General features: G+C 70.7%; 52 protein-coding genes and 1 pseudogene (1 of these 53 running past the window's edge). 33 read left to right on the top strand and 20 right to left on the bottom strand.

Annotation, left to right across the window (positions count from 1 at the left end; all coding sequences use genetic code 11):
• Positions 1 to 41: 41 nt before the first annotated feature.
• Both KN815_RS06945 and KN815_RS06950 read right to left on the bottom strand, forming a co-directional pair.
• Complete coding sequence (locus tag KN815_RS06945) at positions 42 to 698, bottom strand: MBL fold metallo-hydrolase (RefSeq protein ID WP_216340866.1); 657 nt, start codon at positions 696 to 698, stop codon at positions 42 to 44.
• Between the two features lie 4 nt (positions 699 to 702).
• Entirely contained in the window at positions 703 to 1,434 is a 732-nt protein-coding gene (locus KN815_RS06950) for a maleylpyruvate isomerase family mycothiol-dependent enzyme (protein WP_216340867.1), read from the bottom strand.
• Positions 1,435 to 1,664: 230 nt separating this feature from the next.
• On the opposite strand from KN815_RS06950, the gene uvrA reads away from it, so the two are divergent.
• Positions 1,665 to 4,697, top strand: a complete 3,033-nt coding sequence (gene uvrA, locus KN815_RS06955; RefSeq protein WP_216340868.1) for an excinuclease ABC subunit UvrA — start codon at positions 1,665 to 1,667, stop codon at positions 4,695 to 4,697.
• An 81-nt stretch (positions 4,698 to 4,778) separates the two neighbouring features.
• Here uvrA and KN815_RS06960 read toward each other — a convergent pair whose 3' ends face one another.
• Both KN815_RS06960 and KN815_RS06965 read right to left on the bottom strand, forming a co-directional pair.
• The gene (locus tag KN815_RS06960; RefSeq protein ID WP_216340869.1) at positions 4,779 to 5,729 is read right to left on the bottom strand and encodes a carbohydrate kinase family protein; all 951 of its coding nucleotides are present in this window, start codon (positions 5,727 to 5,729) and stop codon (positions 4,779 to 4,781) included.
• Positions 5,726 to 6,808, bottom strand: coding sequence for a LacI family DNA-binding transcriptional regulator (locus KN815_RS06965; RefSeq protein ID WP_216340870.1), 1,083 nt, complete (start codon positions 6,806 to 6,808; stop codon positions 5,726 to 5,728). Before KN815_RS06965 ends, KN815_RS06960 begins: the two co-directional genes overlap by 4 nt.
• 227 nt (positions 6,809 to 7,035) lie before the next feature.
• On the opposite strand from KN815_RS06965, the gene KN815_RS06970 reads away from it, so the two are divergent.
• The 15 genes and pseudogenes from KN815_RS06970 (at position 7,036) to pgi (ending at position 22,792) form a co-directional block, all read left to right on the top strand.
• Positions 7,036 to 7,461: a QcrA and Rieske domain-containing protein gene (locus tag KN815_RS06970; protein WP_216340871.1), complete on the top strand. Its 426-nt coding sequence runs from the start codon at positions 7,036 to 7,038 to the stop codon at positions 7,459 to 7,461.
• A gap of 148 nt (positions 7,462 to 7,609) precedes the next feature.
• The gene (gene uvrC / locus KN815_RS06975; RefSeq protein ID WP_216340872.1) at positions 7,610 to 9,721 is read left to right on the top strand and encodes an excinuclease ABC subunit UvrC; all 2,112 of its coding nucleotides are present in this window, start codon (positions 7,610 to 7,612) and stop codon (positions 9,719 to 9,721) included.
• Positions 9,718 to 10,653 carry an RNase adapter RapZ gene (gene rapZ, locus KN815_RS06980; RefSeq protein ID WP_216340873.1) on the top strand — a complete coding sequence of 312 codons (936 nt, stop codon included), beginning with the start codon at positions 9,718 to 9,720 and terminating at the stop codon, positions 10,651 to 10,653. Before uvrC ends, rapZ begins: the two co-directional genes overlap by 4 nt.
• Positions 10,650 to 11,669, top strand: coding sequence for a gluconeogenesis factor YvcK family protein (locus KN815_RS06985; RefSeq protein ID WP_216340874.1), 1,020 nt, complete (start codon positions 10,650 to 10,652; stop codon positions 11,667 to 11,669). The genes rapZ and KN815_RS06985 overlap by 4 nt, the downstream gene beginning before the upstream one ends.
• On the top strand, positions 11,660 to 12,649 hold the full coding sequence (whiA, locus tag KN815_RS06990) for a DNA-binding protein WhiA (RefSeq protein WP_059144929.1): 990 nt from the start codon (positions 11,660 to 11,662) through the stop codon (positions 12,647 to 12,649). The genes KN815_RS06985 and whiA overlap by 10 nt, the downstream gene beginning before the upstream one ends.
• A gap of 283 nt (positions 12,650 to 12,932) precedes the next feature.
• Positions 12,933 to 13,241: a hypothetical protein gene (locus KN815_RS06995; protein WP_216340875.1), complete on the top strand. Its 309-nt coding sequence runs from the start codon at positions 12,933 to 12,935 to the stop codon at positions 13,239 to 13,241.
• A gap of 767 nt (positions 13,242 to 14,008) precedes the next feature.
• The gene (locus KN815_RS50105) at positions 14,009 to 14,536 is read left to right on the top strand and encodes a zinc ribbon domain-containing protein (RefSeq protein WP_253208809.1); all 528 of its coding nucleotides are present in this window, start codon (positions 14,009 to 14,011) and stop codon (positions 14,534 to 14,536) included.
• Positions 14,537 to 15,097: 561 nt separating this feature from the next.
• Positions 15,098 to 15,556 (top strand): annotated as a pseudogene (locus KN815_RS07005) (zinc carboxypeptidase); the annotation flags it as partial.
• A gap of 176 nt (positions 15,557 to 15,732) precedes the next feature.
• Entirely contained in the window at positions 15,733 to 16,737 is a 1,005-nt protein-coding gene (gene gap / locus KN815_RS07010; protein WP_216340876.1) for a type I glyceraldehyde-3-phosphate dehydrogenase, read from the top strand.
• An 82-nt stretch (positions 16,738 to 16,819) separates the two neighbouring features.
• Positions 16,820 to 18,022 carry a phosphoglycerate kinase gene (locus tag KN815_RS07015; protein ID WP_216340877.1) on the top strand — a complete coding sequence of 401 codons (1,203 nt, stop codon included), beginning with the start codon at positions 16,820 to 16,822 and terminating at the stop codon, positions 18,020 to 18,022.
• 5 nt (positions 18,023 to 18,027) lie between these two features.
• A complete protein-coding gene (tpiA, locus tag KN815_RS07020; RefSeq protein WP_216340878.1) occupies positions 18,028 to 18,804 on the top strand; it encodes a triose-phosphate isomerase in 777 nt (258 codons plus the stop codon).
• Positions 18,805 to 18,917: 113 nt separating this feature from the next.
• On the top strand, positions 18,918 to 19,145 hold the full coding sequence (gene secG / locus KN815_RS07025) for a preprotein translocase subunit SecG (protein WP_014059875.1): 228 nt from the start codon (positions 18,918 to 18,920) through the stop codon (positions 19,143 to 19,145).
• Positions 19,146 to 19,361: 216 nt separating this feature from the next.
• On the top strand, positions 19,362 to 19,697 hold the full coding sequence (locus tag KN815_RS07030) for an RNA polymerase-binding protein RbpA (protein ID WP_009718803.1): 336 nt from the start codon (positions 19,362 to 19,364) through the stop codon (positions 19,695 to 19,697).
• A gap of 152 nt (positions 19,698 to 19,849) precedes the next feature.
• Positions 19,850 to 21,088 carry an MFS transporter gene (locus KN815_RS07035; RefSeq protein ID WP_216340879.1) on the top strand — a complete coding sequence of 413 codons (1,239 nt, stop codon included), beginning with the start codon at positions 19,850 to 19,852 and terminating at the stop codon, positions 21,086 to 21,088.
• A 51-nt stretch (positions 21,089 to 21,139) separates the two neighbouring features.
• Entirely contained in the window at positions 21,140 to 22,792 is a 1,653-nt protein-coding gene (gene pgi, locus KN815_RS07040; RefSeq protein WP_216340911.1) for a glucose-6-phosphate isomerase, read from the top strand.
• 79 nt (positions 22,793 to 22,871) lie between these two features.
• Here the strand turns inward: pgi and pgl are convergent, their stop codons facing one another.
• From pgl to tkt, 5 genes are read right to left on the bottom strand one after another with little or no spacing between them, the layout of a single operon-like run.
• A complete protein-coding gene (pgl, locus tag KN815_RS07045) occupies positions 22,872 to 23,654 on the bottom strand; it encodes a 6-phosphogluconolactonase (RefSeq protein ID WP_216340880.1) in 783 nt (260 codons plus the stop codon).
• Positions 23,651 to 24,802 (bottom strand): glucose-6-phosphate dehydrogenase assembly protein OpcA, encoded by a 1,152-nt coding sequence (gene opcA / locus KN815_RS07050; protein ID WP_216340881.1) that lies wholly within the window; start codon positions 24,800 to 24,802, stop codon positions 23,651 to 23,653. The genes pgl and opcA overlap by 4 nt, the downstream gene beginning before the upstream one ends.
• Positions 24,799 to 26,322, bottom strand: coding sequence for a glucose-6-phosphate dehydrogenase (gene zwf / locus KN815_RS07055; protein ID WP_216340882.1), 1,524 nt, complete (start codon positions 26,320 to 26,322; stop codon positions 24,799 to 24,801). The genes opcA and zwf overlap by 4 nt, the downstream gene beginning before the upstream one ends.
• 4 nt (positions 26,323 to 26,326) lie before the next feature.
• Positions 26,327 to 27,445: a transaldolase gene (gene tal / locus KN815_RS07060; RefSeq protein ID WP_216340883.1), complete on the bottom strand. Its 1,119-nt coding sequence runs from the start codon at positions 27,443 to 27,445 to the stop codon at positions 26,327 to 26,329.
• 45 nt (positions 27,446 to 27,490) lie between these two features.
• Positions 27,491 to 29,569 (bottom strand): transketolase, encoded by a 2,079-nt coding sequence (tkt, locus tag KN815_RS07065; RefSeq protein WP_216340884.1) that lies wholly within the window; start codon positions 29,567 to 29,569, stop codon positions 27,491 to 27,493.
• A 383-nt stretch (positions 29,570 to 29,952) separates the two neighbouring features.
• On the opposite strand from tkt, the gene KN815_RS07070 reads away from it, so the two are divergent.
• From KN815_RS07070 to KN815_RS07080, 3 genes are all read left to right on the top strand, one after another.
• Positions 29,953 to 30,903: a heme o synthase gene (locus tag KN815_RS07070; protein WP_216340885.1), complete on the top strand. Its 951-nt coding sequence runs from the start codon at positions 29,953 to 29,955 to the stop codon at positions 30,901 to 30,903.
• 24 nt (positions 30,904 to 30,927) lie between these two features.
• Positions 30,928 to 31,347 (top strand): hypothetical protein, encoded by a 420-nt coding sequence (locus KN815_RS07075; RefSeq protein ID WP_216340886.1) that lies wholly within the window; start codon positions 30,928 to 30,930, stop codon positions 31,345 to 31,347.
• Positions 31,348 to 31,431: 84 nt separating this feature from the next.
• On the top strand, positions 31,432 to 32,571 hold the full coding sequence (locus KN815_RS07080) for an amidohydrolase (RefSeq protein WP_253208810.1): 1,140 nt from the start codon (positions 31,432 to 31,434) through the stop codon (positions 32,569 to 32,571).
• Here KN815_RS07080 and KN815_RS07085 read toward each other — a convergent pair.
• The 3 genes from KN815_RS07085 to KN815_RS07095 form a co-directional block, all read right to left on the bottom strand.
• The gene (locus tag KN815_RS07085) at positions 32,541 to 33,533 is read right to left on the bottom strand and encodes a COX15/CtaA family protein (RefSeq protein WP_216340887.1); all 993 of its coding nucleotides are present in this window, start codon (positions 33,531 to 33,533) and stop codon (positions 32,541 to 32,543) included. The two genes, KN815_RS07080 and KN815_RS07085, sit on opposite strands and share 31 nt — an antisense overlap.
• 130 nt (positions 33,534 to 33,663) lie before the next feature.
• Positions 33,664 to 34,437 (bottom strand): ABC transporter permease, encoded by a 774-nt coding sequence (locus KN815_RS07090; RefSeq protein WP_216340888.1) that lies wholly within the window; start codon positions 34,435 to 34,437, stop codon positions 33,664 to 33,666.
• Entirely contained in the window at positions 34,434 to 35,360 is a 927-nt protein-coding gene (locus KN815_RS07095; RefSeq protein ID WP_216340889.1) for an ABC transporter ATP-binding protein, read from the bottom strand. Before KN815_RS07095 ends, KN815_RS07090 begins: the two co-directional genes overlap by 4 nt.
• Before the next feature lie 206 nt (positions 35,361 to 35,566).
• On the opposite strand from KN815_RS07095, the gene KN815_RS07100 reads away from it, so the two are divergent.
• The 11 genes from KN815_RS07100 to dapD all read left to right on the top strand — a co-directional run bounded on the left by KN815_RS07100 (position 35,567) and on the right by dapD (position 44,299).
• Positions 35,567 to 36,367: a helix-turn-helix transcriptional regulator gene (locus tag KN815_RS07100; protein WP_216340890.1), complete on the top strand. Its 801-nt coding sequence runs from the start codon at positions 35,567 to 35,569 to the stop codon at positions 36,365 to 36,367.
• Entirely contained in the window at positions 36,364 to 37,785 is a 1,422-nt protein-coding gene (sufB, locus tag KN815_RS07105) for a Fe-S cluster assembly protein SufB (protein ID WP_078640802.1), read from the top strand. Before KN815_RS07100 ends, sufB begins: the two co-directional genes overlap by 4 nt.
• 93 nt (positions 37,786 to 37,878) lie before the next feature.
• Positions 37,879 to 39,048, top strand: coding sequence for a Fe-S cluster assembly protein SufD (gene sufD, locus KN815_RS07110; RefSeq protein ID WP_216340891.1), 1,170 nt, complete (start codon positions 37,879 to 37,881; stop codon positions 39,046 to 39,048).
• Positions 39,045 to 39,368, top strand: a complete 324-nt coding sequence (locus tag KN815_RS07115; protein ID WP_078640800.1) for a bifunctional 3-phenylpropionate/cinnamic acid dioxygenase ferredoxin subunit — start codon at positions 39,045 to 39,047, stop codon at positions 39,366 to 39,368. The genes sufD and KN815_RS07115 overlap by 4 nt, the downstream gene beginning before the upstream one ends.
• Before the next feature lie 7 nt (positions 39,369 to 39,375).
• A complete protein-coding gene (sufC, locus tag KN815_RS07120; protein WP_216340892.1) occupies positions 39,376 to 40,140 on the top strand; it encodes a Fe-S cluster assembly ATPase SufC in 765 nt (254 codons plus the stop codon).
• Positions 40,137 to 41,393 (top strand): cysteine desulfurase, encoded by a 1,257-nt coding sequence (locus tag KN815_RS07125; RefSeq protein WP_216340893.1) that lies wholly within the window; start codon positions 40,137 to 40,139, stop codon positions 41,391 to 41,393. Before sufC ends, KN815_RS07125 begins: the two co-directional genes overlap by 4 nt.
• Before the next feature lie 11 nt (positions 41,394 to 41,404).
• Positions 41,405 to 41,869 carry a Fe-S cluster assembly sulfur transfer protein SufU gene (gene sufU, locus KN815_RS07130; protein ID WP_078640797.1) on the top strand — a complete coding sequence of 155 codons (465 nt, stop codon included), beginning with the start codon at positions 41,405 to 41,407 and terminating at the stop codon, positions 41,867 to 41,869.
• Entirely contained in the window at positions 41,866 to 42,201 is a 336-nt protein-coding gene (locus KN815_RS07135; protein ID WP_059144908.1) for a metal-sulfur cluster assembly factor, read from the top strand. The genes sufU and KN815_RS07135 overlap by 4 nt, the downstream gene beginning before the upstream one ends.
• Before the next feature lie 115 nt (positions 42,202 to 42,316).
• Complete coding sequence (locus tag KN815_RS07140) at positions 42,317 to 42,637, top strand: DMT family transporter (RefSeq protein WP_216340894.1); 321 nt, start codon at positions 42,317 to 42,319, stop codon at positions 42,635 to 42,637.
• Positions 42,637 to 43,176: a TetR/AcrR family transcriptional regulator gene (locus KN815_RS07145; RefSeq protein ID WP_216340895.1), complete on the top strand. Its 540-nt coding sequence runs from the start codon at positions 42,637 to 42,639 to the stop codon at positions 43,174 to 43,176. Before KN815_RS07140 ends, KN815_RS07145 begins: the two co-directional genes overlap by 1 nt.
• Positions 43,177 to 43,309: 133 nt before the next feature.
• Positions 43,310 to 44,299, top strand: a complete 990-nt coding sequence (gene dapD / locus KN815_RS07150; protein WP_216340896.1) for a 2,3,4,5-tetrahydropyridine-2,6-dicarboxylate N-succinyltransferase — start codon at positions 43,310 to 43,312, stop codon at positions 44,297 to 44,299.
• Positions 44,300 to 44,387: 88 nt separating this feature from the next.
• On the opposite strand, the gene KN815_RS07155 is transcribed toward dapD, so the two are convergent.
• The gene (locus tag KN815_RS07155) at positions 44,388 to 46,214 is read right to left on the bottom strand and encodes a DUF8508 domain-containing protein (RefSeq protein WP_216340897.1); all 1,827 of its coding nucleotides are present in this window, start codon (positions 46,212 to 46,214) and stop codon (positions 44,388 to 44,390) included.
• A gap of 458 nt (positions 46,215 to 46,672) precedes the next feature.
• On the opposite strand from KN815_RS07155, the gene KN815_RS07160 reads away from it, so the two are divergent.
• The 3 genes from KN815_RS07160 to KN815_RS07170 all read left to right on the top strand — a co-directional run bounded on the left by KN815_RS07160 (position 46,673) and on the right by KN815_RS07170 (position 51,375).
• Positions 46,673 to 48,223: a hypothetical protein gene (locus KN815_RS07160; RefSeq protein ID WP_216340898.1), complete on the top strand. Its 1,551-nt coding sequence runs from the start codon at positions 46,673 to 46,675 to the stop codon at positions 48,221 to 48,223.
• 550 nt (positions 48,224 to 48,773) lie between these two features.
• The gene (locus KN815_RS07165; protein WP_216340899.1) at positions 48,774 to 50,231 is read left to right on the top strand and encodes an alkaline phosphatase PhoX; all 1,458 of its coding nucleotides are present in this window, start codon (positions 48,774 to 48,776) and stop codon (positions 50,229 to 50,231) included.
• A gap of 64 nt (positions 50,232 to 50,295) precedes the next feature.
• A complete protein-coding gene (locus KN815_RS07170; protein ID WP_216340900.1) occupies positions 50,296 to 51,375 on the top strand; it encodes an LLM class flavin-dependent oxidoreductase in 1,080 nt (359 codons plus the stop codon).
• Positions 51,376 to 51,528: 153 nt separating this feature from the next.
• Here the strand turns inward: KN815_RS07170 and KN815_RS07175 are convergent, their stop codons facing one another.
• The 7 genes from KN815_RS07175 to KN815_RS07205 all read right to left on the bottom strand — a co-directional run.
• Positions 51,529 to 51,942: a PIN domain-containing protein gene (locus KN815_RS07175; RefSeq protein WP_216340901.1), complete on the bottom strand. Its 414-nt coding sequence runs from the start codon at positions 51,940 to 51,942 to the stop codon at positions 51,529 to 51,531.
• On the bottom strand, positions 51,924 to 52,214 hold the full coding sequence (locus tag KN815_RS07180) for a hypothetical protein (RefSeq protein ID WP_216340902.1): 291 nt from the start codon (positions 52,212 to 52,214) through the stop codon (positions 51,924 to 51,926). Before KN815_RS07180 ends, KN815_RS07175 begins: the two co-directional genes overlap by 19 nt.
• A 73-nt stretch (positions 52,215 to 52,287) precedes the next feature.
• Entirely contained in the window at positions 52,288 to 53,490 is a 1,203-nt protein-coding gene (locus KN815_RS07185) for a TerD family protein (RefSeq protein WP_216340913.1), read from the bottom strand.
• Positions 53,491 to 53,629: 139 nt separating this feature from the next.
• Positions 53,630 to 54,391: a L,D-transpeptidase family protein gene (locus tag KN815_RS07190; RefSeq protein WP_253208811.1), complete on the bottom strand. Its 762-nt coding sequence runs from the start codon at positions 54,389 to 54,391 to the stop codon at positions 53,630 to 53,632.
• 58 nt (positions 54,392 to 54,449) lie between these two features.
• Positions 54,450 to 55,187, bottom strand: a complete 738-nt coding sequence (locus tag KN815_RS07195) for a hypothetical protein (RefSeq protein ID WP_216340903.1) — start codon at positions 55,185 to 55,187, stop codon at positions 54,450 to 54,452.
• Positions 55,174 to 55,698: a SigE family RNA polymerase sigma factor gene (locus KN815_RS07200; protein WP_216340904.1), complete on the bottom strand. Its 525-nt coding sequence runs from the start codon at positions 55,696 to 55,698 to the stop codon at positions 55,174 to 55,176. The genes KN815_RS07195 and KN815_RS07200 overlap by 14 nt, the downstream gene beginning before the upstream one ends.
• Before the next feature lie 238 nt (positions 55,699 to 55,936).
• Positions 55,937 to 57,671, bottom strand: partial view of a S53 family peptidase gene (locus KN815_RS07205; protein ID WP_216340905.1) — the 3' portion only. It continues 299 nt past the right edge of the window; 1,735 of the gene's 2,034 nt are visible here — the last part of the coding sequence; its start codon lies beyond the right edge, outside the window; its stop codon occupies positions 55,937 to 55,939.

Consider the following 57,671-nt stretch of genomic DNA (forward strand, 5'->3'; position numbering starts at 1 on the left):
CGTGCGCGCGCCGCCATGAGCCGCGCGCGCCACCGGCGCCGCTACCAGCCGCGCTCGCGCCACTGCGCGAGATGCGGGCGCTCGGCGCCGAGCGTGGTGTCGTCGCCGTGGCCGGGGTAGACCCACGTCTCGTCCGGAAGCCGGTCGAAGAGCTTGGTCTCGACGTCGTTGATCAGGCTCTCGAACGCCTTGGAGTCCTTCCAGGTGTTGCCGACGCCGCCCGGGAAGAGGCAGTCGCCGGTGAACACATGCGGATGGCCGTGCGGGTCGTTGTACACCAGGGCGATGCTGCCGGGCGTATGGCCGACCAGGTGGCGCGCGGTCAGCTCGACCCGGCCGACCCGCACCGTGTCGCCGTCCGCGACCGGCACATCGGTGGGCACCGGGATGCCCTCGGCGTCGTACTGGCCCGCGTAGGTGCGGGCGCCGGTGGCGTCCACCACCTCGCGCAGCGCGCTCCAGTGGTCCTGGTGGCGGTGGGTGGTGACGACGGAGGCGATGCCGCTCTCGCCGATCAGGGAGAGCAGGGTGTGCGGCTCGGCGGCGGCGTCGATCAGGAGCTGTTCGTCGGTGGCCCGGCAGCGCAGCAGATACGCGTTGTTGTTCATGGGGCCGACCGCGACCTTCGAGATCATCAGATCGGGCAGTTCGTGCACATCCGCCGGTCCACCGACCGTCACTACTCCGCTGTAGGTCATGGCCTCAGCCTAGTGCGGGGAGGACGGGCAAGGAGCCGTTCGGGCAGGAGAGGCCGGAGCCGTCCGTACGGCCGGTGAGCCAGCCCAGCAGGGCGGCGGGCGAGCCGGTGACGGTGACCGGGGACTCCCCGGGGGCGGCGGGGCGGCCGGTGTGCCGGACGTCCCCGTCACCGGGCCCGGTGGCCAGCCGCAGCGGGGGAATATCCGGGCGCCCGGCGAACCTTGTACGGATGAGCACGGTGAGCTGGCTCTCGACGAAGGTGGCGGGCAGATCCGCCACGGTGTAGCCGATACCGAGATCGACATGGTGCAGCTCGACCTCGACGAGGCGGCGCAGTGGCAGCCCGGCCGCCGGCTCCCGGACCCCGCCGCGCAGGGTCACCTCGTACGGCAGGCACTCCGGGGGCAGCGCGGTGGCCGCCGCGTCGAAGCGGGTCGCGCTGGTGCGCAGGTCGTCCAGATGGACGGCGAGCGGCCGGGCGGCGTCGCGCCGGATCTCGGCGTCGCGCGCCCGGGCGTCGGCGTACATCGGGGTCTCCTGGCCGGTCCGGGCCCAGGTGAGCAGGTTCACCAGGGCGTCGGCGTTGCGGGCCAGATGGGCCAGGACATGGCCGCGGGTCCAGCCGGGGAGTTCCGAGGGGCTCGCGAGGGACGCGTCGTCGAGAGCGGCGACGGCGGTCAGCAGCCGATCCGTCGCCTCCTGTACGGCGAGGGCGTCCCGGACGTAGTCGGTCATGACCCGACCGTAGTCCGCACCACACGATCGGGTGAAGTCGGCTCCCGTCGCCCGCAAATCGAATGTGCGTGCTATAGGCTCGGTGTGCTGCATCCTTAAGACATCGTCGTCGTGCCCCCATACCCTGGGTTGGGGGTTTCGCTCCGCTCCGCCTCTGCTCCGTCCGGCAGGGCCGCCCCGGCGAGCGGGCTCGGCGCACCCCGTCTCTCTCAAGAAAGGTGCCGACCGGCGTGGCCGACCGTCTCATCGTTCGTGGCGCTCGCGAGCACAACCTCAAGAACGTCTCACTCGACCTTCCTCGCGACTCGCTCATCGTCTTCACCGGGCTGTCCGGGTCGGGCAAGTCGTCCCTCGCGTTCGACACGATCTTCGCCGAGGGGCAGCGCCGCTACGTCGAGTCGCTCTCCTCCTACGCCCGCCAGTTCCTGGGGCAGATGGACAAGCCCGATGTGGATTTCATCGAGGGCCTGTCCCCCGCGGTGTCGATCGACCAGAAGTCGACCTCGCGCAATCCGCGCTCGACCGTCGGCACCATCACCGAGGTCTATGACTACCTCCGGCTGCTGTTCGCCCGCATCGGCAAGCCGCACTGCCCCGAGTGCGGCCGTCCGATCGCCCGCCAGTCGCCGCAGGCGATCGTGGACCGGGTGCTGGAGCTCCCCGAGGGCAGCCGCTTCCAGGTGCTCTCCCCGCTGGTGCGCGAGCGCAAGGGGGAGTTCGTCGACCTCTTCTCCGATCTCCAGACCAAGGGCTACAGCCGCGCCCGGGTGGACGGCGCCACGATCCAGCTCTCCGACCCGCCGAAGCTGAAGAAGCAGGAGAAGCACACCATCGAGGTGGTCATCGACCGCCTCACCGTCAAGGACAGCGCCAAGCGCCGGCTGACCGACTCGGTGGAGACCGCGCTCGGCCTCTCCGGCGGCATGGTGATCCTCGACTTCGTGGACCTCGACGAGGACGACCCGCAGCGGGAGCGGATGTTCTCCGAGCATCTGTACTGCCCGTACGACGACCTGTCCTTCGAGGAGCTGGAGCCGCGCACCTTCTCCTTCAACTCGCCCTTCGGCGCCTGCCCGGACTGCACCGGCATCGGCACCCGGATGGAGGTCGACCCCGAGCTGATCATCCCGGACGAGGAGAAGTCGCTCGACGAGGGCGCCATCCACCCCTGGTCCCACGGCCACACCAAGGACTACTTCGGGCGGCTGGTCGGCGCGCTCGCCGACGCCCTCGGCTTCCGTACGGACATCCCCTGGGCCGGGCTGCCGCAGCGTGCCAAGAAGGCGCTGCTGGGCGGCCACCGGACCCAGATCGAGGTCCGCTACCGCAATCGCTACGGCCGCCAGCGGGCATACACCACGGCCTTCGAGGGCGCGGTGCCCTATGTGAAGCGGCGCCACTCCGAGGCGGAGAGCGACGCCAGCCGGGAGCGGTTCGAGGGCTATATGCGCGAGGTGCCCTGCCCCACCTGTGAGGGCACCCGCCTCAAGCCGATCGTTCTCGCGGTCACCGTGCAGGACAAGTCCATCGCGGATGTCTCGGCGATGTCGATCAGCGAATGCGCCGAGTTCCTGCGCGCCATGGAGCTGAGCCCGCGCGAGAAGACCATCGCCGAGCGGGTCCTCAAGGAGGTCAACGAGCGGCTGAGGTTCCTGGTCGACGTCGGCCTGGACTACCTCTCGCTCAACCGCGCCGCGGGCACCCTCTCCGGCGGCGAGGCCCAGCGCATCCGGCTGGCCACCCAGATCGGCTCCGGTCTGGTCGGTGTGCTCTATGTGCTGGACGAGCCCTCCATCGGCCTGCACCAGCGCGACAACCACCGGCTGATCGAGACGCTGGTGCGGCTGCGCGACCTCGGCAACACCCTGATCGTCGTGGAGCACGACGAGGACACCATCAAGACCTCGGACTGGGTGGTGGACATCGGCCCGGGCGCGGGTGAGCACGGCGGCAAGGTGGTGCACAGCGGGCCGCTGAGCGAGCTGCTGGTCAACGAGGACTCGGTGACCGGGCACTATCTGTCCGGCAAGAAGGCCATCCCGCTGCCGCCGGTGCGCCGGGCCGTGGACCCCAAGCGGCATCTGACGGTCCATGGCGCCCGGGAGAACAACCTCCAGGACATCGACGTGTCCTTCCCGCTGGGGGTCCTCACCGCCGTCACCGGTGTCTCCGGATCGGGTAAGTCCACGCTGGTCAACGACATCCTCTACACCCATCTGGCCCGCGAGCTGAACGGGGCGCGGGCGGTTCCGGGGCGGCACACCCGGGTCGCCGGTGACGATCTCGTCGACAAGGTGGTCCATGTCGACCAGTCGCCCATCGGCCGCACCCCGCGGTCCAACCCGGCGACGTACACCGGCGTCTTCGACCATGTGCGCAAGCTGTTCGCGGAGACGATGGAGGCCAAGGTCCGCGGGTACCAGCCCGGGCGGTTCTCCTTCAACGTCAAGGGCGGCCGCTGCGAGAACTGCTCCGGTGACGGCACCATCAAGATCGAGATGAACTTCCTGCCGGATGTGTATGTGCCGTGCGAGGTCTGCCATGGCGCGCGCTACAACCGGGAGACCCTGGAGGTGCACTACAAGGGCAAGTCCATCGCCGAGGTGCTGGACATGCCCATCGAGGAGGCCCTGGACTTCTTCGAGGCGGTGCCCACCATCGCCCGCCATCTGCGCACGCTCAACGAGGTCGGGCTGGGCTATGTCCGGCTCGGGCAGCCCGCGCCGACCCTGTCCGGCGGTGAGGCCCAGCGTGTCAAGCTGGCGAGCGAGCTCCAGAAGCGGTCCACCGGCCGCACGGTGTACGTCCTGGACGAGCCGACCACCGGTCTGCACTTCGAGGACATCAGCAAGCTGATCACCGTGCTCTCCGGCCTGGTCGACAAGGGCAACACCGTGATCGTCATCGAGCACAACCTCGATGTGATCAAGACGGCCGACTGGGTCGTGGACATGGGCCCCGAGGGCGGCAGCGGCGGTGGTCTGGTGATCGCCGAGGGCACCCCGGAGGATGTGGCCGCGGTCCCGGCCAGCCACACCGGGAAGTTCCTGCGCGACATGCTGGGCGACTGGGTGAGTGACGCGACGGTGCCCGCGGCGCGCAACGGCGGGGCGACCGTCAAGAAGGCGCCCGCCAAGAAGGCCGCCGCCAAGAGCACGGCGGCCAAGAAGACCGCGGCGAAGAAGACCGTGGCCAAGAAGACCGTGGCCAAGAAGGCGGCGGCCAAGACCACGGTCGCCGCCAAGCGGACGGCCGCGAAGTAGCCCCGGCCCCCGCGATCGCCCTGCGTCACGCCACGCCGCGCCCGGATCGACCGGGCGCGGCGTACGCGTGCGCGGAGCGGGTCAGGCCAGCTCGGAGGCGTAGGGCGGCTCCGCGCCCGCCCGGGAGCAGGTGATCGCGGCGGCGCGGGCGGCGAAGCCCAGCACATCGAGCCAGGCCGCCTCGTCCAGCTTGGCCAGTGCGGGGGCCGACAGCGCCTGGTGCCCCGCCAGCCGGTGCAGCAGCGCGGCGTTCACGGTGTCGCCCGCTCCGATGGTGTCCACGATGTCCACCCGCTCGCCCGGCACCGAGAGCACCGAGCCATCCTGGCGCCGTACGCTCAGCCCCTCCCCGCCATGGGTGAGCACCACCGCCGCCGGGCCCGCCGCCAGCCACTCGCCCACGGCCGTCTCGACATCCTCCGCGTCCTGCGAGTCGGCCAGCCACCGGGCGTCCTCTATGGACAGCTTCAGCAGGCCGATATGGGGCAGCCAGCCCTGGAAGCGGGCCCGGTAGGCGTCGGCGTCGGGGATCAGGCCGGTGCGGATATTGGGGTCCAGCGTGGTGAAGACTCCGCGCGCGGCCTCCCGCCGCAGCAGCTCCTCATACGCGCTCGCGCCCGGCTCCAATACCAGCGAGCAGGTGCCCAGCGACAACGCGCTCACCCCCTCGGGAAGGGACGGCGGCAGGGTGAAGAGCCGGTCCGCGGTGCCCTGGACATAGAACCCGTATCCGGCCGAGCCATCGGCCCCTATGGAGGCGACGGCGAGGGTTGTGGGCTCCTGGCCGCGCTGCACCAGCGCGGTGTCCACGCCGTCCTTCCGCAGCCCCTCCAGCAGCGCCTCCCCGAAGCCGTCCGTGGAGACCCGAGAGCAGAACGCGGTGGGCGAGCCGAGCCGCCCCAGCGCCAGCGCGGTGTTGTACGGGCCGCCGCCGCGCGCCGGACGCAGCGCGGGCAGCCGGTCGCCCGCGGCGGCGCTCGACGTGCGCTCGGGCACGAGGTCGATCAGGGCTTCTCCGGCGACGACGATCACGAGAGGGGGTCCTTTCCGGGGCGCCCGGGGGTTCCGGGGAGCGGTCGGTCGAGGGGGTGGTCGAGCGGTCGGTCGGGGGTTTCGGCCACACAGCCGCAGGAGGCGCGGTGGACGAAGGCGCAGGGCAGCCGGACGGTGCGCGGCGGCCGCCCCGGGTTCTCCAGCCGGTCGAGCAGCAGCCGGACGGCGGTGGCGCCGACCTCCCGGCTGGGCTGGGAGATCGCGGTGAGCCCGGGGGAGAAGACATCCGCCCAGGAGAAGTCGTCGAAGCAGACGAGCGCGAGATCGCCGGGCACGCTCAGGCCCGCCGTCCGCAGGGCGCGCAGCGCGCCGATGGTCATCGCGTTGTTCGCGGTGATGATCGCGGTGGGCGGCTCGGGGGAGGCCAGCAGCCGGTGGACGGCGTCCTCCGCGCCCCGTGCCTCGGAGTGGCCCTCGGCCAGCAGCCCGGGGCGGAACGGCAGCCCGTGCCGCTCCAGCCCGGCCCGGTAGCCCGCGATCCGCTCCGTGGTGGTGCTCAGCCCCGGCAGCCCCGCGACCAGTCCGATACGGATGTGGCCGAGGCCGGCGAGATGGTGGACCAGTTGTTCGACGGGGCGGGAGTTCTCGGCGCACACCTGATCGTGGGCGTCGCCGACCAGCCGGTCGAGGAAGACGGCGGGGATCTTACGGCGGGCCAGATACTCCAGCAGCCCGGCGGGCTCGGCCGAGGGGGCGACGATCACGCCGTCCACCCGCCGCTCATGGAGCAGCCGGACGACCTTGCGCTCATGCTCGGGATCGTCATGCGGATCGGCGATCAGCAGCCCGTACCCCTGCTCCAGGGCGCTGGACTCGACGCCCTGGAGGATCTCGGTGAAGTACGGATTGCTGATCGCCGAGACGGCCAGCCCGATCGAGCGGGTGCGCGCGGTCACCAGGGAGCGCGCCAGCGTATTGGGGATGTACCCGAGGTCCTCGATGGCGTCCAGCACGGCCTTACGGGTGTCCGGGCGGACCGGCCGGGTCTCGTTGAGCACATGCGAGACGGTGGCCACGGACACCCCTGCACGCCGGGCGACGTCGACCATGGTTGCCATCCGCTGCGGTCCTCCGCGTCGAGGGTCGTCGGGTTGTCGGGGCCGCCGGTTTCTTCGGGGCCACTGGATTCTCGGGGCCATCGGCCCCTGGGGGCACGTAACGTATCGCATCCACGGTCGGACGTAAACGTTTGCGCAAGCGCTTACGCCCTCCCCGGGAGGCGGCGACGAGTGGACGGATCTGTGCCGGTATGGTCGGAGGACCCCTCACACCCCTCAGGAGCCGTATGTCCAGCCAGCCCGCCTCCCGCCGAACCCTGCTGTGCTGCGCCGCGCTGGCCGGAGCCGCCGGGCTGGGGGCGGCGGCCTGCTCCCCGGACGGTTCGGGCCGTACGGCGTCCTCGACGCCCACCGCCCCCGTCGAGCTCGGCTCGGCCGGTGTCGTCCCGGTCGGCGGCGCCAAGATCTACCGAGAGCAGCGGGTGGTGGTCGCCCAGCCCGCCAAGGGCGAGTTCACGGCGTTCAGCGCGGTGTGCACCCACGCCGGATGCGTTGTCGACAGCGTCGAGGACGACAAGATCAACTGCCCATGCCACGGCAGCCAGTTCGACGCCCGCACCGGCAAGGTCCTCCAGGGGCCCGCGGAGAAGCCGCTGCCGTCGATCCCGGTCACCGCGAAGGGCGGACGACTTGTGGCGGGCCCCGACGCCTGAGCGGGCGCCCGTGCCTGGAGGCTCCCGACGCCTGAACGGGCGCCCGGCGCGCGCCCGAGCGGCCACGGAATCCCCAAATCCACTGGACCTCGGCCGACCCCCTCCCGAGAGCCCGGATGTGTCACTCCCCGCAAGTAGGGTGGTGACCATGGCCGACCCGAGCAGCTACCGCCCCAAGCCGGGACAGATCCCCGAGTCGCCGGGGGTCTACAAGTTCCGTGATGAGCACGGCCGGGTTATCTACGTAGGAAAGGCGAAAAGCCTGCGCCCGAGGCTCTCGTCGTACTTCCAGGACCTGGCGAACCTCCACCCGCGCACCCGCACCATGGTCACCACGGCCGCCGCCGTGGAGTGGACCGTGGTCTCCACCGAGGTCGAGGCCCTACAGCTCGAGTACTCCTGGATCAAGGAGTTCGACCCCCGGTTCAACGTCAAGTACCGCGACGACAAGAGCTACCCCTCCCTCGCCGTGACCCTGAACGAGGAGTTCCCCCGGGTCCAGGTGATGCGCGGCGCCAAGAAGAAGGGCGTGCGCTACTTCGGCCCTTACGGCCATGCCTGGGCCATCCGCGAGACCGTCGACCTGATGCTGCGGGTGTTCCCCGTCCGGACCTGCTCCGCCGGGGTGTTCAAGCGCTCCGCCCAGATCGGCCGCCCCTGTCTGCTCGGCTATATCGGCAAATGCTCGGCCCCCTGCGTCGGCCGTGTCACCGCCGAGGAGCACCGCGAACTCGCCGAAGAATTCTGCGACTTCATGGCCGGCCGCACCGGCACCTATCTGCGCCGCCTGGAGCAGCGGATGCACGAGGCCGCCGAGGACATGGAGTACGAGAAGGCGGCCCGGCTCCGCGACGACATAGGGGCGCTCAAGCGCGCCATGGAGAAGAACGCGGTGGTTCTCGCCGACGCCACCGACGCCGATCTGATAGCGGTCGCCGAGGACGAGCTGGAGGCCGCCGTCCAGATCTTCCATGTGCGCGGCGGCCGGGTGCGCGGTCAGCGCGGCTGGGTCACCGACAAGGTCGAGGCCGTCGACACCGCCGGGCTGGTCGAGCACGCCCTCCAGCAGTTGTACGGGGAGGAGCGCGGCGACGCCGTCCCCAAGGAGGTCCTGGTGCCCGCCGTGCCGGACCCGGCCGAGCCGGTCACCCAGTGGCTCACCGAGCGCCGGGGCTCCCTGGTCGATCTGCGCATCCCGCAGCGCGGCGACAAGAAGGACCTGATGCAGACCGTCCAGCGCAACGCCCAGCAGGCGCTCGCGCTGCACAAGACCAAGCGCGCCTCCGACCTCACCACGCGCTCCCGGGCGCTGGAGGAGATCGCCGAGGCTCTGGGGCTGGACTCCGCCCCGCTGCGCGTCGAGTGCTTCGACATCTCCCATCTCCAGGGAGACGACGTGGTGGCCTCCATGGTGGTCTTCGAGGACGGGCTCCCCCGTAAGAGTGAGTACCGCCGCTTCCAGATCAAGAGCTTCGCCGGGCAGGACGATGTCCGCTCCATGCATGAGGTCGTCAGCCGCCGCTTCCGCCGCTATCTGCTGGAGAAGCAGAAGACGGGGGAGTGGGAGGAGCAGGCCACCGGGGCCACGGAAAACACGCCGACGGAAGATACGGAAGATACGGAGACCACCGGGCAGTCCGTCGACGGCCCCTCCGACGGCCCCTCCGACGGCCCCTCCGAGGGCCCCTCCGGCCCGATCGACGAGGAGGGCAGGCCGAAGCGGTTCGCCTACCCGCCCCAGCTCGTCGTGGTCGACGGTGGCAAGCCGCAGGTGGCCGCCGCCCAACGGGCCCTGGACGAGCTCGGCGTCGACGATGTCGCCGTCTGCGGCCTCGCCAAGCGGCTCGAGGAGGTGTGGCTGCCGGACGAGGAGGACCCGGTGGTGCTGCCCCGCAGCAGCGAGGGGCTCTACCTCCTCCAGCGGGTCCGCGACGAGGCCCACCGCTTCGCCATCACCTATCAGCGCAGCAAGCGCGCCAAGTCGATGAAGGCCGGGCCACTGGACACCGTTCCGGGCCTCGGTGACAGCCGTAAGCAGGCCCTGCTGAAGCATTTCGGCTCGGTCAAGCGGCTGCGCGCGGCCACGATCGAGCAGATCTGCGAGGTGCCGGGCGTCGGCCGTAAGACGGCCGAGACGGTCGCCGCGGCGCTCGCCGGGTCCGCCCCGGCCGCGCCCGCCGTGAACACCGCCACAGGAGAGATCATTGAGGACGAGGCCGCCGGTGCGGCGTCCTCGTCGAACGGGGGGACCAGACCATGACCGAGCACGAGAACCATGGAGACGGAGCGCAGGTGAATACGGGCACGTCGGGCGAGCCCGCCGAGGTGGCGGCCATCCCCGAGCTGGTGATCATCTCTGGAATGTCGGGCGCGGGCCGCAGCACCGCGGCCAAGTGTCTGGAGGACCTCGGCTGGTTCGTCGTGGACAACCTGCCGCCCGCGCTGATCCCCACCATGGTCGACCTGGGCGCCCGCTCCCAGGGCAATGTGGCCCGGATCGCCGTGGTGGTGGACGTCCGCGGCCGCCGCTTCTTCGACAACCTCCGCGAGTCCCTCGCCGACCTCGCCGCCAAGAGCGTCAAGCGGCGCGTGCTGTTCCTGGAGGCGTCCGACGAGGCCCTGGTGCGCCGCTTCGAATCCGTGCGCCGCCCGCACCCCCTCCAGGGCGACGGCCGGATCGTGGACGGCATCGCCGCCGAGCGCGATCTGCTGCGCGAGCTGCGCGGCGACGCCGACCTGGTGATCGACACCTCCAGCCTCAACGTGCATGAGCTGCGCGCCAAGATGGACCCCCAGTTCGCGGGCGAGGAGGAGCCCGAGCTGCGGGCCACCGTGATGTCGTTCGGCTACAAGTACGGGCTGCCGGTCGACGCCGATCTCGTGGTGGACTGCCGCTTCCTGCCCAATCCGCACTGGGTCCCCGAGCTGCGCCCCTTCACCGGGCTCAACGAGGAGGTCTCCAGCTATGTGTTCAACCAGCCCGGCGCCAAGGAGTTCCTCGACCGCTACGCGGAGCTGCTCCAGCTCATCGCCGCGGGCTACCGCCGCGAGGGCAAGCGCTATGTGACCATCGCCATCGGCTGCACCGGCGGCAAGCACCGCAGTGTGGCGATGTCCGAGCGGCTCGCCCCGCGGCTGGCCGCCGAGGGAGTGGAGACCGTCATCGTCCACCGGGACATGGGGCGCGAGTGACCATTCGTACCAAGCGGCTGCGACGGCTGGTCGGAGCACGGACCAGCCGGAGCGCGCAGCCCAAGGTCGTCGCACTCGGCGGCGGCATGGGCCTGTCCGCGTCGCTCGCCGCACTGCGCCGGATCACCGGCGACCTCACCGCCGTCGTCACCGTGGCGGATGACGGCGGCTCCAGCGGGCGGCTCCGCGACGAGCTGGGCGTGCTGCCGCCCGGCGATCTGCGCAAGGCCCTGGCCGCGCTGTGCGGCGACGACGACTGGGGCCAGACCTGGGCGCGGGTCATCCAGCACCGCTTCATCAGCGAGGGCGAGCTGCACGGCCACGCGGTCGGCAATGTGCTGATCGTCGCCCTGTGGGAGCAGCTCGGCGACCATGTGAAGGCGCTCGACCTGGTCGGCAAGCTGCTGGGCGCCCATGGCCGGGTGCTGCCCATGTCGGCCGTCCCCCTGGAGCTCCAGGCGTACGTGCGGGGCCATGACCCGGCGCACCCGGACGAGGTGTCCACCGTCGCCGGGCAGGCCACCGTGGCGCTGACCCGCGGCGAGGTGCAGTCGGTCCATCTGGTGCCGCACGACCCGCCGGCCGTCCCCGAGGCCGTCGAGGCGGTCATGGACGCCGACTGGGTGGTGCTGGGGCCCGGCTCCTGGTTCTCCTCCGTGATCCCGCATCTGCTGGTCCCCGATCTGCTCCAGGCACTCACCGAGACCAAGGCCCGGCGGGTGCTGTCACTGAACCTCGCCCCTCAGCCGGGAGAAACCGATGGCTTCTCTCCGCAGCGTCATTTGGAGGTTTTGGCCCGACACGCCCCTAAACTCGCCTTCGACGTGGTGCTGGCCGATGAGGCCGCCGTCCCCGACCAGAGCAGTCTGTGCGACGCGGCCAAGCGGCTGGGCGGCACGGTCGAGCTGGCGCCGGTGGCCGCGACCGACGGTGCCCCGAAGCACGACCCGGAGCTTCTGGCGGCCGCGTACGACCGTATTTTTCGGATGCATGGAAGGATCGGCCCATGGCGATGACGGCAGCGGTGAAGGACGAAATCTCCCGGCTCCCCGTCACCCGGACCTGCTGCCGGAAAGCGGAGGTCTCGGCGATCCTGCGGTTCGCGGGCGGGCTGCACCTGGTCAGCGGGCGCATCGTGATCGAGGCGGAGCTGGACACCGGGATCGCGGCCCGCAGGGTGCGCAAGGACATCCTGGAGATCTTCGGCCACTCCTCGGATCTGGTCGTGATGGCCCCCGGAGGGCTGCGCCGCGGCAGCAGGTACGTGGTGCGGGTGGTGGCGGGCGGTGACCAGCTCGCGCGGCAGACCGGCCTGGTCGACGGCCGCGGCCGGCCGATCCGCGGACTGCCGCCGCAGGTCGTCTCCGGCGCCACCTGCGACGCCGAGGCCGCCTGGCGCGGGGCCTTCCTCGCCCATGGCTCGCTCACCGAGCCCGGCCGCTCGTCCTCCCTGGAGGTGACCTGCCCCGGCCCGGAGGCCGCGCTCGCACTGGTCGGCGCCGCCCGCCGGCTCCAGATCGCCGCCAAGGCGCGCGAGGTGCGCGGGGTGGACCGGGTGGTCGTCCGGGACGGTGACGCCATCGGCGCGCTGTTGACGCGGCTGGGGGCGCATGAGTCGGTCCTCGCCTGGGAGGAGCGGCGGATGCGGCGCGAGGTGCGCGCGACCGCCAACCGCCTCGCCAACTTCGACGACGCCAATCTGCGCCGCTCGGCCCGTGCCGCCGTCGCCGCCGGGGCCCGGGTGCAGCGCGCCCTGGAGATCCTGGCCGACGAGGTGCCCGAGCACCTCGCGGCGGCCGGCCGGCTGCGCATGGAGCACAAGCAGGCATCCCTGGAGGAGCTGGGCGCCCTCGCCGACCCGCCGCTGACCAAGGACGCCGTCGCGGGCCGCATCCGCCGGCTGCTGGCCATGGCCGACAAGCGCGCCCAGGACCTGGGCATCCCCGGCACCGAGTCCAGCCTGACCGAGGAGATGGCCGAGGGCATGGTCGGCTGATGGCGCCCCGCGCCAGGGCCGATCGCCCCGAGACCGCGTAGCGGTCCGGCAGTCTCTTCGTATCCGCTCGTGAGCCTGCAAGGCACGAACCGGCTTGCCGGGGATACGGCTCAGATGGCGCTGACCGGCTGGATGTCGTCGGGCGGAGCCTGGCGTGGGGCTCCGTCAACGGTCCCGCACCGCAGTCCTGCGGTGGATGTGACTCCGGGCGCGGAAGCCTGCTGCGCAGGAGAGCATGAATCGGTGTGAGCTTGCGTTCACGGCCGAGAAGGTGACACGCACGGTGAGATCGAGCGGCGCGGTGGTGACACTGGCCGCGCTGCTCCTGGGGGGACTGGCCGCGGCCCCCGCACCACGATCGGCGGACCCCGCCGGGGACGGGCTGTCCGTCTGGGCCGCCCAGGTCACCAAGGACCAGATTCCGCTGCTGCTCCGCGCCGGAGCGGACGGCACCGAGCTGGGGCGGCAGGTGCCCGAGAAGGGCACCGGCCCGGTCGAGCTCTACTCACCGCCGAGCAGGCCGCCGCACTGCGCGGCGAGGGCGTGCGGCTCGCCGAGAAGAAGGTCTCCGCACCGACCCGCAACCGACTGAAGGCCGCGGGCGACGGCGTCTTCCGCCCCTACAGCGGCGAGGGCGGGCTCCAGCAGGAGATCGTCGAGGGCATGGTCGCTGACCCCTCAGGAGCGAGCGGCACGCAAGCCGCACCCCTGGACCCCGCTCCAGCACCTCGCGGTTCTGGAGCGCACGAGCGATCCGGGGGCGCGTATGTCCCCTGGGTCATGCACCGGAGCGCTTGCTTCGTGTTCGCGATGGGGGAGTTCATCGCCTCCCATGACGGCGTTGCGGAGCGTCGCCGCTCTCTGCTGCCTCTCGGGCACAGAACGCCCGGATGGCCGGAGGAGCCGGAGAATACGAACAACTGCCCTACGGCTCACCAGTTGTGGTGATGGCTAGGTAAAGGCGGGCTTGTGTGCGGCGGTCGTACTACGGTCCGAGGCCATGAAGCTGGTGACGCAGGTGAAGCTGGTGCCGGATGCCGTGCAGGCTCGGGCATTTGAGCGCACCCTGCCCGCGATCAACGAGGCCGCAAACTGGGTCTCCGCCGTGTCCTTCGAGTACTTCAGGCTCAGGGGCAGCGTGCGTGAGCTGCGGAAACGGTGTTACGGCGAGCTGAAGGCCCGTGGGTTCGGGGCACAGGCCGCGCAGCACATCATCAAGCGCGTGGCCGACGCTTACACGACGCTGCGGGCCAACATAAAGGTCGGGAACCTCGGCCCCGAGCACTCCAAGCGCCGACGGAAGGCGGAGTCCAAGCCGATCGTCTTCCGTCCGCACGCCGGGCACACCTTCGACGACCGGTGCCTGAGCTGGAACTACGACACCCGGACCGTGAGCATCTGGACCCTGGACGGCCGGATCAAGAACGTGCGGTTCGCCTGTTCGCCCGGCGCTCTCAAGCAGCTTGCCGAGCACCGTCAGGGACCCACATCAATCACAAGATCGCCAAGACTGTCGTTGCTGTCGCCCAACGCACCGAACGCGGCCTCGCCCTGGAACAGCTCCAGGGCATCCGCGAGCGGGTTACGGTTCCCCGCGACCAGCGAGCACGCCAGTCCTCCTGGCCGTTCCACCAGCTCGGCTCGTTCATCGCCTACAAGGCCAAACGTGTCGGCGTGCCGTTCATCGAGGTGGACCCGGCCTACACCTCGCAGCGCTGTCCGCGCTGCGGCCACACCGAGAAGGCCAACCGGCCCACTCGGGACCACTTCCGCTGTCGTCGGTGCGGCCTCGCTGGGCCCGCCGACCACGTCGCCGGGACCAACATCGCTAAGCGAGGGGTCACGGCGTGGGTATTCGTCAACATGCCCGGTCCGGTCCCCGCATAGCGCAGGGACCGGTAGATGTGACCCTTGACCGTCCTGCCGTAGGGGGCAGTCGGGGGCATAAGCAGAGCCGTATCGAACCGAGTCAACGAACTCGGTCGTTTGCCGCCGCGCAGTTGACCTATGACACCGAGCCCGGCTACGACGATGTGATCGTCGAGGCGCGCACCGCAGGCCAGGACAGCTCGACGCCCCCCACCGAGTGCGAGGCGGGCTTCCTGCTCAATCTGCACCCGTTCGTCAACTTCTCGGCCGTGAACGGACCGAGCTTGTTGACTCAGTCGGCCACACCGATTCATGCTCTCCTGCGCGGCTGGCTTCCGTGCCGGGAGTCACATCCACCGCAGGTCTGCGGTGCGGGACCATTGACGGGGCCCCAGGCTGGGTGCGCCCAGCGGCATCCGTTCGGTCAGCGCCGTCTGAGCCGTATCCCCGGCAAGCCGGTTCGTGCCTTGCAGGCTCGCGAACGGATGCGAAGAGATTACCGGACCGTTGCGCGGCCGGAGGGGGAAGGATGCGATTCCTCCCGGGCATTGAACGCCCGGGGTCCCTCTCAAGGACAGGCTGAAGCACTATCTGACCCCCGGCGACGACGGCTGCGGTGCGCGGGGCAGCACCGGAGCCTGGAACAGCCTGACGGGCTCCTCCGAGGGGTGGCGGCCGGTCTCCGTGGACCTGAGCGGCTACGCGGGCAAGAAGGTCGAGCTGGCGCTCTCCTACGTCACCGACCCGGGCACCGGCGGCCGGGGCGCCTTCGTGGACAGCACCGAGTTCACCGTCGGCGGCACCGCCAAGGACTCCGAGGGCTTCGAGACGGCGCTCGGCCCCTGGTCGGTCTCGGGAGCGCCGGAGGGCAGCCCGGCGAACTCGGCGGACCGGTCCCGTTCCCGGGAGCTCTTCCACACCGCCGCGGGCGTCACCACCCGGGACACCGTGCTGCTCGGCTTCGGCCTGGAGCATGTCCCGGACGCCGCCCAGCGGGCCCGGCTGGTGGCCGACGCGCTACGTGCGCTGCGTCGTTGACAGCGCGTGACAAATCGTGACTGAATCGGCGGCCCGTACCACTTTCCGGTGGTCATGGGCCGCCGATTGCCAATGTCACGTACGTCCCGTGATAGCGGTAGGGTCGGAGGCGGTCGGGGACATCCCATATACGTTCGCCGGCGTCCAGACCGGCATACCAACGAGGAGATCGGTTCGTGACGATCCGCGTAGGCATCAACGGCTTTGGCCGTATCGGTCGCAACTACTTCCGCGCGCTCCTTGAGCAGGGTGCGGACATCGAGATCGTCGGTGTCAACGACCTGACCGATAACGCCACCCTGGTGCACCTGCTGAAGTACGACACCATCCTCGGCCGGCTGAAGCACGAGGTCAGCCACACTGAGGACACCATCACGGTGGGCAACCAGACCTTCAAGACGATGGCCGAGCGCGACCCGGCGGCCCTTCCGTGGGGCGAGCTCGGCGCCGACATCGTGGTGGAGTCCACCGGCATCTTCACCAAGCGCGAGGACGCCGCCAAGCACCTCGCCGCAGGCGCCAAGAAGGTCCTGATCTCCGCGCCCGCCAAGGACGAGGACATCACGATCGTGATGGGCGTCAACAACGAGAAGTACGACCCGGCGAACCAGCACGTCATCTCCAACGCCTCCTGCACCACGAACTGTGTGGCGCCGATGGCCAAGGTCCTCGACGAGAGCTTCGGCATCGTCAAGGGCATGATGACGACGGTCCACGCGTACACCAACGACCAGCGCATCCTGGACTTCCCGCACAAGGACCTGCGTCGCGCCCGCGCGGCGGCGGAGAACATCATTCCGACCTCCACCGGTGCCGCCAAGGCCACCGCGCTGGTCCTGCCGCAGCTCAAGGGCAAGCTGGACGGCATCGCGATGCGCGTCCCGGTCCCGACCGGCTCGGTCACCGACCTGGTCCTGGAGCTCGACCGCGAGGTCACCAAGGACGAGATCAACACGGCCTTCCAGAAGGCCGCCGAGGGTCAGCTCAAGGGCATCCTGGAGTACACCGAGGACCCGATCGTCTCCTCGGACATCGTCAACTGGCCCGCGTCCTGCACCTTCGACTCCTCCCTGACCATGGTCCAGGGCAAGCAGGTCAAGGTCGTCGGCTGGTACGACAACGAGTGGGGCTATTCCAACCGCCTCGTCGACCTGACCGTCTTCGTCGGCGCGCAGCTCTGACCGCTGTCCCGATGAGCCAGGAACGGGGCCCACTACGACGGTGTCGTAGCGGGCCCCGATCCATGATCAAGGAGTCATCCCTGTGAAGACGATTGACGATCTTCAGGTCGCCGGGCAGCGGGTCTTCGTCCGCGTCGATCTGAACGTCCCGCTCGACGGCGAGACGATCACCGACGACGGCCGGATCCGCGCCGCCGTTCCGACGATCAACAAGCTCCTGGACCTGGGCGCCAGGGTGATCGTCGCCTCGCATCTGGGCCGCCCCAAGGGCGCCCCGGACCCCCAGTACTCGCTCGCCCCCGTCGCCCGGCGGCTCGGCGAACTCCTCGGCAAGCAGGTCGCCTTCGCGACCGACACCGTGGACGAGAGCGCTCAGGCCACCGTGGCGGGGCTCGCCGACGGCGAGGTCGCGCTGCTGGAGAACCTGCGTTTCAACGCCGGTGAGACCAGTAAGGACGACGCCGAGCGCGGCGCCTTCGCCGACCGGCTCGCCACCCTCGCCGACCTCTACGTGGGCGACGGCTTCGGCGCGGTCCACCGTAAGCACGCCTCCGTGTACGACCTCCCGGCCCGGCTGCCGCACGCCGCCGGCGAGCTGATCGCCGCCGAGCTGTCGGTCCTGAAGAAGCTCACCGAGGACGTCAAGCGGCCCTACGCGGTCGTCCTCGGCGGCGCCAAGGTCTCCGACAAGCTCGGCGTCATCGACCACCTGCTGGAGAAGGCCGACCGCATCCTGATCGGCGGCGGCATGGCCTACACCTTCCTCAAGGCCCAGGGCCATGAGGTCGGCGGCTCGCTGCTTCAGGAGGACCAGGTCCCGGCGGTCCAGGACTATCTGCGCCGGGCCAAGGAGCGCGGGGTGGAGTTCGTGCTCCCGGTCGATGTCACGGCCGCGTCCGAATTCCCGGACCTGAAGACCAAGGCCCCCGCGAACCCGCGGGTCATCGCCGCGGACGCGATCCCGGCCGATCTTCAGGGGCTGGACATCGGCCCGGAGACCCGCAAGCTGTACGCCTCGAAGCTGGCCGACGCGGCCACCGTCTTCTGGAACGGCCCGATGGGCGTCTTCGAGCACCCCGACTTCGCCGAGGGCACCCGGGCCGTGGCCCAGGCGCTCCTGGACAGCCCGGCCTTCACCGTGGTCGGCGGCGGCGACTCCGCTGCGGCCGTACGGATCCTGGGCTTCGACGAGAACGCTTTCGGCCACATCTCGACCGGCGGTGGAGCGAGCCTCGAATACCTCGAGGGCAAGACGCTCCCCGGCCTCGCCGCACTGGAGGACTGAACACTGTGAGTGACCGTACGCCGCTGATGGCGGGCAACTGGAAGATGAACCTCAACCACCTCGAGGCCATCGCCCACGTCCAGAAGCTCGCCTTCGCACTCGCCGACAAGGACTACGAGGCCGTGGAGGTCGCGGTGCTGCCGCCCTTCACCGATCTGCGGTCGGTGCAGACCCTGGTCGACGGCGACAAGTTGAAGATCAAGTACGGCGCCCAGGACATCTCCGCGCAGGACTCCGGCGCCTACACCGGCGAGATCTCCGGCCCGATGCTGTCCAAGCTCAAGTGCACCTTCGCCGTCGTCGGGCACTCGGAGCGGCGCCAGTACCACGGCGAGTCCGACGAGCTGTGCAACGCCAAGGTCAAGGCGGCCTTCCGCCATGACCTCACCCCGATCCTGTGCGTCGGCGAGGGCCTGGAGGTCCGTAAGGCGGGCAACCAGGTCGCCCACACCCTCGCGCAGGTGGACGGCGGTCTCAAGGACATCCCCGCCGAGCAGGCCGAGACCATCGTGATCGCCTACGAGCCGGTCTGGGCGATCGGCACCGGCGAGGTCGCGACCCCCGAGGATGCCCAGGAGGTCTGCGGGGCCATCCGCGGCCGGCTCGCCGAGCTGTACGGCCAGGAGGTCGCCGACAAGGTCAGGATCCAGTACGGCGGCTCGGTGAAGTCCGGGAACGTCGCCGCGATCATGGCTCAGCCCGATGTGGACGGCGCCCTGATCGGCGGCGCGGCGCTGGACGCGGACGAATTCGTCAAGATCGTTCGTTTCCGCGACCAGTGAGTAGGCCCTAGCGCGCGCGTCGTCGTACCCTGTCGGGGGTCGAGGCGGTGGAAATCGCACCGTCCGGCCCCCGACGTCCGTACAAGCCCGAGAAGGTTGGTCCAACTGTGATCATGGGGTTTTCGATCGCCCTCATCATCTTCAGCCTGCTGCTGATGATGTTGGTGCTCATGCACAAGGGGAAGGGCGGCGGCCTGTCCGACATGTTCGGTGGCGGCATGCAGTCCTCGGTGGGCGGCTCCTCGGTCGCCGAGCGCAACCTGGACCGCATCACCGTGGTGGTCGGGCTGCTGTGGTTCGTCTGCATCGTCGTGCTCGGGCTGCTGATGAAGCTCGACTGAGGCTCCGGCGGGGCCCGCCGAGGGCCCGGCCGACGCCCGATAACTGACGTACCGTCGTCAGCGGGGCCCATATGCGGCCTATGATGGCAAGGCGTCCTCGGGGACGGGTGTAACTCCTCTCCCTGGACGCGCGTTGGGCCTTACGTAGACTGGGGCGCCGGGCGGCGAAGCTGCCAATCGAGGCTTCGCGGCACCATCACGCAGGGAGTTACGACCGTGGCAAGTGGCAACGCGATCCGTGGAAGCCGGGTCGGAGCGGGGCCGATGGGAGAGGCCGAGCGAGGCGAATCGGCGCCGCGCCTGCGCATCTCCTTCTGGTGCTCGAACGGGCATGAGACCGTGCCGAGCTTCGCCAGCGACGCGCAGATCCCTGACACGTGGGACTGCCCCCGCTGCGGCTTCCCGGCCGGCAAGGACCGGGACAACCCGCCGGACCCGCCGCGCACCGAGCCGTACAAGACGCATCTGGCGTACGTACGGGAGCGGCGCAGCGACGCCGACGGCGAGGCGATTCTCGCCGAGGCACTCGCCAAGCTCCGGGGCGAGATCTAGACACAGCACGCGGTACGACGGCCCGGCCGGGCACCTCCTGTGAGGGGTGCGCGGCCGGGCCGTTGTCAGTGGTGCGGGCTACGGTCGTGGGGTGCTGAATCTCCGGGGGGAGCCGTCCCGCCGGGCGGGGGCGGACGCATGGGGGGATCGTGATGGCCGCGGTGGACGCCGGTGAGCTGGGCGCCGGAGAACCGGTGGTGCCCGCGTGGCGCGGGGGGTTCGGGCGGCTGTGGGCGGCCGCGGTCGTCTCCCGGTTCGGGGACGCCCTGCGGGGTGCGGCGCTGCCGCTGCTGGCCGTCTCGCTGACCGATTCGCCGGTGCTGGTCTCGCTCGTGACCGCCTGCGGCTTTCTGCCCTGGCTGCTGTTCGGGCTGATCGGCGGGGCAATCGCCGACCGGGTGGACCAGCGGCGGGCGATGTGGGCGGTGGACGGCGCGCGGGCCGTCCTGATGGCGGGGTTCGCCGTCGCCGTCTGGCTGGGCCAGGCCACCATCGGGCTGCTGCTCGTCCTCGCGTTCGCCCTGACCACGCTCCAGACCCTGTTCGACAACGCCGCCACGGCGCTGCTGCCCTCGGTGGTCGGGCAGCAGGCGCTGGGCAGGGCCAACGCCCGGCTGATGACCGGGCAGGAGGTCATGGGCCGGTTCGTGGGCGCCCCGCTGGTGCCGGTGCTGCTGGGACTCGGCGCCGCGATGCCGTTCGCGGCGGACGCGGTCACCTATCTCGCCGCCGCCGTGCTGGTGGCCTCGCTGGGGGTGACACCCTCTCAGCGGGCCCCGCGCCCGCCGGGCGGATCGCTGCGGCGCGATATCGCCGAGGGCTTGGCCGTGCTGTGGCGGGACCGGACGCTGCGGGCGCTGTGCGCCTCCACCACGCTGTGCAATATCGGCATCGGCGCGCTCATCGCCACCCTGGTGCTGCACATCACCGGCTGGCTGGGCGCCGGGAACACCGGCTATGCGGCCGTCATCACCGTGTACGGCATCGGGAGTGTGATCGGGGGGCTGGTGGCCGCCCGGCTCACCGAGAAGCTGGGGCGCGCCCGTGCCCTGGTGGTGTGCGGCACCGCGCAGATCGGCGCCCTGGTCGTCCTCGGGGCGATACGGAGCCTGCCGGTCGCGGTCGCAGCCATGGGCCTGTTCGGCTTCGCGGGGATCGTCTGGAACGTGACCGAGGTGACGATGATGCAGCAGCGCAGCCCCGACGGGGCACTGGGCCGGGTGAGTTCGGCCTTCCGCACCCTGTCGACCGCGGGCGCCCCGCTCGGCGCGCTGCTGGGCGGGGTGATGGCCGCGGCGTGGGGGCTGAACACGCCCGCGCTGGGGGCGGCGGCGCTGTTCGTCTGCGGGGTGGCGGCCCTCGTTCCGGGAATGCGGTCCGTCATCAATTAGGTTGGTGGCCACGGGGGCCAGGCACCGACGAGAAGTGGGCTGATGTCCGAGATGACCATGGAAGGCCGCACCAGGCTGGACGAGCTGCCGGAGTGGCATGCGCTGGCCGCACACCGCAAGGATCTGGGCGATGCGCATCTGCGCGACCTGTTCGAGGGCGACCCGGAGCGCGGGCGCCGCCTCACCCTTCAGGTCGGCGATCTCCACGTCGACTACTCCAAGCACCTGGTGACCGACGAGACGCTGCGGCTGCTGCGCGAACTGGCCCGGGCCACCAAGGTGGCCGAGCTGCGGGACGCCATGTTCCGCGGCCGGCGGATCAACACCACCGAGGACCGCGCGGTGCTGCATATCGCGCTGCGCGCACCGCACTCCGCGGAGATCAAGCTGAGCGGCGAGGACGTCGTCGGCGAAGTGCACGCCGTGCTCGCCAAGATGGCCGTCTTCGCCGACCGGGTCAGGTCCGGCGACTGGACCGGCCACACCGGCAAGCGGATCAAGAACGTCGTCAACATCGGCATCGGCGGCTCCGATCTGGGCCCGAAGATGGCGTACGAGGCGCTGCGCGGCTATTCCGACCGCTCGATGACCTTCCGGTTCGTCTCCAATGTGGACGGCGCGGATATGCATGAGGCGGTGCGCGACCTGGACCCGGCCGAGACGCTGTTCATCGTCGCCTCCAAGACCTTCACCACCGTCGAGACCATTACCAACGCCCTCTCCGCCCGCGACTGGCTGCTGACCGGGCTGCGGGCCGGTGAGGAGGCCGTCGCCAAGCACTTCGTGGCGGTGTCGACCAATGCCGAGAAGGTCGCCGAATTCGGCATCGACACCGACAACATGTTCGGGTTCTGGGACTGGGTCGGCGGGCGCTATTCCTATGACTCGGCCATCGGGCTTTCCCTGATGGTCGCCATCGGCCCGGACTGCTTCCGCGAGATGCTGGCCGGCTTCCATCTGGTCGACGAGCACTTCGCCACCGCCCCGCCGGAGGAGAACGTCCCTCTGCTGATGGGCCTGTTGGGCATCTGGTACGACAACTTCCACGATGCCCAGGCGCATGCCGTACTGCCGTACAGCCACTATCTGTCGAGGTTCACCGATTATCTTCAGCAGTTGGACATGGAGTCCAACGGCAAGTCCGTGGACCGGGACGGCCATCGCGTCGGCTGGCAGACCGGCCCGATCGTCTGGGGCACCCCCGGCACCAACGGCCAGCACGCCTACTACCAACTGCTTCACCAGGGCACCAAGCTGGTCCCGGCCGATCTGATCGGCTTCGCCCGGCCGGTGAAGGGCATGCCGCCCGGGCTGGAGTCCCACCACGATCTGCTGATGGCCAACCTCTTCGCCCAGGGCCAGGCGCTGGCCTTCGGCAAGACCTCCGAGGAGGTCGCAGCCGAGGGGGTGGCCGAGGAGCTGGTGCCGCACAAGACCTTCGCGGGCAACCGCCCCACCACCACCATCCTCGCCTCCGAGCTGACCCCGTCGGTGCTGGGCCAGTTGGTCGCCCTCTATGAGCACAAGGTCTTCGTCCAGGGCGCCGTCTGGAACATCGACTCGTTCGACCAGTGGGGAGTGGAGCTGGGCAAGGTGCTCGCCAAGCGCGTCGAGCCCGCCCTGACCGAGGGCGCCGAGGTGCCGGGTCTGGACACCTCCACCGAGCATCTGGTGGCCACCTACCGCTCGCTGCGCGGCCGCTGAGGTCCGTTGCGGCACAGATGACCGATCCCCCGGGCGCTATCAGGCGCCCGGGGGATCGGTCATCTGCGATACGAGGGAGTCACGGCGACGCCGGGGGATACAGCTCCCGCGGCAGACCGGCCGCCGCGGCCCGGTCCAGCAGCCACAGCGTGCGGGCGCGGCCGTACGCACCCGCCGCCGGAGCCTGGAGCTCCCCGGCCCCCGACAGGGCTATCGTGACCGCCCTCGCCTTGTCCTCACCGGCCGCCAGCAGCCACACCTCCCGTGCCGCGCGAATCGCGGGCAGGGTCAGCGAGGTCCGTACGGGCGGCGGTTTGGGCGCGCCGCGCACCCCGACCACCATCCGCTCGGTCTCCCGGACGGCGGGCAGCTCGGGGAAGAGCGAGGCCACATGGGTGTCCGGGCCGACGCCCAGCAGCAGCACATCGAACGACGGCACCGCGCCGTGGTTCTCCGGCCGCGCGGCCCGGGCCAGCTCGGCGGCGTACGCCTCGGCCGCGGCGTCCACGTCACCGCCGTTCGTCCCGTCCGACGCGGGCATCGCGTGCACCCGCGCCGGGTCCAGCTCCACCGCGTCCAGCAGCGCCTCGCGGGCCTGGGTGACATTGCGGTCGGCGTGGCCCTCCGGCAGGAATCGCTCATCGCCCCACCACAGGTCCAGCCGCGACCAGTCGACCGCGTCGCGCGCCGGGGCGGCGGCGAGCGCGGCCAGCAGGCCATTGCCGTTGCGCCCGCCGGTCAGGACGACCGAGGCGGAGCCACGGGCGGCCTGGGCGTCCACGATCTTCGTGATCAGCCGGGCCGCCGCGGCCTGGGCCATCAGCTCCTTGTCGCGGTGGACGACCACCTGTGGCGCGGTCACTTGTCCGCCTTCCCGTCCGCCTTCCGCTCCGGGGCCTTCGCCGGGGGGTGCGGCTTGGGAGCCGGCGGCTGTGCCGGTGCCTGCGGCGGGTTCTTCGGAGAGCCGGGCGCATGCTCCGGCGGCGCCTCCGGGTCCCGGGTCGGCAGCGGCGGCCGGTCCGGCTCCGGTGTCACCTGAGTCGCCGGGGCGGCCTTGGCGTCCCGCTCCAGCACGCCCACGCCGCCCTGGCCCAGCTTGTTCACGCCGAACTTCACCGACGACGCGTAGATCTCGTCGGGGTCCAGCCGGCGCAGCTCCTCGGCGATCAGCTCCGAGACCTCACGCCGCTGGAGCGCCACATGCCGGTCGGGCTGGCCCGGCATCGCCAGCTCGGCCAGCGAGCCGTTCGCCCGGTCCAGGCAGATCACGCCGTCGGCCGTCTCCAGCCGCACCGCGGTCAGCCCGGGGCCCTCCGAGACCTGCCGGTCCACCGGCACTCCCAGCCGCTCGGCGAGCCACAGCGCGAGCAGTTCGCTGCTCGGGTTGTACGCCTCGCCCTCGACGACCGCGGAGGTGATCGGGGAGTGCCGCTGGTCCAGCGCGGCGGCCAGGACGCTGCGCCACGGGGTGATCCGGGTCCAGGCCAGATCGGTGTCGCCCGGGGTGTAGGTCGCGGCCCGCAGCCCGAGGGCCGCGACCGGGTCCTCGGTGGCCTGGGCGTCGGTGATCCGGCGCTGGGCCAACTGTCCGAGCAGGTCCTCGCTGGGGTGCTCGGGGGCGTCCTCCGGCCACCACACCACCACCGGGGCGTCCGGCAGCAGCAGCGGCAGGACCACCGAGTAGGCGTGGTTGGCGAGTTCGCCGTGCAGCCGCAGCAGCACCGTCTCGCCGGTACCGGTCTCGCCGCCGACCCGCACCTCGGCGTCCATCCGGGCGATCTTGCGGTCGCGCGGCGACCGGCCCGGCCGCTTGATGACGACCAGGATCCGCGAGGGGTGTTCCTTGGACGCGTCGCTCGCCGCCCGCAGCGCGTCGTAGTGATTGCCCTCGTCGGTGACGATGACGAGGGTCAGCACCATGCCCACGGCCGGGGTGCCGGTGGACCGGCGCGCCTGGATCAGGGCGGAGTTGATCCGGCTGGACGTGGTGTCCGTGAGATCGATGTTCATGGCCGCCGCCAGCTCCGTCCGTCTCGTGCGAGCATCTCGTCCGCGGCTTTCGGCCCCCAGGTCCCGGACGTGTACTGCTCGGGCCTGCCGTGCTTGTCCCAGTACTCCTCGATCGGGTCGAGGATCCGCCAGGACTGCTCGACCTCCTCATGGCGGGGGAAGAGATTCGCCTCGCCCAGCAGCACATCGAGCAGCAGCCGCTCGTACGCCTCGGGGCTGGACTCGGTGAAGGACTCGCCGTACTGGAAGTCCATCGTCACGTCCCGGATCTCCATGGAGGTGCCGGGCACCTTGGAGCCGAACCGGATGGTGACGCCCTCGTCCGGCTGCACCCGGATGACCAGGGCGTTCTGCCCGAGCTCCTGGGTGTCGGTGGCGTCGAAGGGGGAGTGCGGGGCGCGCTGGAAGACCACCGCGATCTCGGTGACCCGCCGCCCCAGCCGCTTGCCGGCGCGCAGATAGAAGGGGACGCCCGCCCAGCGGCGGTTGTCGATCTCCAGCTTGATCGCGGCGTAGGTGTCGGTCTTCGAGTGGGGGTCGATGCCCTCCTCCTCGAGATAGCCGTGCACCTCCTGGCCGCCCTGCCAGCCGGCGGCGTACTGCCCGCGCACCGTGTGCTTGCCCAGCTCCTTGGGCAGCTTGACCGCCCGGAGCGCCTTGAGCTTCTCGGTGACCAGGGAGGACGCCCCGAAGGAGGCGGGCTCCTCCATGGCGGTCAGCGCGAGCAACTGGAGCAGGTGGTTCTGGATGACGTCACGGGCCGCGCCGATGCCGTCGTAGTAGCCCGCGCGCCCGCCGATGCCGATGTCCTCGGCCATGGTGATCTGCACATGGTCGACATAGGACCGGTTCCAGATCGGCTCGAACATCGTGTTGGCGAAGCGCAGCGCCATGATGTTCTGGACCGTTTCCTTGCCCAGGTAGTGGTCGATCCGGAAGACATCACTGGGCCGGAAGACCTCGTGGACGACCTGGTTGAGCTCCTGGGCGCTCTTCAGGTCGTGGCCGAACGGCTTCTCGATGACCGCGCGCCGCCAGGAGTCGCCCTGGCCCTGCGACAGCCCGTGCTTCTTGAGCTGCTGGACGACGGTGGGGAAGAACTTCGGCGGGACCGACAGATAGAAGGCGAAGTTCCCGCCGGTACCGCGCGCCTTGTCGAGCTCCTCTATGGTCGCCCGCAGGGTCGTGAACGCCTCGTCGTCGGAGAACGCGCCGGGGACGAAGCGGAACCCCTCGGCGAGCTGCTGCCAGACCTCCTCGCGGAACGGGGTCCGCGCGTGCTCCTTGACCGCGTCGTGCACGACCTGGGAGAAGTCCTCGTCCTCCCAGTCGCGGCGGGCGAAGCCGACCAGCGAGAAGCCCGGCGGCAGCAGCCCGCGGTTGGCCAGGTCGTAGATGGCGGGCATCAGCTTCTTACGGGACAGATCGCCCGTGACACCGAAGATCACGAGGCCGGACGGCCCCGCGATGCGCGGGAGCCGTCGGTCTCGTGGGTCACGCAGCGGATTGCTGCTGGTCACGGTTTCACGCCTCCGAGGGTGCGAGGCGCTTCAGCTCCGCCTCGATGGACTTCAGCAGGTCGTTCCAGGAGGACTCGAACTTCTCGACGCCCTCGTCCTCCAGGACCTGGACGACGTCGTCGTAGGAGATCCCGATCCCGGCCAGCGCGTCGATGTCGGCCTTGGCCTGCTCGTAGGTGCCGCGCACCGTGTCGCCGCTGATCTCGCCGTGGTCGGCGACCGCCTCCAGCGTGGCCTCCGGCATGGTGTTGACGGTGCCGGGGGCGACCAGGTCCACGACGTACATGGTGTCCTTGTACGCCGGGTCCTTGACGCCGGTCGAGGCCCACAGCGGACGCTGCTTGTTGGCGTTCGCCCGGTCCAGGGCGGCCCAGCGGTCGGAGCCGAAGACCTCCTCGTACGCCTGGTAGGCGAGGCGGGCGTTGGCGACGGCGGCCTTGCCGCGCAGCGCCTTGGCCTCGTCGGTGCCGAGCTTGTCGATGCGCTTGTCGATCTCGGTGTCCACGCGGGAGACGAAGAAGGACGCCACCGAGTGGATCTTCTGGAGGTCCAGACCCGCGGCCTTGGCCTTCTCCAGACCGGCCAGGAAGGCGTCCATGACCGCGCGGTACCGCTCCAGGGAGAAGATCAGCGTGACATTGACGCTGATGCCCAGGCCGATCACCTCGGTGATCGCGGGCAGTCCCGCCTTGGTCGCCGGGATCTTGATGAAGGTGTTGGGCCGGTCCACCAGCCAGGCCAACTGCTTGGCCTCGGCGATGGTGGCGGCCGTGTTGTGGGCCAGGCGCGGGTCGACCTCGATGGAGACCCGGCCGTCCTGGCCGCCCGTCGCGTCGTAGACCGGCCGGAGGATGTCGGCCGCGTCGCGGACGTCCGCCGTGGTGATCATGCGGACGGCTTCCTCGACGGTGAGCTTGCGGACCGCGAGGTCGGCCACCTGCTGCTGGTAGCCCTCGCCGCCGGAGATCGCCTTCTGGAAGATCGACGGGTTGGTGGTGACGCCTACGACATGCTGCTGGTCGATCAGCTCGGCCAGGTTGCCGGAGGTGATCCTCTTGCGGGAGAGGTCGTCGAGCCAGATCGCGACGCCTTCGTCGGCCAGCCGCTTGAGTGCGTCTGTCATGGGGTGTGTTCTCCTACTCGTCGCTACTAAGTCGTCTGCGGGCTGTCAGTGCCCGGCGGCGTCGAGAGACTCGCGGGCGGCGGTCACCACGGCCTCGGCGGTGAGGCCGAACTCCCGGAAGAGCACCTTGTAGTCGGCGGAGGCGCCGTAGTGCTCCAGCGAGACGATGCGGCCGGCCTCGCCGACGTAGCGGTGCCAGGTCAGGCCGATACCCGCCTCGACGGCCACGCGGGCCTTGACGGACGGCGGCAGCACTGTCTCCCGGTACCCCCTGTCCTGCTCCTCGAACCACTCGACCGAGGGCATTGACACGACGCGGGTCGGAACCCCGGCGGCCTGGAGCTGCTCACGCGCCTCCACGGCGAGCTGCACCTCGGAGCCGGTGCCGATGAGGATGACCTGCGGCCGGCCGCCCTCGGCCTCGAAGAGGACGTAACCGCCCTTGGCGGCGTCCTCGCCGGCCTCGTAGGTCGGCACGTTCTGCCGGGTCAGCGCGATGCCGTGCGGAGCCGGGTTCGCGCTGTGGCGGCGGGTGATCTCGCGCCAGGCGATGGCCGTCTCGTTGGCGTCGGCCGGGCGGACGACGTTCAGGCCCGGGATGGCGCGCAGCACCGAGAGGTGCTCCACCGGCTGGTGGGTCGGGCCGTCCTCGCCGAGGCCGATGGAGTCGTGCGTCCACACGTAGGTGACCGGCAGCTTCATCAGCGCGGCGAGCCGGACGGCCGGGCGCATGTAGTCGGAGAAGACCAGGAAGGTGCCGCCGTAGACCCGGGTGTTGCCGTGCAGCGCGATGCCGTTCATGGTCGAGCCCATGGCGTGCTCGCGGATGCCGAAGTGCACGGTGCGGCCGTACGGGTCGGCCTCCGGCAGCGGGTTGCCCTTCGGGAGGAAGGACGAGGAGGCGTCGATCGTGGTGTTGTTGGAGCCCGCGAGGTCGGCGGAGCCGCCCCACAGCTCGGGCAGCACCCCGCCGAGCGCCTTGAGCACCTGGCCGGACGCCTTACGGGTGGCGACATCCTTGCCCGGCTCGAAGACCGGCAGCACGGACTCCCAGCCCTCGGGCAGCTCGCCCGCGGTGATCCGGTCGAACAGGGCGGCCCGCTCGGGGTTGGCGTTCCGCCACTCCTGGACCTTCTTGTCCCAGGCGGCGTGGGCCTCGCGGCCGCGGTCGACCAGGGCGCGGGTGTGGTTGATGACGTCCGTCTCGACCGCGAAGTGCTGCTCGGGGTCGAAGCCGAGGACGCGCTTGGTGGCGGCGACCTCGTCGGCGCCGAGCGCCGAGCCGTGCGACGCCTCGGTGTTCTGCGCGTTCGGGGCGGGCCAGGCGATGATCGTGCGGGCCGCGATGATCGAGGGGCGCTCGGTCTCGGCCTGCGCCGCCTTGAGCGCCGCGTACAGCGCGTGGATGTCGAAGTCGCCGCTCTCGGCCTGCTCGATGCGCTGGACGTGCCAGCCGTACGCCTCGTAGCGCTTGAGCACGTCCTCGGAGAGCGCGGTCGCGGTGTCGCCCTCGATCGAGATGTGGTTGTCGTCGTACAGGGCGACGATGTTGCCCAGCTTCTGGTGGCCGGCCAGCGAGGACGCCTCGGCGGAGATGCCCTCCTCCAGGTCGCCGTCGGAGACGATCGCCCAGATGGTGTGGTCGAACGGAGAGGCGCCCTCGGGCGCCTCCGGGTCGAACAGGCCGCGCTCGTAGCGTGCCGCCATCGCCATGCCCACCGCGTTGGCGATGCCCTGGCCCAGGGGGCCGGTGGTGGTTTCGACACCGGTGGTGTGGCCGTACTCCGGGTGGCCCGGGGTCTTGCTGCCCCAGGTGCGGAACGACCGCAGATCCTCGAGCTCCAGCCCGAAGCCCGCCAGGTAGAGCTGGACGTAGAGAGTCAGGCTGGTGTGCCCCGGAGACAGCACGAAGCGGTCGCGGCCCGTCCAGTCCGCGTCGGAGGGGTCGTGCCGCATCAGCTTCTGGAAGAGCAGGTACGCGGCGGGCGCGAGGCTCATGGCCGTGCCAGGGTGGCCGTTACCGACCTTCTGTACGGAGTCCATGGCCAGGACCCGGGCCGTGTCGACGGCCTGCCGGTCCAGATCGGTCCACTCGAGGTCTGTGGTAGTCGGCTTGGTGCTCACCCTGAGTCAGGGCTCCTCTCCACAATGTCGAAATCCGGTGACCGTATGTGCACCGGCGATGTCGAGCCTACCCCTGGAACAACGGTCATCTTTTCGAGTTCGACTCAACGGGATAAGGAACGAATTCCGAGGTGGCCGCATTCCCTCCGGGGCCCGTCCGGATGGCGTCCCGGACCCTGCGGAAGGCGCCGTTCCGGGCCTTGCCCGGCCCGTCGTCCGCCGGGAGTGGCCGCCTTACGGGCGCCTCGCGGTGCCCCTTCAACACGGGGGACCCCGGCGGCGGGCGGCGTATCCGCTACGTCTAGAGTGGCGTGGTACGCGCAAGTCTTTACCGGCTCTTCATGTCCGGTGCTTGCTGGTTCTTGCTTCCACCAGGGGTGTGCGTGACGGCCGTCGAATCCCGTCCTGCGGGGGTGCTCGAGACGAGCGAAACGAGCTCCGGTCACCGGCCGTTCGGGGCCCGTGTCATGGCGTTCGTGGCGCTGACCAAGCCGCGGATCATCGAGCTGCTGCTGATGACGACGGTGCCGGTCATGTTCCTGGCCGCCCAGGGCGTCCCGGACCTGTGGCTGGTGGTCAAGACCTGCGTCGGCGGTTATCTGTCGGCCGGTGGCGCGGCCGCCTTCAATATGTATTACGACCGGGACATCGACGCGCTGATGGAGCGCACCGCGCAGCGCCCGCTCGTGACCGGCATGGTCTCGCCGCGCGAATGCCTCGTCTTCGCCTTCGCGCTCGCCGCGGTCTCGACGGCCTGGTTCTGGGCGCTGGTCAACCCGCTGTCCGCGATGCTGTCGCTCGGTGCGCTGGTCTTCTACGTCGTCGTCTACACGATGTGGCTCAAGCGGCGCACCTCGCAGAACATCGTGTGGGGCGGCATCGCGGGCTGCATGCCCGTCTTCATCGGCTGGTCGTCGGTGACCAACTCGGTCTCCTGGGCCGCGCTGATCCTCTTCCTCGTCATGTTCTTCTGGACGCCGCCGCACTACTGGCCGCTGTCGATGAAGGTCAAGGAGGACTACGAGCGGGCCAGTGTGCCGATGCTGCCGGTCATCGCGGGCAACAAGGTGGTCGCCAAGCAGATCGTCCTCTATAGCTGGGCGATGGTCATCGTCTCCCTGCTGCTGTGGCCGCTCGGCTACACCGGATGGTTCTACCCGGTGGTCGCGGCCGTGCTGGGCGGGCTGTGGCTGAAGGAGGCGCACGCCCTCCAGGGGCGCGCCAAGGCCGAGATCACGGGCGCGAAGCTCAAGGAGATGCGGCTGTTCCACTGGTCGATCACCTATGTGTCGCTGCTGTTCGTGGCCGTGGCCGTGGACCCCTTCCTGCGATGATTACCGGCGGGTAGCATCGCCGGTATGGCAGACACCACCCAGCCGGAGACACCCGAGAGCGGCGAGTCGGCCGCCCAGCCCTCCGCGCCGGAAGCACCGGCCAAGCCGCCCAAGCCCTCCAAGGACGAGAAGCGGGCCGAGCGGCTCGCCCGCCAGATCACGGCCTTCGCCACCGGCCACGGCGGTAGCGCCGAGGGGCAGATCGCCCACATCGGGCGCGGCTCCGTCCGGATCGCGCTCGTCGGCGCCGATGGCGAATGGGGCGTTCTCGTCGCCCCCTCGCAGGAGAGCGCGCGGCGCGCGGCCGAGATCGCCGGGCTGACCCTCCAGGACGCCTTCGACGGCGAGCTGGCCGCCAAGGTCCGCACCGGTCCGTACGAGTGGGCGCGGATGGCGGGCATCCAGCTCGGCGGACCCGGCAACCCTCCGGCACCCGCCTCGTAGAACGCCTGAGAACGGGTCCGGCGACACCTCGCACCCCTTCCGTCCGTTAAGCCCGTCGATGCCGGAGGGCGAGAGGCGGCGGCGATGCACGAGGCGACGGACTCCCCGAACACCCTGGGCCCGCCGACCGGCCCGGTCCCCCGGGACGGACCGGGCCCGGTGGCGGGAGGACCGATCACGCTGCCGCCGCTGGTCGACCAGCACAGCCACGGCACGGTCGACGGCGAGCTGGGCGTCGGTTCGTTCGAGACCCATCTGGCGGCTGCCGCGGGGTCGGGCGCGGCCCCGGCCGGCACCACCTTCTTCGACAGTTGGACCGGTCTGGCCGTGCGCCGCTGGTGCCCTCCGCTGCTGGGCATGGAGCCCCACTGCGCGCCCGTCAGCTATCTCGCCCGCCGCCGTGAGCTGGGCGCCTACCGCGCCGCGCGGCTGCTGCTGCGCGGCGCCGGTATCGGCACCTTCCTGCTGGAGTCCGGCGCCCGGGAGGACCTCAGCACCGCCGGGGAGCTGGCCGCGACCGCCGACGGCGCGGTCCATGAGGTGGTCCGCCTGGAGCCGCTGGCCGAGCAGGTCGCCGACACCTCCGGCACGGTCGACGCCTTCATCGGCAACACCGCCGAGGCGCTGTACGTGGCGGCCCAGCATGCGACCGCCTTCGCCATGGGGATCGCCTTCTGCGACGAGCTGCCGCCCGATCCGCGCGAGGTCCGGCGCGCCGCCGCCCGCTGGCTCGCGCTCACCGTACGCCCGGCCCCAGGCCGGGCCCCCGACCCCGCGCTCGCCCAGCACCTGCTGTGGAGCGCCGTCGCGACGGGCCTTCCGGTGCAGTTGCACTGCGCCGATCCGCAGTCGCTCGTCGGCTTCCTGCGCGCCACGGCGGGCTTCGGCACCGATCTGGTGCTGCTGCCCGACCGGCCGCACCACCGGCGGGCGGCCCAGCTCGCCGCGGCCTTCCCGCATGTCTACGCGGACGCCGGGCCGCGGCCCGGGGAGACCCTGGGCGAGGCGCCGTTCGGCAAGCTGCTGTTCTCGACGGGCGCGCGGGGGCTGCCCGAGCTGTATGTGACCGCGTCCCGGCTGTTCGGCCAGGCCATGGCCCGGCTCGCGGACGAGTGGGTCGGCGAGGAGATCTGCACCCGGGCCGAGGCCCAGCGGATCGCCGGGCTGGTCGCGGCCGGGACCGCGCGCCGGGTCTACCGGCTGGACGCGGCCGGCTCGGGCTGAACGGTCTCGTGGTCGCCGGTGGGGGCGGGCGCCGGTGCGGCGAGTTCCGGGCGCTCGCGCTGGGCGAAGAACACCCGCAGGACCGCGATCCACACCAGGCAGGAGCCGAACATGTGGAGGCCGACGACGACCTCGGGCAGATGGGTGAAGTACTGGACGTACCCGATCACGCCCTGGAGGAGCAGGACGGCCAGCAGCTCCAGCACCGTCCGCCGGGCGGCGGCCGGTGCCTTGAGCGCCCGCAGGGTGAACCACAGGGCGACAGTGAGGCCCAGCACGATGTAGACGAAGTCCACATGCAACTGGGTGATCTCCTGCCAGTCCAGCGGGATCCGGTGCACCTCCCGGGCGTCCCCCGCGTGCGGACCGGCACCGGTGACCACGGTGCCGATCAGGATCAGCGTGAGGGTCGTACCGACCAGCAGCCCGGTCAGTTGGCGCACCGGCCGGGCGACGAGGTCGCGCGGTGCGCCGTCGCCTTCGCGGGTCCGCTGCCACACCACCATCGCGACCGTGAGCAGCGCGGTGGACAGCAGGAAGTGCGAGCTGACGATGTACGGGTTGAGTCCGGTGAGGACGATGATGCCGCCGATGACGGCGTTGCTCATGATGAGCCAGAACTGAACCCAGCCCAGCCGGGTGACGGATCGGCGCACCGGCGTCCGGGCCCGCGCGGCGATGATCAGCACGCCGACGAATACGCACAGCACATACGTCAGCATGCGGTTGCCGAACTCGATGGCGGTGTGGATGGTCATGTCGGAGGTGGGCGTCAGGCTTCCGGAGGTGCACTTCGGCCAGGTGTCACAGCCCAGTCCGGACTCGGTGAGCCGGACCGCGCCACCGGTTACGACGATGACCACGGCCATCACCACGGTGGCCAGCGCGGCCCGCCGCACAAAGCGCGCGGAGGGCTGCCAGCGCCGGGCGATCAGCTCGAACGGATTCAGCGAATTCGGCACGGGAACATCGTAGGCCGCCGCTTGTGCAGCTTTTCACGAGGGGTAGTGCTTCGGTAAAGCCGCAGCTCGCAGAGGTGTTCGGGCCACTCCCGGCGAAAGCTGCCGCCAGCGGTGGCTACGCCCGCGAAAGCTACTCCCAGCGGAAGAAGCGCGCCGCCGCGCCCAGCCCCAGCACCGCCCACACCGCCAGGATCCCCAGATCCCGCCACGGCATCCCGACCCCGTCCTGGAGGACGTCCCGCAGCCCGCCCGAGAGCGCCGAGATCGGCAGCAGCTCCAGCGCGCCGCGCACCGCGCCCGGGAACTTGTCCAGCGAGACGATCACCCCGCCGGCCACGAGCAGCAGCAGGAAGACCAGGTTGGCGGCGGCCAGGGTCGCCTCGGCCTTCAGGGTGCCCGCCATCAGCAGCCCGAGGCCGGAGAACGCCGCCGTGCCGAGGATCAGCAGCAGCGCCACCGAGAGCGGATCGCCGTGCGGCGACCAGCCCAGCGCCAGCGCGATCGCGGTCAGCAGCACGATCTGGAGCACCTCGGTGACCAGCACCGCGAGGGTCTTGGCGGTCATCAGCCCCCACCGCGGCAGGGGCGAGACGGCGAGCCGCTTGAGCACGCCGTAGCGCCGCTCGAAGCCGGTGGCGATGGCCTGTCCGGTGAACGCCGTGGACAGCACGGCGAGCGCCAGCACGCCGGGCGCGAGGAAGTCCACCGTGCTGCCGTCGGCGCCCGTGTCGACGATGTCGACGGTGCTGAAGAGCACCAGCAGCAGGGACGGGATGACGACGGTCAGCAGCAGTTGCTCGCCGTTGCGCAGCAGCATCCGGGTCTCCAGCGCGGCCTGCGCCCGGATCATCCTCATCAGCGGGGCCGCCCCCGGCTTGGGAAGAAAAGTGCCCGTGGCGGTCACGCTCGCAGCTCCTTACCGGTGAGCTCCAGGAAGACGTCCTCGAGGGTGTGCCGCTCGACCGAGATCCGGTCCGGCAGCACTCCGTTCTGTGCGCACCAGGAGGTGACGGTGGCCAGCATCTGGGGGTTGACCTTGCCGGTCACACGGTACGAGCCGGGGGTCAGCTCGGCGGCCGTGGAGTCGGCGGGCAGCGCCTTGAGGAGCGAGGCCAGGTCGAGTGCGGGTCGGCCGCCGAAGCGCAGGGTGTTCTCGGCGCCGCCCCGGCACAGCTCCTCGGGGGTGCCCCGGGCGATCACCTTGCCGCCGTCGATGATCGCCACATCGTCGGCGAGCTGCTCGGCCTCGTCCATGTAGTGGGTGGTCAGCAGCACAGTGACCCCGTCGTCCCGCAGATCGCGGATGAGGTCCCAGGTGGCGCGGCGGGCCTGTGGGTCGAGTCCGGCGGTCGGCTCGTCGAGGAAGACCAGCTCGGGGCGGCCGACGACGGCCATGGCGAGCGCGAGCCGCTGCTGCTGGCCCCCGGAGAGCCGCCGGTAGGTGGTCCGGCCGCAGGAGGCGAGGCCGAGCCGGTCGATCAGCAGGTCGACGTCGACGGGATGCGCGTGCAGGGAGGCGGTGTGGCGCAGCATCTCTTCTGCCCGCGCGCCGGAATAAACGCCTCCGGACTGGAGCATCACCCCGACCCGGGGGCGCAGTGCGGGGGCGTCCGCGACCGGGTCGAGCCCGAATATCCGGACCGTGCCGGCGTCGGGCCGGCGGTACCCCTCGCAGGTCTCGACGGTGGTGGTCTTGCCGGCTCCGTTGGGGCCGAGAACGGCGGTCACGGCGCCCCGGTCCACGGACAGGTCGAGCCCGTCGACCGCGGTCTTCGGGCCGTACCGCTTGACCAGGCCGACGATGTCGACCGCGGGCTCTTCTCGCATGTCCGGCAGTCTACGAATCGCCGGGCCCGCCGTGGGCGGCAGGGCCGGAAGCCGCGGTGCCCGCCGCCCGGACCCTAAGGCGTCGCCGCAGGTGGAACCGGGGTCCGGGACCCTCTCGGACTTAGGTACACCTAAGTGATGTACCCCACCGGACCTGGAGATCTCCCCGCTTGTGTCTCGCCGGGGAATTACGCAACAATGGCGTTGTGAAATACGCGAGCGAGGCTCCGAACGAACGCGCGGCCGAACTGGCCGCGCGGTCCGGCGCGCCCGCGTCCGCGCCCGAAGAGCAGCACGGCACCCGCAACCGGGTCGCGCGCTCCATCCTCGACCATGGTCCCTCCACCGCGGCGGAGCTCGCCCAGCGGCTGGAGCTGACCCAGGCGGCCGTCCGCCGCCACCTGGACACCCTCGTCGCCGACGGCGTCGTCGAGCCCCGCGAGAAGAGGGTGTACGGGGCGCGGGGGCGCGGCCGCCCGGCCAAGGTCTTCGCGCTCACCGACTGCGGCCGGGACGCCTTCGACCAGGCGTACGACAAGCTCGCGGTCGACGCCCTGCACTGGATCGAGCAGAGCGCCGGAGGCGGCGAGGCGGGCCGCGCCGCGGTCGCCGCGTTCGCCCGCGCCAGGCTCGCCGCCCAGGCGGAGGGGTACCGCGGCTCCGTCGAGGCCGCCGGCCCCGGCCGTCGCACCGAAGCCCTCGCCGACGCGCTCTCCGCGGACGGGTACGCTGCTACGGCGCGCAGCGCGCCGGTCGGCGAACAGCTCTGCCAGCACCACTGCCCGGTCGCCCACGCAGCCGAGCGATATCCGCAACTGTGTGAGGCGGAGACCGAGGTCTTCTCCCAGTTGCTCGGGACTCATGTGCAGCGTCTGGCCACCATCGCCCATGGCGACGGAGTGTGCACGACGTTCATTCCGAAGACCGGCAAGGTCGAGAAGACCGACACCAGTACCACCAAGACCACCACCGCATCTGCCAGCACGGCCGGGAGGAACCCCGAATGACTCTCCCCACGGAGACCGCTCACCCCGAGCTCGAGGGCCTGGGCAACTACGAGTACGGCTGGGCCGACTCCGACGTGGCCGGCGCCTCGGCCAAGCGTGGCCTCTCCGAGGAGGTCGTCCGCGACATCTCGGGGAAGAAGTCCGAGCCGGAGTGGATGCTCAAGCTCCGCCTCAAGGGCCTGAAGCTCTTCGGCAAGAAGCCCATGCCCACCTGGGGCTCGGACCTGTCGGGCATCGACTTCGACAACATCAAGTACTTCGTCCGCTCCACCGAGCAGCAGGCCGCCTCCTGGGACGACCTGCCCGAGGACATCAAGAACACGTACGACAAGCTGGGCATCCCGGAGGCCGAGAAGCAGCGCCTCGTCGCGGGTGTCGCGGCCCAGTACGAGTCCGAGGTCGTCTATCACCAGATCCGTGAGGACCTGGAGGAGCAGGGCGTCATCTTCCTGGACACCGACACGGCGCTCAAGGAGCACCCGGAGCTGTTCCAGGAGTACTTCGGCACCGTGATCCCGGCCGGCGACAACAAGTTCGCCTCGTTGAACACGGCGGTCTGGTCCGGCGGCTCGTTCATCTACGTGCCGAAGGGCGTGCACGTGGAGATCCCGCTCCAGGCGTACTTCCGGATCAACACCGAGAACATGGGCCAGTTCGAGCGGACGCTGATCATCGTCGACGAGGACGCCTACGTCCACTACGTCGAGGGCTGCACCGCGCCGATCTACAAGTCGGACTCGCTGCACTCCGCGGTCGTCGAGATCATCGTCAAGAAGGGCGCCCGCTGCCGCTACACGACCATCCAGAACTGGTCGAACAACGTCTACAACCTGGTCACCAAGCGCGCCGTGGCCTACGAGGGCGCGACCATGGAGTGGGTCGACGGCAACATCGGCTCCAAGGTGACCATGAAGTACCCCGCCGTCTACCTGATGGGTGAGCACGCCAAGGGCGAGACCCTGTCCATCGCCTTCGCGGGCGAGGGCCAGCACCAGGACGCGGGCGCCAAGATGGTCCACATGGCCCCCCGCACCTCGTCGAACATCGTCTCCAAGTCGGTGGCGCGCGGCGGCGGCCGCACCTCCTACCGCGGTCTGATCGAGATCGGCGAGGGCGCCGAGGGCTCCAAGTCCAATGTGCTGTGCGACGCCCTGCTCGTCGACACGATCTCCCGCTCGGACACCTACCCCTATGTGGACGTCCGCGAGGACGACGTGTCCATGGGCCATGAGGCGACCGTCTCCAAGGTCAGCGACGACCAGCTCTTCTACCTGATGAGCCGCGGTCTGTCCGAGGACGAGGCCATGGCGATGATCGTGCGCGGCTTCGTCGAGCCGATCGCGCGCGAGCTGCCCATGGAGTACGCGCTGGAGCTCAACCGGCTGATCGAGCTGCAAATGGAGGGCGCGGTCGGCTGACGCCACCCCCCTTCCGGCCCTGGCGGGGGCACCGTCCTCCGCCCGGGCATCCCGTTCAGGCCCATCAGGCAGAAAGAGAGCAGTACGACAGCCATGGCTGAAACCATCCCGGCCGGATCCACCACGGACGGCGTCATCCAGGTGGGCCAGCCCACCGATGCCCGGGTGAGCGCGCCCGCGTCGTACGACGTGGCCGACTTCCCGGTGCCCCATGGCCGCGAGGAGGACTGGCGGTTCACCCCCCTGGAGCGGCTGCGCGGTCTCCACGACGGCACGGCTGTCGCCGACGGCGGCGTCAAGGTCGAGGTGACCGCCCCCGAGGGCGTCACGGCCCTGACCGTGGGCCGTGACGACGCCCGCCTGGGGAAGGCCGGCAAGCCGGTGGACCGGGTGGCGGCCCAGGCGTACAGCTCCTTCGAGAAGGCGTCGGTCGTCTCGGTGCCCAAGGAGACGGTGCTCACCGAGCCGGTGCGGATCGCCGTGCACGGCGAGGGCGGCACCGCCTTCGGCCACCAGGTGGTCGAGGTCGGCGCCTTCGCCGAGGCGGTCGTGGTCATCGACCACACCGGTGACGCCACGCTCGCCGCCAATGTGGAGTACCTGATCGGCGACGGCGCCAAGCTCACCGTGGTCTCGGTCCAGGACTGGGACGACACCGCGGTCCACGCCGGTCAGCACACCGCGCTGGTCGGCCGGGACGCCACCTTCAAGTCCGTGGTCGTCACCTTCGGCGGCGATCTGGTGCGGCTCCACCCGCGCGTCGTCTACGGCGCCCCGGGCGGTGAGGCCGAGCTGTACGGCGTGTACTTCACCGACAACGGCCAGCACCAGGAGCACCGGCTCTTCATCGACCACGACACCCCCCACTGCCGGAGCAACGTGGCCTACAAGGGCGCGCTCCAGGGCAAGGAGGCGCACGCGGTGTGGATCGGCGATGTGCTGATCCGGGCCGCCGCGGAGGGCACCGACACCTACGAGCTGAACCGGAACCTGGTCCTCACCGACGGCGCCCGGGTCGACTCGGTGCCGAACCTGGAGATCGAGACCGGTGAGATCGTCGGCGCCGGTCACGCGAGCGCGACCGGCCGCTTCGAGGACGAGCAGCTCTTCTATCTCATGGCGCGCGGCATCCCGGCCGACGAGGCCCGCCGTCTGGTGGTCCGCGGCTTCTTCGCCGAGCTGGTCCAGCAGATCGGGATCCCCGACCTGGAGGAGCGGCTCATCGCCAAGATCGAGGCCGAGCTGGAGGCGTCCGTAGGATGACCAACACCTTCGTACGCGCCTGTGCGCTGGACGAACTCGAGGACGACACCCCCAAGCGGGTCGAGCTCGAGGGCGTGCCCGTGGCACTGGTACGCACCGAGGGCGAGGTGTTCGCGGTCAACGACATCTGCTCGCATGCGAACGTCTCGCTGTCCGAGGGCGAGGTGGAGGACTGCCAGATCGAGTGCTGGCTGCACGGCTCCAGCTTCGACCTGCGCACCGGCAAGCCGTCCGGCCTTCCCGCCACGCGCCCCGTCCCCGTATACCCCGTAAAGATCGAAGGGGACGATGTGCTCGTCTCCGTCACCCAGGAGTCCTGAGGCACCCATGGCCACGCTTGAGATCCACGACCTGCACGTTTCCGTCGACGCCGAGGGCGGTCCCCGCGAGATCCTGCGCGGTGTCGACCTGACCGTGAAGCAGGGCGAGACGCACGCCATCATGGGCCCCAACGGCTCCGGCAAGTCCACCCTCGCCTACTCGCTCGCCGGGCACCCGAAGTACACGGTCACCGGCGGCACCGTGACGCTGGACGGCGAGGACGTGCTCGCGATGTCCGTCGACGAGCGCGCCCGCGCCGGTGTCTTCCTCGCCATGCAGTACCCGGTCGAGGTGCCCGGCGTCTCCGTCTCCAACTTCCTGCGCACCTCCGCGACCGCGATCCGCGGCGAGGCGCCCAAGCTGCGCACCTGGGTGAAGGAGGTCAAGGAGGCCATGGAGCGCCTCCACATCGACCCGTCCTTCGCCGAGCGGAATGTGAACGAGGGCTTCTCCGGCGGTGAGAAGAAGCGCCACGAGATCCTCCAGCTCGAGCTGCTGAAGCCGGCCATCGCGGTCCTCGACGAGACCGACTCCGGCCTCGACGTGGACGCACTGCGGGTGGTCTCCGAGGGCGTCAACCGGGTCCGTGAGTCCGGCCAGGTCGGCACCCTGCTGATCACCCACTACACCCGCATCCTGCGGTACATCAAGCCCGACCACGTCCACGTCTTCGCGGCGGGCCGGATCGCCGAGTCCGGCGGCCCGGAGCTGGCCGACAAGCTGGAAGAAGAGGGCTACGAGGCGTATGTGAAGGGAGGCGCGTCCGAGTGACACAGTTGCCGGGCCTCCTCGACACCGAGGCGATCCGCAAGGACTTCCCGATCCTGGACCGTGTCGTCCATGACGGCAAGAAGCTCGTCTACCTGGACAACGCGGCGACATCGCAGAAGCCGCGCCAGGTGCTGGACGTGCTCAACGACTACTACGAGCGCTCCAACGCCAATGTGCACCGCGGCGTCCATATGCTCGCCGAGGAGGCCACGGAGCTGTACGAGGGCGCCCGCGACAAGGTCGCCGCCTTCATCAACGCTCCCAGCCGCGACGAGGTGATCTTCACCAAGAACGCGTCGGAGTCGTTGAACCTGGTCGCCAACATGCTCGGCTGGGCGGATGAGCCCTACCGGGTGGACCAGGACACCGAGATCGTCATCACCGAGATGGAGCACCACTCCAACATCGTTCCGTGGCAACTGCTCTCGCAGCGCACCGGTGCGAAGCTGAAGTGGTTCGGCCTGACCGAGGACGGCCGGCTCGATCTGTCGGAGATAGAGCAGGTCATCACCGAGAAGACCAAGGTCGTCTCGTTCGTGCTGGTCTCCAACATCCTCGGCACGGTCAACCCGGTCGAGGCGATCGTCCGCCGCGCCCAGGACGTCGGCGCCCTCGTGGTGATCGACGCCTCCCAGGCCGCCCCGCACATGTTGCTGGACGTGCAGGCGCTCCAGGCCGACTTCGTGGCCTTCACCGGCCACAAGATGTGCGGCCCGACCGGCATCGGTGTGCTGTGGGGCCGCCAGGAGCTGCTGGAGGATCTGCCTCCGTTCCTCGGCGGCGGCGAGATGATCGAGACCGTCTCGATGCACTCGTCCACCTACGCCCCGGCGCCGCACAAGTTCGAGGCCGGTACGCCCCCGATCGCCCAGGCCGTCGGCCTCGGCGCGGCCGTGGACTACCTCACCGCGATCGGCATGGACAACATCACCCGCCATGAGCACGCCCTTACGCACTATGCGGTCGGCAGGCTCCTGGAGGTGCCGGACCTGCGCATCATCGGCCCCACCACGGCCGAGGAGCGCGGCGCCACGATCTCCTTCACGCTCGGCGACATCCACCCCCACGACGTGGGCCAGGTGCTCGACGAGCAGGGGATCGCGGTCCGGGTCGGCCATCACTGCGCCCGCCCCGTATGCCTGCGCTATGGAATTCCGGCGACCACCCGAGCGTCGTTCTATCTGTACTCCACTCCGGCCGAGGTCGACGCCTTGGTGGAGGGCCTGGAGCACGTACGGAACTTCTTCGGGTAGGGGCGTGCCGCGTGAAGCTGGATTCGATGTACCAGGACGTGATCCTGGACCACTACAAGAACCCCCATGGACGGGGCCTGAGGGACGGCGACGCAGAGGTACACCATGTCAATCCGACCTGCGGTGACGAGATCACGCTGCGGGTTCGGCTTGACGGCGACACCATCGAGGACGTGAGCTACGAGGGCCAGGGCTGTTCCATCAGCCAGGCCAGCGCCTCCGTGCTCAATGAGCTGCTGGTGGGCAAGGAACTGGCCGAGGCCCGCAGGATCCAGGAGACCTTCCTGCACCTGATGCAGTCCAAGGGCAAGGCCGAGCCGGACGACGCCATGGAGGAGGTGCTGGAGGACGCGATCGCGTTCGCCGGCGTCTCCAAGTACCCGGCCCGGGTGAAATGCGCCCTCCTGAGCTGGATGGCGTGGAAGGACGCCACGGCACAGGCACTGGGTGAGACCGCCGGAGGGAAGACCGCATGAGTGACAACGTGACCACCACCAAGCCCGCCAGCGAGGAAGAGGTCCGCGAGGCCCTGTACGACGTCGTGGACCCCGAGCTGGGCATCGACGTGGTCAACCTCGGGCTGATCTACGGCATTCATATCGACGACGCCAACATCGCGACGATCGACATGACGCTCACCTCGGCGGCCTGTCCGCTGACCGATGTCATCGAGGACCAGGCCAAGTCCGCGACCGACGGCATCGTCAACGAGCTCCGGATCAACTGGGTCTGGATGCCGCCGTGGGGCCCGGACAAGATCACCGACGATGGGCGTGAGCAGTTGCGCGCCCTCGGCTTCAACGTCTGACGGCTCGCCTCCCGGGCTCCGTGAGCGGCCCCCGCGCTTCGGCGCGGGGGCCGTTCGCATGTTCCGGGCCCGTCTTTATGTACGGCCGTACGCATCGCTGTGTACACTCGTACGCATGGGATATGTGACGCTCTCCGGGGCCATCCTGGCCGAGATCCTGGCGACCACCTCGATGAAGTACAGCGAAGGCTTCAGCAAGCTGTGGCCCTCGCTGGCCACCGGAGCGGGCTATCTGCTGTCCTTCGTGCTGCTCGCGCACACGCTCAAGACCATCTCCGTCAGCACCGCCTACGCCATATGGGCCGGGGCCGGGACCGCCGTCATCGCCGCGATCGGCATGCTCTTCCTGGGGGAGGCGATGACAACCGCCAAGGTGCTCGGCGTGCTGCTGGTCATCGCCGGAGTGGTGGTGCTCAATCTGAACGGCGCCCACTGATGGGCCGCCGCTACGACCCCGAGCGGCGGCAGCGGATCATCGACGCCGCGATCGCGGTGGTGGGGGAGCATGGCATCGGGGCGCTCAGCCATCGGTCCGTGGCGGCCGCGGCGGATGTGCCGCTCGGATCGACCACGTACCACTTCGCGACCCTCGACGATCTGCTGGTCGCCGCCCTGGAGCAGCTCAGCGCCGAGTGGGTGGCCGACATGGAGCACTGGGAGCGCGATACGGCCTCCGAGATGCCGCTCGCGGACGCGATGGCCGGCCTGATGGAGCGGCTGCTGGAGCGGGACCGGAAGCGGCTGGAGCTGGAGTACGAGCTGTATGTCGCCGCCCTGCGCCGCACCCCGGTGCGGCCGATCGTCTCCGCGTACCTCGATGACACGGCCGCCCAGGTCGTCCGCCGCACCGGCGACCTCGGCGCCGCGCGGGCGACGGTGGCGCTGTTCGACGGGCTGCTGTTGCAGTTGCTGCTGACCGGCCGCCCGTTCGACCGGGACGAGGCGCGGGCGGCGTTCGAGCGGGTGACCGGCTGAGAGATCTCGGCGACGGGTCGCTGAGGCGGGTCGCCGAGACGGTGCGCTGTGACGGGTGGCCGAGGTGGGTCTCGGAGATCGGTCGCTGAGACCGGTTCGCCTCCCGGCCCCGCCTCCGGTTAGCGTTCTGACCATGACCGATGCATCCACCACCGCCCCCACCGGCGCCGTCGCCGCCGGTCTCGCCACCCTCACCGAGGACGGCACCGTTCTGGACACCTGGTTCCCGGCCCCCGAACTGGCCGCCACACCCGCCCCGGCCGGGACCGAGCGGCTCGACGCCGAGCGGACCGCGCAGCTTCTGGGCGAGGCCGCTCTCAAGGCGGTCGGGCCGGACCCCCGGCGCGGCGTCGAGGTCGTCGCCGTCCGCACGGTCATCGCCTCGCTGGACGAGAAGCCGCTGGACGCGCACGATGTCTATCTGCGGCTGCATCTGCTCAGCCACCGGCTGGTCAAGCCGCACGGCCTGAGCCTGGACGGCCAGTTCGGCCTGCTCGCCAACGTCGCCTGGACCTCGCTCGGCCCCGTCGCCGCCGACCAGGTGGAGCGGGCCCGGCTCGCCGCCCGCGCCGAGGGGCTGCACCTGGCGGTGACCAGTGTCGACAAGTTCCCCCGGATGACCGACTACGTCGTCCCCGCCGGCGTCCGCATCGGCGACGCCGACCGGGTCCGCCTGGGCGCGCATCTCGCCCCCGGGACCACGGTCATGCACGAGGGCTTCGTCAACTTCAACGCGGGCACGCTGGGCACCTCCATGGTCGAGGGCCGGATCAGCGCGGGCGTCGTGGTCGGCGACGGCTCCGACATCGGCGGCGGCGCCTCGATCATGGGCACCCTCTCCGGCGGCGGCAAGCAGACGATCACCATCGGCGAGCGCTGCCTGCTCGGCGCCGAGGCTGGCCTGGGCATCCCGCTCGGCGACGACTGCATCGTCGAGGCGGGGCTGTATGTGACGGCGGGCACCCGCGTCACCCTCCCGGACGGCAAGATCGCCAAGGCCCTGGAGCTGTCCGGCGCCGACAACCTCCTCTTCCGCCGCAACTCCATCACCGGTGCGGTCGAGGCGCTGCCCCGCACCGGTTCCTGGGGCGGGCTGAACGAGGCGCTGCACAGCCACAACTGAGGTTGGGCGCGCGGGGTTTCGTCGCCGGGTGCGGGCCGGTAGTCCCCGGGGGTGCGGGGGCAGCCCCCCGCACCCCCGGAAGCGTGCCTCAGGGGCGCACCCGCACCACCTGCGGGTCGTGGTCGCTGGACTGGTCCGCGAACTCGGCGTTGATGTGCACGATGTCGTAGTCGGCACGGCGCAGCGCGCTGCTGGTCAGGATGTGGTCCAGCACCTGCGAATTGCCGTTGTAGACATAGCCGTAGCGCTCGTCCTTCGGCAGCCGGGTCACCAGGTCCGTCAGCACTCCGCCCTTGGTGAGGTCGGCGAGCGCGGGCGAGAACTGGTAGTCGTTGAGGTCGCCCGCGACGACCACGGCCGCCTTCGGGTCGGCGTTCAGCAGCGCCTTGACGAAGGTGTTGACGGTCTTGGCCTGGCCGGTGCGCTGGGTCTCCGAGGAGCGGGCCGGGGGCTGGAAGCGGCTGTCCAGGCCCTGGTCGCCGCCCTTGGAGTTGAAGTGGTTGGCGACCACGAACACCGGGCGGCCCCGGAAGGAGAACTGCCCGACCAGCGGCTTGCGGCTGTCCTTCCAGACGCCGTTCGCCGGGTCGATACGGCCGGGAGAGGCCGACAGCGTGGCCTTGCCGCCCTTCTTCTCGACCGTCACCGGGGTGGTGGAGTCGCCGCCGGGGATGTCGGTGAAGGAGACCCGCTCCGGGTTGTAGAGGAACGCCACGCGGATGTTGCCGCCCGGCTGGCCGCCGTCCTGGTCGTCAACCGGGTTGATCTGGCGCCACTCGTACGAGGGGCCGCCCGCCGCCTTGATCGCGTCGGTGAGCTTCGTCAGCGTGGCGTCGGCGCCCACCACCGAGTCGTTCGTGGCGCCGTTGTCGTCCTGGACCTCCTCCAGCGCGACGATGTCCGGCGAGGCGAGGTGCTCCACCAGCCCGGTGGCCAGCCGGTCGAACTTCGACTGGGCGGTCTTGGGGGAGAGGTTCTCCACGTTGTAGGTGGCGATGGAGAGTTCGTCCGCCTTCTGCTTGCGGGTGCTCTCGCGCTTCGGGCCGTGGTCGGCCAGGTCGCCCATGGTGGTGGCGGCGAGCGTGTAGCCGCCGAAGTTGTCGTAGTCCAGCGGCCCGGCCGTGGTGCCGGTCATCGCGTCGCCGACGTCCGCGACGGGGAAGGGGTGCTCGGCGTAGGGGAGGAGGGAGACCACCTTCACCCGGCCCGCGTTGGGGTCGCGGTACGAGCTGTAGAGGGCGCCGCCGCGCTCGGTCCGCTCGTGGTGGGGCTCGGCGGTGACCCACAGCTCCTTGTAGGTGTTGGTCGCGCCGACCACGGGCGCGTTCTCGACCGAGACCCGCATGCCCTCCAGGGACTCGTAGCGGTCCAGGGCGTACGAGCGCGGGCGCAGCGTCAGCCCCTCGATGGAGTCGCCGCCCGCGTCCGGGGCGTAGCGGTCGGGGATGGTGGCGGGGTCGAGCCGGTATGCGGCGGGCAGGGCGTTGCCGGAGGACTTGACCGTCCAGGTCGCCTTGGAGATCTCGGTGAGCGACTGGAGACCGGCGTCCTTGCCGCCCGGGTAGTACTCGGACACCGTCCCGGAGACCAGGACCGAGTCGCCCACGGCGACCGAGGGCGTGGTGGATCCGGTGAAGACGAAGATCGCCTCGCTGGTGGCCGCGTCCCGGTCGGGCTCGGTGTCCTGGATCCAGAAGCCGCGCGACGAGCCGAAGGCACGTATCGCGGTGACCGTGCCGGGGACCTCGGTCACCTGCTGTCCGGCGAGCGGGGATATCCGGGTGCTGCCCTGGATGTCATGGATGCGGATCTCGGCGGCGGAGGCCGACGAGGGCACGGCGAGCAGCCCGGCCGCGAGGGCGGAGGCGGCGACGGCGGTGACGGCGACGGGTCCGCGCGGTGCGCGAAGGGACATGGTGGTGGCCTCCGGAAGGAGTGAACGGCGAGGCGATCGCCTCTACGCGCGTCAATCTCTTTCCTGGGCGGCGAAGTTGTCAAGACAGGACGGGTGGCTTGCGGATGGCGGGAGCGGGGCGCGGACATGAACCGGGCGGCGCCGTTACGCCCCCTCACCCCGGCCGGTTTCCGGAGCCCCCTGGCCGAATTCACCGCTTGCCGCGGTGCGGGATCGGGCGCGGGACCACATCGGGACGAAGTGCCGTCCCGTTCCGTCTACGCTGGGGTCCGGGCCGTGCCGTGGCGCCCGTGCCCGTACACCCGCATATCCGTACCCCCATGGCTCCACAGCGGGGTCCTGGGACCCGTAGCCTCATAGCTCCATGGTCCCCGCACAGCTTCATAGCCCCACAGTCCTATAGCCCTTATAGCCCCACAGCCCCGCGACTTCCGCGCCCCGAGGAGTGACGTCCGCCCATGCCAGAAGAGCGCCCCACCATGCCGCCCGTGCGGCTTCGCACCGACGCGGAACTCGCGCGGGACGCACTCGCCGCGCCGCTCCTCGCCCGCGCGGTCCGGCTCGCCCGATGGGCCGAGCCGGGGAAGCCGGTGGCGTCGGGCGGGGTGCTGCCGGAGGGCGAGCTGCGGGCGGCGATCGAGCTGCTGGGGCTCGCGGGGGACGAGGACGGGCCCGAGCACACGGCACAGGCGTGGCAGCTCGCCGTCGACACCGGGCTGGTCGAGATCGACGAGTCCGAGGAGGCGTCGGGCGCCGAGGCGGCTACTGGAGCCGAGGCGGCTACGCGAGCCGACGGCGAGGGCGACTGGGCAGACGGCGAGGCGCCGCTCGGGGACGAGTTCTCGGCCCTCGCGATCAGCGGCGAGGAGCTGCGGCTGATCACCGAGGGCGGCCCCCGCGACATCCTGGACATCTGGCTCGACGGCTTCGAGACGGTGCTGGCCGACGCCGCCGCCCCCGATCTGGGCGATATCGCCGCCCAGATCAGCGAGGGCGGTGAGCTCGACCTCGACGCGATCGACTGGAACCCGGAGGAGGAAGCCGAGTTCCTGGACGGGGTGCTGGGCAACCTCTATCTGCTCACCGCCCTGGACGAGGAGGCCGCCGCGGCCTCCGTACCGCTGCCCGCGCTGGCCGCCTCCATGATCGTCCCCGAGGACATGGACGAGCCCACCGACGACATCCTCGAAGAGGTCTCCGAGGCGATGGTGCGGCTGGACGACCAGTTCCGGCTGCTCGCCCCGACCGGCCTGATCGACTACCAGCCGGTGGACGAGGCGCTGATCCAGGAGGTCGACGGTGAGGGCCGGATCCAGGAGCCCGAGACGGCCGAGGAACTGGAGGACGAGGACGTCTCCCGCTACGGCATGGTGCGGCTCACCCCGCTCGGTGTCTACGCCGTACGCGCCCGCATGATCGAGGCGGGCATCGACGCCCCGGCCGTCGGCGACCTGGCCGACAAGGGCGCCGACATCCTGCTGGACGCCCTCCCCAGCCACCCCGAGCCCGCCGCCCAGGCCGAGGCCGAGCAGTGGCTGGCCCGCCGTACGCCCGAGGAGGCCGCCCGCGAACTGCTGGCCGCCGCCCGCGGCGACGACGAGGGCGCACCGCTGCGCCGCCTCACCTGCCAGCAGACCCTCTCCCTGGTCGGAACCGAGGCCGAGCCCGCGCTCCGCGAGGTGCTCGACGACCGCCACCTGGGCGGACTGGCCCGGGTCTGGCTGGCCGAGCACGGGGTGACGGGCGTCCCGGAGCCGTCGGAGGCGATGGTCTTCTGGCTGACCGTCGACACCCTCGCCGCCCAGCTCGCCACCGAGGGCGACTCGGCGGAGCTGCGAGATCTGGTACGCGGCCTGGTCGACCAGTCCGGGAGCTTCTTCGACTCGGCCTGGCGAGTGGACCACCCGGCGACCGCGGAGGTCCTGGAGGCGATGGGCCGCCTCCACCCGGACAAGCAGGCCGCCAAGGAGGCCCGCAAGGCGGCCTTCAAGGCCCGCTCAAGGGCATAGCGGTCGCACCACGCCCGCGCCGCGGGGGTCGCACCACGCCCGCGGCGCGGGTTCGCTGCGGCCCGGGCCGACCCCGTGGCGTCTTCCCGGAACGCCCGCCCGACCCGGTGCCGATATCCGCACCGGGCCGGGCCGCTCGCGACGGGTCTGTTCCCCTCCCCGCCCCTTCCCGATACCAGGGGCTCCGCCCCTGGACCCCGGTCCGGGGCAGAGCCCTGCCACGCAGCGGAGCCGCACATCGGTGCCGCGGGACGGCCCAGGGGACCTGCCCGACCGCGCCCGTCACCATGGCTTCGCCCCGGACCGCGGGGTCTGGGGCGAAGCCCCAGTTTCGGGAAGGGGCGGGGAGGGGAACAGACCGCCGGGCGGCGCCCCCCGGCCGCGCGGCCGGAAAGTTGCGCGCTGCCCAGAGCCGTATCGGCCCACGCTCCGTATAAGGGGTCGGCGGGCATTCGTCCCTTGATGTCGCGCTCCGTTCAACTGATGTTCGGGCGGGGACGGGAACGTATGGCCGCAGTCGGAGGACACCATCCTGCGTTCAGGAGAAGACATGTCGCTCAGCCGAAGAGACTTCGCGAAGCGTTCCGCGTACACCGGGGCCGGGGTTGCCCTGGTCGGTAGCGCGGGGGTGCTCGCCACCGCCCCCGGCGCGCTCGCCGCTGAGGCGACCGACGCGGGCGCCGCGGGCGTCGCGGACAACCATGGCCACGGCGGCGCGTCGCTCGGCTACGGTCCGCTCGTCGAGGACCCCAAGGGCATCCTCGCGCTGCCCAAGGGGTTCCGCTACAAGATCATCACCCGCACCGGTGAGACGAAGCTGGAGTCCGGCGAGTCCACCCCGTCCAACCACGACGGCACCGCCACCTTCGAGGGCTCGCGCGGTGCGACGCTGCTGGTCAACAATCACGAGCTGGCCGGTCCCCGCAGCAACTGGCCGCACCCGGTCCCGCTGATCGAGGGGCTGGTCTACGACCCGGCGGCCTCCGGCGGCTGCACCGTCGTCGAGGTCTCCAAGCACGGCGACCATGTCACCGAGTGGGTCGGCATCGCGGGCACCGCGACCAACTGCGCCGGTGGCCGCACCCCCTGGGGCACCTGGCTGACCTGCGAGGAGACCGAGGACAAGGCCGGCCAGAACGGCATGACCAAGGACCACGGCTACGTCTTCGAGGTCGACCCGCACGACCGTAAGGCCAACCGCGACCCGAAGCCGATCAAGGCCCTGGGCCGGTACGCCCACGAGGCCGTCGTCGTGGACCCCAAGCGCGGCCACCTCTACCTAACCGAGGACGCCTCCGGCCCGAACGGGCTCCTCTACCGCTGGGTGCCGCCGCACGGCTTCGAGCACGGCCGCGGCAAGCTCGGCCAGCTCAAGGACGACGCGGGCGTGCTCCAGGCGCCCAAGTGCTACGACTCGGGCGGCAACTTCGTGGACGACCTGTCCCGCGCCACCAAGACCGGGACGGTCTACGGCGTGGACTGGGAGACGGTGCCGGACCGCGACGCGAAGTCCGTGTCGGTGCGCAAGCAGTTCAAGGACGGCGAGATCACCCGGGCGCGCAAGCTCGAGGGCATGTGGTGGGCCGACGGCGGCGCGTACATCGTCTCCTCGTTCGCCCGTAAGGAGAGCCCGGTCCAGCACGACGGCCAGGTCTGGTTCTACGACCCCAAGCGCCGCACCCTCACCCTCAAGGTGCTGCTCGGCGTCAACCCCGACCCGTCGAAGGACGGCGCCTTCGACGGCCCGGACAACATCACCGTCTCGCCGTACGGCGGTCTGGTCATCGCCGAGGACGGCGAGGGCATCCAGCACCTCTTCGGCGCCACCGAGGACGGCCGGACGTACCCGATCGCGCGCAACGACCTGAACATCGGCACGGCGGAGGAGCCGGAGTTCAGCGAGTTCACCGGCGTGGTCTTCTCGCCCGACGGATCGACGCTGTTCGCCAACATCCAGGTGCCGGGCATCATGCTCGCGATCACCGGTCCCTGGCGCCGCCAGCGCTGACGTAGGTGCGTCGAGTCGAAAGGCCGGGGGAATCCTCCCGGCCGGGAAACGCGTTGACGTGAGGGTGACCTCACGTCTGCGCACCACCCCCTTCTCCATCCTGGACCGCTCCCGCACCCGCCAGGGCCGGGAGCGGTCGCAGGCGCTGCGCGACACCGTACGGTTCGCCCAGCAGGCCGAGGACCTCGGCTACCACCGCTTCTGGGTCTCCGAGCACCACAGCGTGCCCGGCGTCGCCGGTTCGGCGCCCACGGTGCTGGCGTCCGCCGTCGCGGCGGCGACGGTCCGCATCCGGGTGGGCACGGGCGGCGTGATGCTGCCGAACCACCGCCCGCTGGTCGTGGCGGAGCAGTTCGGGGTGCTCGAATCCCTCTTCCCGGGCCGGATCGACATGGGCCTGGGCCGCTCCGTCGGCTTCACCGACGGCATCCGCCGCGCCCTGGGCACCGAGAAGGACGCCGCGCAGGACTTCGGTGCCCAACTGGACGAGCTGCTCGGCTGGTTCACCGGCGAGCAGGACGCCTACCCCCAGGTGCACGCCCATCCGGCGGAGGGGCTGCGGCCGCCCGTCTTCGTCCTGGCCACCGGCGCGGGCGCGGATCTGGCGGCGCGGGCCGGGCTGTCCCTGGTGATCGGCGATCTGCGGGGCCGGGACGAGATGCTGCGCGCCATCGACCGCTACCGCGCGGGCTTCCGCCCCTCGGCGTGGTCCTCCGCCCCCTACGTCGTCGTCTCGGGCAATGTCGCGGTCGCCGGCACGGCGGCGGAGGCCCGCCGGCTGCTGCTCCCCGAGGCATGGGCGATGGCCTACTCCCGCACCCACGGCGCCTTCCCGCCGCTGGCCCCGGCTTCGGAGATCGAGGCCCGGGAGATGACCGAGAAGGAGCGCGGCTTCTACGAGCGGGGCCTGCGCGGCCAGTTGTACGGCACCGAGGACGAGGTCGCCGCCGCGCTCGACGAGCTGATCGAGCGCAGCGACGCCGACGAGGTGCTGGTCACGACGAGCACCTACGACCGCGAGGCCCTGCTGGACTCCTACCGCCGCCTGGCCCGCGCGGCGGGGCTGCCGGGCGGCCTCGCCCCCCGCTCCGTCACCGGGTTCGCGCATGCCGAGCCATCGGCATGGGCCGGGCATCCGCAGTGACGCGGAAGCGCCCGCGCCGCGTCGGCCTCCGCCCGGCTCAGTCCCCCATGACGGGCTTCGTACTCGGCGGTCAGCTCGGCAAGACGGTCCCGCTCGACCTGCCGCCGCGCGGCCTGGTGGCAATCGGCGCCCGTCAGTTCGTTTGGGCTCACGTCAGACGGCGACAAGCGTGACCCTCTCCCCACACAGCTTGGCCATGTCGTCCGTGTCCGAGGTCAGCATGACCACAGGGCCCGGTTGGTGAAGCGCGGTGACGGCCACCATGGCGTCGATGGCGTATTTGTGGCCGTGCAGACCGGTGTCCCGCAGGAGCAGCGCGGCTTCCTTGGACCAGTCGACGCTGAGCGGTTCGACGCGCAATTGCGACAGCACGTAGTTCCAGCGGGTGCGTTTGATGCCGTTGTGCTGGGCTTCGATGAGCGTGGCTCCGCTGACCACGCGGTCGGCGCCGCGGTCCAGCGCGGACCGCACCATGTTCATCACGGCCCGGTCCTCTTCGAGGTAGAGCGACAATCCTTGGCTGTCCAGCACCAGGCTGCCGCCCCCGGTCAGCCGGCCTCGCGCCACCGGGACTCCCGGCCTTCGGCCGCGGACCAGACGTCCGCGGCCGCTTGGCGCTCCTCGGCCGTGAAGGGCCCGTGCTCCTTCTCGAACTCGGCGAGATTCTCGCGAGTGGCCTGGTTCCGCAGGTGCTCCTCGATGGCCGCGGCGACAAGGGCGGATACGCCGCGATTGCCCGCCCGGTCCCGCAACGCCCGCACCGTGCCCTCGGGGAGGGACACGCTGAGTGCCTTCGCGGGACCCTCACCGATCCCCGGCTCCACTGAGTCCTCAGTCATGCGGCCAGTTTAGCAATCGGTTTCACAATCCGTGTCCGGAACCACCTGACAAGTGGCGGGCGGGGTGGCTAGCTCACAGGGCCTTGCCGGCGGGCTTGGCCATGCCGCGCACGGTGCGCGAGTCCACGTACTCGCCCATCGCGGTCATCTCCCACTCGCCCGAGAACTGCTTGATCAGCTTGGCCATCATCACGCCCGTGCGCGGCTCGGCGTGGGTGAGGTCGAAGCGGACCAGCTCCTCGCCGGACTGGGCGTCGAGCAGGCGGCAGTACGCCTTGGCCACATCGGTGAACTTCTGGCCGGAGAAGGAGTTGACCGTGAAGACCAGGCCGGTCACCTCGGGCGGGAGGCCGCCGAGGTGGACGGTGATGGACTCGTCGTCGCCTCCGCCCTCACCGGTGAGGTTGTCGCCGGAGTGCTGAATGGCGCCGTTGAGGATGGCCAGCTTGCCGAAGAAGCAGGCGTCGATCTTCTTACGGTCGACACCGAAGGCGATCACGGACGCGTCCAGGTCGATGTCCTTGCCGCGGAAGGCGGGCTCCCAGCCCAGGCCCATCTTCACGGAGCTGAGCAACGGGCGGCCGCCCTTGACCAGCGACACCGTCTGGTTCTTCTGAAGGCTGACGCGGCCCTTGTCCAGGTTGATCTTCCCGGTGGCCGGGGCCGGTGCGGCGGCCGGCGGGGCGGTCGGCATGGGCGGCGGGGGCTGGAAACCGGCGGGCGGGCCGCTCGGCGGGGGCGGCGTCTGAGCGGCGGGAGCGGTGGGGGCGGCCGGTGCGGCGGGCTCCTCGACCGACACTCCGAAGTCGGTGGCGATGCCCGCCAGGCCGTTGGCATACCCCTGCCCGACCGCGCGCACCTTCCACGCCCCATTGCGCCGGTACACCTCCACGACCACCAGCGCGGTCTCGCTGCCGAGCTGCGGCGGGGTGAAGGAGGCGATCACCACGCCGTCGTCGGCGCCGCGCACGGTGGCGGTCGGCTCGGTGCCCGCGAACGTCGCCCCGGGCGCGTCCAGACTCGCGGTCACCACGATCTTCTCGATGTCGGCGGGGACGGCGGCGGTGTCCACGGTGATGGTGTCGCCCGCGCCCGCCGCCCCGGCGCGATGGGTCACCCCGGGTCCGGCGGGCTGGTTGTAGAAGACGAAGTCGTCGTCGGAGCGCACCTTGCCGTTGGCGGTGAGCAGCAGGCCCGATACGTCGAGCCGCACCGGAGCGGTGACGTCAACCGCCACGCGCGCGACGGAGAGGGGGAGGTTCGAGCCGGGTGTCATAGCGGTCATGTCCGGGGTAACGAACGTCCCCGCTTTACGGTTCCTTGACCTGCGGAGTGACTTCTGCCGTGCCCTGTCCCGGCGCGGTCGGCCGTGACCTGCCCCACCGCGTCGGGCGCTCCCGAGGCGGGGCCCGGCCTCAGGTGGCCAGCGACGCGGCATCGCCCATGACGACGACCGGATGGCGCGCCGGGTCGAGGAGGCGGAGCAGCCGCTCCACGTGTGGGCGCGAGAGGCTGACGCAGCCGTGGGTGGGGCCGCCGTGGTCGACGTGGATCCAGATGCCCCCGCCGCTCTCCGCGCCCAGGGGCTTGGTGGGATCGAGCGGGGAGGTGCCCCGCTCGCGGTTGTAGTCGATGGCTATGACGTAGTCGAAGGAGCCGGCCAGCGGTTCGCCGGCGAAGCCCGTGCCACCGATCCGGAAGTTGGGCGACTGGCTGTACGGGAGTCGGCTGCCGGGATCGGCGAGCCGTCCGCCCGCGTCGCTGAGGGTGAAGACGCCGACGGGGGAGCGGAGGTCGCCGGCCCGGTGGTCGGCGGTCCAGCCGCGCAGGGCGTTGCGCGCGGGCCAGGAGGCTTTGGCCTGCCAACCGGTGTCCGTCCGTTCGTACAGGACGGCCTTGGACTTCCAGGAGTTCCTGCCCGATCCCGTGACGACGAGCGCTTGCCGGGTGTGGTCCGGGATGTCGGCGCGGGTCCGGGGCCCCAGGCCGGGAAGCACGTCCGGCTGATCCCCGGGACCGCGGTCGCCCGCGATTGTGGTGTGCGAGGTCTCCCCCGCGGCCTGGGGAACGGACACTTTCGTGGTCCGGGACTCGGCGGAGGTACCGCATCCGCCGGTCGTCACGAGAGCGGTCAACACCGCTGCGGTCAGAACCGTGCGGCGGTTGCGTATGCGCACCGTCGGCGTCCTTTCTGCGGGAGGTATGTGCGGGAGACGGCGTGCCCGTCCCGTGAGGTCAGCGGGGGGTGCTCGGGTCGGCTGCGCGGGAGTCGTTGCCGAGGTGTGCGGAGCTGGTGATCTCCTCGGCCGCGGTGCGGACTTCGCCCGGGGCGTCGCGCAGGCACACCGAGGCGTGCACCGTCACCGGCTCGCGGCCACCACCAAGGGAGAGCCGGAGGCCGACGTCCCGCTGCTGTGTCGCGCCGAGCGTCCGGCAGAGGCTACTGAGCGCCTTGGCCGTGCGGAGCCGGGGCCCGTCGGTGGCCGTGGCGTCCGCCGTGGCCCCCGTGCGGAAGACGATCAACGCGTCGCCCCGGCCCAATGTCGTCGGCGGAGCGCACGGTGAGTCCTTCGGCCGGTCCTTGGAGCAGGTGAGCTCTCCGGTCATCGGCTGTGTGGAGGCGAAACCGAGCGCCTCGCCGGTCGCGGGGTCCTCCGCGCTCCTTGCGCTCCATCCCTCCGGCAGTCGCACGGTCAGGCCGGACAGCTCGGGGTAGTGCGCGGTCCGGCTGTCGTGCGACGCCGTGGGGTGCGGCGTGGCCGGCGGGTCGGGTGTGGCGGGCGTTCGGATGAGTGACGTCACCGTCGCCACGGAGGCCACGGCCAGCGCTCCCAAGCAGGCAGCCGCCCTCTGGCGCCGTCGGCGTCGGATCCGCCACCGGACCTGCTGGATCCGGTCGTCGGGCGCGCGCAGGTCCGGGACGGCCCGCTCCAGTAGCGTGCGCCATTCCTGTTCGTCGTCAGTGCTGTTCACGGTCTGCACCTGTCCGGATCGGCATCCTGGACGTCCCTAGCTCCGCTCGGAGAGTGCGGAGGGCTTTCGCCGCCTGACTCTTGACCGTTCCCGGGTGGCATCCGAGGGTCGCGGCGGTCTGTTCGACACTCAGGTCCTCGAAGTAGCGCAGCACGATGACCGCGCGCTGACGTCGCGGAAGCCGCCGCACCACCGCCCCCAGTACCCTCTCCAGGTCGACTTCGCCGAAGGGGTCCGATGGGGTCGGCCGATCCGGCAGCTCCCCGCACGGGACCTCGCCGCGCCACCGGCGTTGCCACCACGACGCATGCGTGTTCACCAGGGCCTTGCGGATGTACGCCTCCGGATGGCCCGCCGCTATGCGCCGCCACTTGGGCCATACCTTGGCGAAGACGGTCTGGAGAAGGTCTTCCGCCTGGTGGGCGTCGCCGGTCAGCAGCCATGCGATCCGCAGCAGCCGCGGCCCGCGGGCAGCCACGAATTCCTCGAAGCCCGGCGTCGCACCCGTCACTCTCGTGTCCTTGCCATGGGGTTTCCGTCGATTTCCTACCTGTCACACAGGAGGAACCGGTTGGTGGGCCTACGCGGTTGCCTCACCCGGGCGGATTTTCGGCGAGGGCGGCGAGGGCGGCGAGGGTTCCGGGCCTGACGGCCCCGCCCCTGAGAGACCAGGGCCGTCAGGGACCGGGGCGGAGCCGTCGGGGGAGCGCCCCCCTGCGTCCGGCGTTGCCCGGGACGAAGCAGGTGCCTCAGCGCCGCCTGGCTCCCGAGAAGAGCGCGGACGTGGGCGAACCCAGGCCCGTGACGTGGTCGTAACCGCGCGTCGCGGACAGTCCGAGGTCGTGCCCGAAGGTGTGCAGGTAGACCTCGGGGAGGTCCGCCGAGAGTTCGCCGATCTTTTTGCCGGGGCCGAGCGGGGTGTCGGTGACATCGTGCAGCTCGGGACCGCCGTGCAGCGAATAGAGGTAGGGGTTGGCGAAGCCCGCGGGCCCATGGTTCCGCTGGTTCAAGACGGCCAGCATTCCGGCCATGAGCGGTGCCGAGGCGCTGGTGCCGCCGGCCCCGTCGGGCTCGTAGCGCCCCGGTGCGTCCGAGGTGTTGACGTAGCCGAGCTTCATCGAGGTCTGCGGGTCGGCGTCGGCACTGATGTCGGGCACCGAGCGGCCGCCGGCCGGGGTGGTCGCGTCCTGGTAGGACGGCCGATGGAAGAGTTCGCTGGTGCCCCCTCCCGAGCCGCCGTCGTGGATGCCCGGCGGTTTGGGTTCCCATTTGCCCGTCTTGGTGTGGTACGTGCTCACGGTGTTTCCCCAGCCGGTCTCATATCGGTAGCGTCCGTTCCGGTCGAGGATCAGGCTCGTACCGCCGACGGAGGTCACCATCGGATCCGATGCGGGGTACTCGACGGCCGGACGGTCGTGCGGGATGTCGCCCCGGGGGCCCGTCGAATTGCCCTCGTCGCCGGAGGCGAAGGTGAACCCGATGCCCTCCACCGCGCCCAGGGCGAAGAGGTGGTGCATGCTCGCCGTCACGTCACCCGACATCTGCGATTCCACCCCCAGATACCAGGAGTTGGAGACGACGTCCGCCAGACGGCCGTCGACCACCTTCGCCGTCGCGTCGAACATCGGCCCCGGGGTGGGGCTCGCCTTCGACGCCGCCACATAGACCAGATCAGCATCCGGAGCCATGGCGCGCACGGACTCCAGATCCAGGATCTGCTCCAACTCCTTGTCCGGGGTCTCCCGCGCCGGCGGGTTCGGCAGGTGCTCCTTGTACTGGCCCGCACGCAGCGGGGCAACGCCCTCGTGGCGGGCCCAGGCGTCCAGGTCCGCGGCCGCGTTCTTGCGGGCACCATTCAGGATCACCGCGACGGTCTGGCCCTTGCCCGTGGCGGAGATGGTGTCCAGCCCGTACGCCTTGCGCATCTGCCGCGGGGTGTATCCGCCGCACATCTTCCAGGAGAACGTCTGCCCGTACGGCTTGACGACGGTGGCAGGCTTCTCCCCGAACCACGCCGAGCAGTTGTGGTCCCCGCTGCCGCTGCCCACGGCCCTGACAGGACGACGTACCGGGTCGGCCCCGGGCACGCGGGACGCCTGCGCGGGCGCGTGAGCGCGGGCGCGGGCGTGAGCGGAAGGGTCGTCCTCGAACGCGTCGCCTTGGAAAGCGACGGGTGCGAGCCCGCCGACCGCCAGCACCGACGGGGCAACGGCATTCGGCACGGTCACGGGTGTGACGGCCGTAGGGACGTGCACCGGCTTCTCCCGGCCGTTCCTGACGTCCTTGAGGACTGTGCCCAGCGCCTTCTCCACCTTCTGTGCCGGACCGGAGACCGGTAGGTAATGGGCGGTCGGGGAGCCGGGCTTGAGACCGGCCCCGCTGAGCCAGTCCCGCACGCGCTTCACCTGCGCGTCATCGACGCCGAAGCGTTCCCGCGCCTGGGCTGCCGTCAGGTACTTCTTGTAGTGCGCCGTGTCACGCGGA

The organism is Streptomyces niphimycinicus, assembly GCF_018883605.1.
Taxonomy (GTDB): domain Bacteria; phylum Actinomycetota; class Actinomycetes; order Streptomycetales; family Streptomycetaceae; genus Streptomyces; species Streptomyces niphimycinicus.

Bases quoted from the DNA above. Each gene is read 5' to 3' on its own strand.
- KN815_RS06945 (WP_216340866.1), bottom strand. From the start codon at position 698: ATGACCTACAGCGGAGTAGTGACGGTCGGTGGACCGGCGGATGTGCAC.
- KN815_RS06950 (WP_216340867.1), bottom strand. From the start codon at position 1,434: ATGACCGACTACGTCCGGGACGCCCTCGCCGTACAGGAGGCGACGGAT.
- KN815_RS06965 (WP_216340870.1), bottom strand. From the start codon at position 6,808: ATGGCAACCATGGTCGACGTCGCCCGGCGTGCAGGGGTGTCCGTGGCC.
- KN815_RS06970 (WP_216340871.1), top strand. From the start codon at position 7,036: ATGTCCAGCCAGCCCGCCTCCCGCCGAACCCTGCTGTGCTGCGCCGCG.
- uvrC (WP_216340872.1), top strand. From the start codon at position 7,610: ATGGCCGACCCGAGCAGCTACCGCCCCAAGCCGGGACAGATCCCCGAG.
- rapZ (WP_216340873.1), top strand. From the start codon at position 9,718: ATGACCGAGCACGAGAACCATGGAGACGGAGCGCAGGTGAATACGGGC.
- whiA (WP_059144929.1), top strand. From the start codon at position 11,660: ATGGCGATGACGGCAGCGGTGAAGGACGAAATCTCCCGGCTCCCCGTC.
- secG (WP_014059875.1), top strand. From the start codon at position 18,918: ATGGGGTTTTCGATCGCCCTCATCATCTTCAGCCTGCTGCTGATGATG.
- KN815_RS07035 (WP_216340879.1), top strand. From the start codon at position 19,850: ATGGCCGCGGTGGACGCCGGTGAGCTGGGCGCCGGAGAACCGGTGGTG.
- pgi (WP_216340911.1), top strand. From the start codon at position 21,140: ATGACCATGGAAGGCCGCACCAGGCTGGACGAGCTGCCGGAGTGGCAT.
- opcA (WP_216340881.1), bottom strand. From the start codon at position 24,802: ATGAACATCGATCTCACGGACACCACGTCCAGCCGGATCAACTCCGCC.
- tal (WP_216340883.1), bottom strand. From the start codon at position 27,445: ATGACAGACGCACTCAAGCGGCTGGCCGACGAAGGCGTCGCGATCTGG.
- KN815_RS07075 (WP_216340886.1), top strand. From the start codon at position 30,928: ATGGCAGACACCACCCAGCCGGAGACACCCGAGAGCGGCGAGTCGGCC.
- KN815_RS07080 (WP_253208810.1), top strand. From the start codon at position 31,432: ATGCACGAGGCGACGGACTCCCCGAACACCCTGGGCCCGCCGACCGGC.
- KN815_RS07095 (WP_216340889.1), bottom strand. From the start codon at position 35,360: ATGCGAGAAGAGCCCGCGGTCGACATCGTCGGCCTGGTCAAGCGGTAC.
- sufB (WP_078640802.1), top strand. From the start codon at position 36,364: ATGACTCTCCCCACGGAGACCGCTCACCCCGAGCTCGAGGGCCTGGGC.
- sufD (WP_216340891.1), top strand. From the start codon at position 37,879: ATGGCTGAAACCATCCCGGCCGGATCCACCACGGACGGCGTCATCCAG.
- KN815_RS07115 (WP_078640800.1), top strand. From the start codon at position 39,045: ATGACCAACACCTTCGTACGCGCCTGTGCGCTGGACGAACTCGAGGAC.
- sufC (WP_216340892.1), top strand. From the start codon at position 39,376: ATGGCCACGCTTGAGATCCACGACCTGCACGTTTCCGTCGACGCCGAG.
- KN815_RS07135 (WP_059144908.1), top strand. From the start codon at position 41,866: ATGAGTGACAACGTGACCACCACCAAGCCCGCCAGCGAGGAAGAGGTC.
- KN815_RS07140 (WP_216340894.1), top strand. From the start codon at position 42,317: ATGGGATATGTGACGCTCTCCGGGGCCATCCTGGCCGAGATCCTGGCG.
- KN815_RS07145 (WP_216340895.1), top strand. From the start codon at position 42,637: ATGGGCCGCCGCTACGACCCCGAGCGGCGGCAGCGGATCATCGACGCC.
- dapD (WP_216340896.1), top strand. From the start codon at position 43,310: ATGACCGATGCATCCACCACCGCCCCCACCGGCGCCGTCGCCGCCGGT.
- KN815_RS07155 (WP_216340897.1), bottom strand. From the start codon at position 46,214: ATGTCCCTTCGCGCACCGCGCGGACCCGTCGCCGTCACCGCCGTCGCC.
- KN815_RS07160 (WP_216340898.1), top strand. From the start codon at position 46,673: ATGCCAGAAGAGCGCCCCACCATGCCGCCCGTGCGGCTTCGCACCGAC.
- KN815_RS07165 (WP_216340899.1), top strand. From the start codon at position 48,774: ATGTCGCTCAGCCGAAGAGACTTCGCGAAGCGTTCCGCGTACACCGGG.
- KN815_RS07180 (WP_216340902.1), bottom strand. From the start codon at position 52,214: ATGACTGAGGACTCAGTGGAGCCGGGGATCGGTGAGGGTCCCGCGAAG.
- KN815_RS07185 (WP_216340913.1), bottom strand. From the start codon at position 53,490: ATGACACCCGGCTCGAACCTCCCCCTCTCCGTCGCGCGCGTGGCGGTT.